A 57,671-nucleotide genomic window follows, 5' to 3' on the forward strand; every position below is an offset into this window, starting at 1 on the left:
TGTCGGTTAATAATTTCATCAAATTCAATATTATACTCAGGTCGGTAGAACCGTGCGGCAAGTTTCGCAATCCGGGTTCAAGAGATTCACGCAGGAACTGACCGTCAAGCACTAGTTTTTATGTCGATGGGCTGACAATAGTGCCCTGGTTTGGCCTGACAATGATGAGATTCTGACTTGCAAGAGCCAGAAGCGCTTCACGAACGGGAGTTCTCGAGAGGCCGAGTTGAGCGGCAATCTCTTTTTCCTGAATCACTTCACCGGGGGAAGACGCATCGCAATAATGGCATCACGCATCAGAGTGAAGATTTGCATAGTCTTTGGTAACCGGTGATCAAGCATCTCAGCTGAAAACAGAAAACTCATTAAAATTCCTCATAAACGCCCACTGTCGTGAGATTCACATTTGTCTGCCAATATATCACGAAATGGCGGGTCAGTAATCCGTATACATACGCAATTCTTCTTATAAATCACCCTGTTATTAGCATTTCCCCTTATATAGTAATGCATGGCCATTCTGTTTTCTTATAACGCTCATTTTAACTAGCGCATCAGGCCAAGACAGCTTTATTTAAACTTACTGATATGCCAATATATCAGTTAACAATTCATTGATGGTAACCGGCATGGCAGACAACATTTCAATGGAAGCGGAAGCGACCAATGCGCTGACAGCGCAGCAGAGCGATATTGACTGTGACTTTGCAGCAGACGTTCTTCTTGAGCACTACGGCATTCGCGTGAAGTCCGCAAATTGCGTAGTGAAAGAGATCAAAACTTTCTGGTTGAAAGCGCGGATGGCGCTAAGTTCACGATTAAATTTGCCCATCCAGGTGAAGAACGGATGGTAAGCAATTTCCAGACTGAGCTGATGCATCACATCAATCTTCGTGCCCCTGGCCTGCCGATTCAACAGGTCAGAGCAACGTCAGACGGTCGTTTTGAACTCATTCTTGATTGCCTGGGGCAAATGCGTACGGTCAGAGTCGTTACTTATCTTGAAGGTAAGCTAATGGCACAGTCACCTGCGACTAATGTACAGAAATATAATCTTGGCAGAATGGCTGGGCTCGTCACCAGTGCTCTTTTGGATTTCAGTCATCCCGCTCAGGATCATGTGCTGCTCTGGGATGCTCAACATGCATCATCGCTGCGCGAATACATGAAAGTGATTGTTGCACCTGCTCGCCGTGCCATGCTGGAGTTTTGTCTGGATAACTTTGAATCACGCGTTAAGCCACTTCTTCCCTCGTTACGTAAGAGCGTTGTTCACAACGATATGAACGGCGACAACGTGCTGGTTGATCCACAAAATACTGACGAAATAGCCGCAATTCTTGATTTTGGTGACGCCGTCTGCACAGCGATTGCCATTGATGTTGCGGTGGGAGCCACTTATCAGATGGGAACCGGCGAGCACTTGCTTGATGGCGCTCTCGCCTACCTTCGAGGCTACATAGCACAGGTTCCGCTTCAGGAAGAGTGAAGAAACTCGCTCCCTCATTGAATCAGCCTGTAAGGAATAACTATGTCACAGTCATTTTCTCCCACTGCTGGTATGCAGAATGGGTTTGATATTGCCCGTGTGAATGAGCTCAATACTCGTGAACGTGAAATCGTGTCACGCCGCGAATCACTGCTTGGCCCATCCTATAAGCTGATGTATGAACATCCGGTTGAGTTTGTGCGTGGCGAAGGCGTGTTCCTCTATGATGCCGAGGACAATGCCTATCTCGACTGCTATAACAACGTGCCTTCAGTCGGCCACTGTAATCCGGCAGTGGTTGAGGCGGTCTCCAGCCAGATTGCCACGCTCAATACTCACACGCGTTACATGAGCGAAAACATTCTTAACTATTCTGAGCAACTGCTGAATACCTTTGAGCCTGAGCTCGGCCACGTCATGTATACCTGCACGGGAAGTGAAGCTGTTGACCTTTCCCTGCGTATCGCCAAGTTCTATACCGGTGGTACCGGCATTATCGTGACTGATTATGCTTATCACGGTATCACCGCAACAGTGGCAGCTATCTCAACCACTATGGGTAAATACGTCCCGGTTGATCAGCATGTTCGTACGGTCCGTGCTCCTGACGCCTATCGAGCCGGTGAAGGCGTGGATGTGGCGCAGCGACTGGCTGATGATATTGAAGCAGCGATTGCAGATATGGCACGCCACGGCATCAAATTTGCGGGGTTCATTGCAGACAGCATTTTCTCCACCGATGGACTACTGACCACACCTGCTGGCTTCCTTAAAAAAGCGATTGATGTCGTGCACAAGCACGGCGGCGTTTACATTGCCGATGAAGTGCAGCCTGGCTTCGGGCGTACCGGCTCGCATATGTGGGGTTATCAGCGCCACGGTATTAACCCTGATCTGGTGGTTATGGGCAAGCCAATGGGTAATGGCCTGCCAATCGCAGCGGTTGTTGCCAGACCTGAATTGCTGGCAGATTTTGGCCGTAAAGTTCGCTATTTCAATACCTTTGCAGGGAATCCGGTCTGTATTGCTGCAGCACAAGCCGTACTGAACGAAATACAGAACAAAAACCTGATGGAGAATTCACACCTTCTGGGTGATTACCTTCTGAATGGTTTCCGTGTGATTGCTGAAAATTATACCCAGATTGGGGATGTACGTGGCGCGGGGCTTTATCACGCGATTGAGTTCGTTAAAGATCCTGACACTAAAGAGCCAGATACCGGATTAACACGTAAAGTTGTCAGTGAACTGCGTGAGCGCCGTATTCTTATCAGCACAACGGGTAAAGGAGAGAACAGCCTGAAAATTCGTCCGCTGCTGACATTCAATCAGGATAATGCGGATCTGCTGCTTAACCAGTTCGAAGACACCCTCAAAGCAGTTATCAGGTAAGGAACAGTCTGTGGCTCTCCGTCATTTTTTTATCGTCATTCTGGTTGTTGCAATCTGGGCATTTAATGTTGTGGCTATCAAGCTGGGCGTGACGGAGTTGCCTCCGCTCTTTATGACATTTCTACGTTTTATAGTAGTGTCCGCAGTAGTAGTTCCTTTTGCCAGAGTCACCAGGGAACAATTGAAGACCTTGATGGTACTGGCATTTACATTTGGGTTTATGCACTTTTCTTTGTTGTTTGTGGGCACGCGTTATACCGATGCGGGAACCGCAGCAATCGTGGTTCAGCTTGGTACGCCCTTCGCAATGATCATGGCCGCCGTTGTGCTTAAGGAAAAGTTGAGTTTTATACAGGTAATGGGCATTGCAATTTCATTATCAGGCGTGTTCTTCCTGGCTGGCAGTCCTTCATCCGCCTCAATGCTGGCTATGGTATTGCTGCTGACCAGTGCAACTGGCTGGGCACTCACAAACATCATAGTTAAATGCTCAGTGCCGATTCACCCACTGACGATGGCGGGATGGCTTTCCTTTCTGGCGATTCCTCTAGTTGCGCTGGCATCGTTCATTTTTGAAACGGGTCAGTTTGCTGCTATTGAGAATGCAAGCTGGCGCGGCTGGTTCGGTGTTTTTTACAGTGCGATAGGATCATCCGTTATAGCTTATTCATTGTGGTACTGGCTGTTAAAAAAATATCCGGTGAACAAGGTCATGCCTTACTCTTTACTCAGCCCGGTATTTGCTATTTTCTTTGGTGCTTTATTTCTCGGTGACAGCCTCAACGTCTGGAAAATGTCAGGAGCCACGCTTATAGTCGGCGGAACTTTTCTGGCCCTGGTTAATCCAGTAAATATTTTAAGGCGTTATAAAGCAAGACTGGCTAACTAAATACTGCTCAACATTAGGGTGATGCTGCCAACTTACTGATTTAGTGTATGATGGTGTTTTTTTGGTGCTCCAGTGGCTTCTGTTTCTATCAGCTGTCCCTCCTGTTCAGCTACTGACGGGGTGGTGCGTAACGGTAAAAGTACTGCCGGACATCAGCGCTATCTCTGCTCTCACTGCCGTAAAACATGGCAGCTACAGTTCACTTACACCGCCTCTCAACCCGGTACGCACCAGAAAATCATTGATATGGCCATGAATGGCGTTGGATGCCGGGCAACCGCCCGCATTATGGGCGGTGGCCTCAACACGATTTTACGTCACTTAAAAAACTCAGGCCGCAGTCGGTAACCTCGCGCATACAGCCGGGCAGTGACGTCATCGTCTGCGCGGAAATGGACGAACAGTGGGGCTACGTCTGGGCTAAATCGCGCCAGCGCTGGCTGTTTTACGCGTATGACAGGCTCCGGAAGACGGTTGTTGCGCACGTATTCGGTGAACGCACTATAGCGACGCTGGGGCGTCTTATGAGCCTGCTGTCACCCTTTGACGTGGTGATATGGATGACGGATGGCTGGCCGCTGTATGAATCCCGCCTGAAGGGAAAGCTGCACGTAATCAGCAAGCGATATACACAGCGAATTGAGCGGCATAACCTGAATCTGAGGCAGCATCTGGCAAGGCTGGGACGGAAGTCGCTGTCGTTCTCAAAATCGGTGGAGCTGCATGATAAAGTCATCGGGCATTATCTGAACATAAAACACTATCAATAAGTTGGGACCATTACCAATAATCCTACCGCCGGAACCCACTTTGGTGGAACTGTAGCTGCCCCGGTTTTCGGAAATATTTTAAATATCTGTACAACCTCATTTAAACGCACAACCGGATTGTTTAAAATAAACTTACCAGTTCACCATATAAAGTTTAACAATACGCCATATGAAGATTAGTTAAAGAATTTAACATTTAAAATTAATGATAATATTCATGCATGCAGGATTTGAAAGACTTGAATAATCCCACCATATCTTTTTTGATAGTTATTGATTAGAACTTTCATTAAAAACTAAAATTTGCCTGGAAAGCAGCAACATAAAAATCAGGCTCCCCAACAATCCACCTTCCAGACAATTACTACTCAATTGATTTTAAAGGATTTAAAAATAAACCACTGTTTCTTTTAATCGATTTAGCATCCAATCGATTCAATACACCGATCGATAGCCTAAACGTGATAGCTTTTGGCTATCAATTGATCTTTATCGATCATTTTAAACTATTTTTCTTTCTTTTTTATTTATGACAGGATTGGGAATATTCCTAATCTTGGTATTATGTAACAATGAAGAACAAAGTGGAAATAAACTCCTTTAGCTTTGTTTTAGAGCCATCATACAAAAAAGATGGCTCCCTTCATTCATGGGAGATTTTAACAAAAAATATATTTAAAAAGAATACTAATGATTACCAAGCTAATGAAATGCCGTTTTCTTTCGATGCGTTAAATGAGAAGGAAATAATTGATGCGTTTAACAAGCAACTATTGACAATTGAAAAGCTTGAAGGTTTTCACTTAAAGTTTCCATTGCTATCCTTAAACGTAGATAGCCTCATAAGCGATTATATATTGACCGACAAATATGTAAGTGAGCACATAAAAAGAAAAAATAATATTGCTTTAGAAATTAATGAAAACTTCCATGAATTTAAGTCCTTGAATTGTATGTCTGATTTGAAAAAACTTTCTAGGCTGGGGCCTTTGTGGTTGGATGATTTCGGAGGAGGGTTAACGAGTTTAAAAGTCATTGAGTTATTTAAATTTGAATGTGTAAAAATAGATAAGGATTATTTCTGGGAAATTCAAAACAAGAAAAACCTCATGGAAATAATAAATAAAATAAAGGTGTATTGTAATTTTTTAATAGTGGAAGGTGTTGAAACTATAGAGCAAAAAAATATAGTTTTTTCTGTTAATGATAGTGCTTGCCAAGGACGATTATGGAAAAAAAACTACCACAACATTGAGTGTTAAAAAACTATGTCAAGTGATGTGAAATGTCCTTTTTGTTGCGTTAACTTAATTAAAGAAAATCATTGTCATATTTGTCACGCATTCAGAATTACTGGATACATACCAAGAGAAGTGCGTTCAAAGATTAAATTCATGACTCTTTGTTCATCATTTTCATTAGTAATTACTGCATCGTTCATAGCTTTTCTTCTTTCAGCAGGTACTGTGGCATATATGTCAATATTTGTTCTTGGTATCATTCTTATTTTTGCTATCATATAAGTGTTTCACCCCGAACAAGACAGTAGGAGCGAATTTTTCCCCCCATGATCGGGGAAGACCCATATATATACAGTGCGCATTTAACATAACGTACATTATGCGCACTAAGTTATTGATTTTACACGTTTTGTGGTTTGGTGTGGCTATGGCCAGATATACCAAATGCCAATATGAACACAACAAACTCAGGCTGACACATACATCATTACAATGAAAAATGTAATCAATACTAATGTAATGACGTTTAACCACAGAGAAACCATACTATTGCTTATGAGAAGGTTAGCTAAATCCGAGTCCTCATCTTCATACTTACCAGCCCTAGATGATGTCTGTCTACGGTTCATTACCGCATAAACCTCATAATGACTGACTATACGGCATATCAACACCAGATAAATTAGAACAATACCAGCAATGTGAAGTAAAACATCGTTGATGAACAGGAAAAATGGTAATATCACTACTCATCCGGATAACTCGGAGAGAAGATACTTGCGGCCTGTCAGGTAAAGAGCTGGGGGCTTATTCTCCGGTGGAAACTAACTTTAATTACGATTCTAATAAAATTTTGCGTCTTAACGTCTGTGTCAGCAATATGCTTGATAAGCAGATCTACCGATTTTCAGAAGGGGCTAGTCCCTATAATGAGTTAGGGTGGGCTTATTATGTGGGGGGCGGTAGTTTCATTCTGTTCCTAATTATTAAGACTAAGCAAGAATAAATAGCTGGTGTTATATAAGATTTTGAGTGTCAATTATGGATAAAAAGCTTTTTCAATACCCTGAGGATGATTTTTTTATTCTTCTTTATAATGAATCTTTGTTGGAGTCTAATATACAGAAAGCCAATGCGTTTTTAATCGAAAGTTGCAATTGTTTTCTTGAAAGAAAGGATAATGGATTTAGGCCTCTGGCATTTTCAAGCTCGTGTGATGAGTTACTTGAGATAAAAAAATATTTGATCCGTGCTAGAGGTTAATAAAATACATCGCATCCGCAAGTTAAATATAATTTAAATTTCCCCTGCGCTAACTTTAGCGCAGGGAAGTAAATTAGCAGATAATAAATAAATTCAAAAGAACATTATTTTACTTCATAAAATCGTTATCTATACTATATTTTCAGCTATTCATTTTGTTATTCATGTTACATTTATCAATGACAGGATTTTTTTGGATAAGTGTGAGGAACATTCCAATGACGAGGGGGGGGATCAGTAAAATTAAGTATGTGGAAATAGATAAATTAAAGAGTGCTTTCATCCCCTCTCCCCCTTTTTTTCTAAATACTTGGCATGAGACATCTTTCATCAACCATTTCTTTATTAAGACTGTAAAGATACATAAACCTTATGTACCCTTTACAGCCAAATTTTCTTGTTATCTTGCTTCGGTAGAATGATAGTGTTTTTTCTTCAATTTTCAGCTGACTTTTTATTTCATCCCCCCCTTACTTTTCAGTAAGCATTGCAGTACTATTTGTTCTTTTTTTAATTGGTAAAAATAAGTTTATCCCATAGTATACTAACGAATCCCACACTCTGGCAAGTTACCACCACCTCCACAGGAGGTGGTTATATATAAACTTTTATCAACTTCATGACGAAAAACACCTATTTTATCCCAAAAGAAGACAATAGAGTCACAGAGGAATCAAAGAGCGACTCAATTGTCTTTGGACAGTCTGGTTGTGAGGTTAGAAAACAGTTACTCCTACACCATTAAATAGGGCGCAATGCTCGCTAATTTCTCCCGGGTTTCTGTCAGTTCGCGTTCCGGCGTAGATTGCGCGATGATTCCCGCCCCCGCCTGTATCCAGCAGCGCTGGCTATCCTGAAATACGGAACGCAGAACTAGCGCCGCATCAAAGCGCGTATCGTCCAGCAGCAGGATTGCGCCGGAGTAAAGCTCTCGCGGCGTCTTCTCAATTTGCATAATCGCGTTCAGAGCAGCATTTTTAGGGATACCTGATGCGGTAATCGACGGAAACAGCACGGTAAACGCATCCCAGGCATCCTTGTTTTCCGCAAGCTGACCGCTCACGCCAGACCCCAGATGCTGAACGCTGCCGCGCTGGCGAACCGACATTAAATCTTCAACCACCACGCTGCCCGGCTGGCAAACGGCCTCCAGTTCAGCAATAGCTTCTTTGACAGAAAGGATATGCTCAAGCACCTCTTTACTGTCGTGCAGCAGTTCTGCCTCTTTCGCCTTATTATGCTCCGGGTTTCCCATGCGATCGCGGGTGCCCGCAAGCGGTTCAGTGACCACTTTATTGCCCGTCACTGACATCACCAGTTCCGGGCTAAAGCCCAGCGCTTCGCGTCCTTCCTGACGGAACATAAACGAGCGCACAGGTGTGTTTGCCTGCCGCCCGTATAACAGCGTGGCGGGCATATCAATCCGCGATGGCAGGGGAATGGCGCGCGAGACAATCACTTTGACATACTCGCCACGGCGGATCTCCGCAACGGAGCGCGCAACCTGTTGTTTATATGCCTCACCATTGAGGGCGGTATCCACCGCCAGTGGTGCGTTCTGCGTCGTTGTACCGGCCTCTTTTACCCACTCGCACAAACGTCGGCACCCGTCGGCGGAGTCCGCATAAACGGTGACATTTCCCTTTTCAAAAATAAGTTCTTCACGGGGAACGGTTAACGTCAGCAGCGGCCACTCCCCGGCGTTAAAGGCAATCCCCCGCGCATGCGCCGCAAAGTTGAACCCAACCTGTCCATATACCCGACGTCCTTTCACCTGAGGATGCGCCATAAAACGACGCGCGCAGTCGGCAATGGAATCCACCGCCCATTTTTGCTCCCCGGCATCATCAATAAATGTCGCCTGCGTTCCGTCGGCATTAATGTGCAGCCGTGCCTGGCACCCTTTGCCTAAATACCAACAGGGTTGACGCTCATAGACATAACACTCTTCTTCTGCGAACTGGCGTAAAACGCCAGAAATCGTCGGTAGCCATTGTTCCTCTGGTAACGCCAGATGTAGAAATTCACTGATTTTCATCCCTTACCTCTCTGTGTTATTCCCGGATCAATCAATTGCGCTTGTCATCAGTTCTCTTGCCGAATGCAGCCGGATATAAGCAACCCACGCCGCCAGCAACGTGAATGCCCCGGCAAACAGGAAGCAGGCCGCATAGCCAAAATGTTGAGCAACAACGCCACCGATAACGCCTGCCAGAATGGCGAGTGCCGCGTCAGTACATTGAAAGAGGGTGAAGTCGACACCGGCCTGCAAAGGCGATGAAAGCGACATCAGCGTGGCGTAAAGACAGACCAGCGCGCAGGCCAGCGAAATGGACTGGACAATGACCAGACACTGGAGAATCGGCAGCAGCAGATGACCCGGCGCCATCATGAGCGTCATCACCACCGCCAGCAGCGCGATCCCCTGGATGCCATAAGCCGTCAACAGCGCTCTGCCGGGTGAGGTGTATTTCATCAGCAATCCGCCGGCCAGCGTTCCTGCTATGCCCGCTGCAATATTGCCGCCGCTGAACAGCGCGCCCAATGCGGACATGCTCAACCCCTGATCCAACAACAGCGGTGCCAGAAGAGGCAGCACAAACCGCATGCCTGAATTCAGCATCAATACCAGCAGTAAGCCCAGGCGCGCCTGCTTCCTCCTTAGCGCATAACCTAACGCCGGCACATGCGGGATAGTCGCTGTTCGCGTCGGCTCCGTAATGCGCCACAGCGGGAGTGACAGCGCCATAATCAGCACCGCCATCATCAGCATGGCGACAGGCCAGCCGGATGCCGCCGACAGCATCAGGAACACCCCGCCGCCGCACATCATTCCCAGATAGCTGCCGCCGACCTGCACGCTGTTTCCCCAGCCGTAACCCGTGCGGGTCAGTTGATCGACGCAAAAGCCGTCGCTGGCGATATCAATGGTGGAGGCGACCGTGCCTGCCACCATAAACAGAACAAATAACGCGACGATTTGCGTATCGGGGAATCCCCCTTCTCGCCCAAACCAGCCAATCGCTGCGGCAATAGTCAGGATCGCCGCTAGCGCGACCTGACCACGCAGGATTAACATGCGGGAACGGCGTTCCTGGCTACCGGGCGGAAGCCGCCAGCGCTCGATCCACGGCGCCCAAATAAACTTCAGCGCCCAGGGCAGCATAAACAGGGTTGTCGCACCGGCAAGCGCCAGCGAACCGCCAGCAGCGCGCACCAGAGCGGGTAAGGACTGCATAGACAGCGCCGATACCAGACTCTGCGTCACATAGACGCCGGCAATAGCAAAAATCACCCGCCCGGTCGTCAACGTCAGCGGTTTCACATTCGACTGAACATCACTCATGCACCCACTCTCCAGACGCGGAAACCCCGTCGTCGCGCCACACGCGCGCGGCCATTTGCGCCTGCCACAGCGCCTGATAACGTCCATGATGTGAGAGCAATTGCGCATGAGTACCCTGCTCAACCACCTGTCCCTCTTCCATCACCAGAATGTTTCCGGCCCCGGCGATGGTGGATAAACGGTGAGCGATGATAATCACCGTCCGGTTGTGAACCAGGTTATCGATCGCTTTTTGCACCGCCAGCTCGCTTTCAATATCCAGCGCGGCAGTCGGTTCATCGAGAATGACGACCGGCGCGTTTTTCAATAACGCTCTGGCAATGGAAATCCGCTGGCGCTCGCCGCCCGATAGCTGGCCGCCCATCTCTCCCATTGGCGTCAGCCAGCCTTGCGGAAGACGGGAAATAAACTCAAGGCACTGCGCCGCGCGGGCGGCCTCTTCTACCTCCTGCCGCGTCGCCTGTGGGCGCGCGATACGGATATTCGCCAGCAGCGTGTCATCAAACAGCCAGACATCCTGGAAAACAACAGAAATCAGGCTATTGAGCTGTTCCGGCGTCAGGCGGCGAATATCGACGCCGCCAATAGAAATCTGCCCTTGCTGCGGATCGGCATAGCGCATTAACAGTTTGGTGACCGTAGTTTTGCCTGCGCCGGAGGCACCCACCAGCGCGCTCATACTGGCTGCCGGGAACGTCAAAGAAACATGATTAAGCGCGTGGCCGTCGCCTTCTTCGTAGCGATAGCTGACGTTGTCAAAGCGGATATCGTAACGTTCCGGCATCTCGCTTTGCTCTGCGACGGGAAGCGGTGCTATCGCCATAAACCGCTCAATCCGTTGCAGGGCGCTGGCGATCAGTTCCACAACCGAGGTGTAGCTGATAAACATCGCCATCGGTTCTGCGAAGCGCATAATCATCGCGACGGCGGCAATCAAAAAGGCGAGGTTCAGAGTGCCCGTCACTACCCAGACGATCCCGGATAACACCACCACCTGTAGGCCCAACTCCACGACGCTGGCGATCAGCATCGTCGCGCCAGCGCCCTGACGGTGAGTGCGGGTCTGTAAGTTTTCCAGCGCATTGAAATGCGCGAGCAGCGCCCGGCTTTTATCGGCATCGCTGCCGCAGGTGCGCAATACCATCATCCCCTGAGCAAATTCAACGATATCGCCGCTCAGACGCTGGTGCGCTTCCCCCAGCGTCTGCATTTGTCGCCGCATCGCCGGGCGGCGCCAGTAATAAAACGGCACCAGCAGAGGGAAGATCAGCAACATCACCAGCCCCAGCCGCCAGTCTATCCACAATGTCGCCAGCGACGCCGTCAGCGGTGTGACAATGGTGAGCAGCAAAATATTGGCTATCGCAATAACATAATTGAGGTTTTCATCCACGCTGCCCAGCAGCAAGGCGTTCATTTCACCCGCCCTGCCGCGCTGGAGCTTCTCCAGCGGCACGCGGCGTAACTGCTCGCCAAGTCGCAGGCGCAACTCATGGGTGGCCTGCGCCAGATGACCACGGTATTCAAAGCCCAGGCCATACCAGCGTAGCACCAGCGTCACAATTGCGGCGACGCTGAAGGCCATAGCCCAGTTAAGAAGTTGCGGCGCGTCTCCCCGTAACAGCGCATCAATGATCGGATAAAGACAGGCAAAGGCGATCCCCTGCATGAATGCCGCCAGCAACAGCACCAGCATACTGCGTCGCAGCATCCTGGCCTGACTGCCAACGCTGGAGATAAGCTGGCGCCAGATGACGCGCCAGGCCAGGTTATCCGCAGGATTATTGTCTTTCATTTTCCACCACCTCTTCCTGTGTTCCACCCGGCACCCAATGCTGCGCCTGCTGATAGTGTTGCCAGAGCCGTTGATACAGGCCGCCCTGCGCCAACAGTTGCATATGGTTCCCCATTTCCCTGAGCTGTCCGTCGGAAAACAGCAATATCACATCGGCCTGAGTCACCATTGAGAGACGATGCGCGACCATGATGACCGTCCGGCCACGCATGGCCGCCGCGAGCGCCTTGATAAGCGCCGCTTCGTTTTCCGGGTCAGCAAACGCCGTCGCCTCATCGAGCACCAGGATGGGGCGATCCTGCAAAAGCGCCCGGGCGATAGTAATGCGCTGCCGCTGGCCGCCGGAGAGAAATACCCCACGTTCCCCGACTCGTGTGTTGTAACCTTCTGGCAGAGCGCTAATAAAATCATGGGCCTGCGCCACTCTGGCCGCCGCTATTACCGCCTCCAGCGGCGTATCCGGCGCGCCCAGACGAATGTTATTGGCTATCGTGTCGGCAAAAAGGAAGTTGTCCTGAAACACAAACGAGAGTTGCTTCATCAGGGTGTCCGTCTGCATATCACGCAGATCCACGCCGCCAATACGGATATGGCCTTTGTCCGGGTCGGCGTAACGCAGCAGCAAGCGCGCCACGGTGCTTTTTCCGGCGCCGCTTGGCCCGACCAGCGCCACAATTTGCCCGGCAGGCACATGAAAGCTCACCTCCTGCAACGCGGCGCCAGTACGCGCTTGCGGATAATGAAAGCTCACCTGCTCAAAGGTAATGCTCGCCTCTTGCGGCTGCCGGTCAGACTGCGGCAGCGATAACTCCGGCATCGCGAGAACCTGATAAATACGCTGAATGCTTAAACGCGTTTGCGCGACCAGGTTATTGAGCATCATCATTGGCATTACGGCTTCGGCCATTCCGCTGCCCAGCAGTAAAACGGCCACCCACGCGATAAAATCGAAACTGCCATAGTGCAACAGGCCGTATCCCGACCAGATCAGGACAAACAGGGTCGGGAGAGGATTCAGAATCGAGAAGGAAAAACGCGCTGAAAAACCGGCTTTGCGATACCAGGTTTTGAGCACATTGACCCACTCTTCAAGGGCGCGTTGATAGCGCAAAAAACTGGTGCTGCCGCTATCAAACGTTCTCACCACGGGCATGGCCTGCACGAACTCAATAACCGCCGCGCTAACCTGCTCGCGCGCCTTATGATAACGCTGAGCCATATCTTCCGATCGCTGGCGGGCGAGCACGAGAACAACCGATCCAAACGCCAGTACCCCCAGCGTCGCGATTGCCAGCCGCCAGTCCAGCCAGAACAAGATAACGATTGTCGCCAGCGGCATGATGATCGCGCGGGCATAGAGCGGCGTGCTGTCGGCCACAAAAATATGTAACGACTTCACGTCATCCAGCATCACTTTCGCCACTGACCCGCTGCCCATTTGCTGTAACACGCCAGGCGGAAGCTGCAATGCTTTACGGGCTAACCTGCTGCGCAGAATGTTCTCCAGATGAAAAGCCGCGTAATGAGAGGTGTTGAACGCCTGTAAGTGCAGAACAAAAGTTAAGACCACGCAGCCGATCACGCCGCCCAGCGGCCAGGCCGGAATAGCGTCAGGCGTCGCGCGAATGTCACGCAGGCTCCACGCCAGAAAAAGGAGCGCCCCCAGGCTGGTTAATGCCGCCAGCCCCGCCAGCGCCATAGCTAAAATAACCTTCCTGCGAACCGGTGTAATCACCTGCCAGAGAGGAAATCGGGACAGCGATTCAGTATTGGATGATTGAGATGACATGGGAGTAACTGAATTTCCTGATGAATTTTTACGGACGCCAAAAACGACAATTCAGGGTGGCGTTCTGAGAATTAATGTGAATAATAACCATTATCAATAACTCATCTACCCCATTCGGTTCTATTTATACCCGCATTGGTCTAAGCCACAGGGAGATAACCTGGTCATGACGGAGTCACCGCAAACGCAATCTGAAATCTCTATTCACCAGTTGGTGGTCGGGAAACCTGCAAACGATGGCAATATTCCTGCTCAGTGTGAACTGCTGCGCTGTTCGTTGCAGGAAGGTATGGATATTTTGCTCTGGAGGGGCCATTTTGCGCGGCCTGAGACGTTGCAGCTACACGACGATCTGGGCAGGATTAACTTCTCGTGCATCCTGGAAGGCACATCGCGCTTTGCGATTCAGGGACTCCGGCGCCACACCGACTGGGAGCTTGCGCGCAATCGCCATTACATTACCCATACGCCAGACTGTCGCGGCAGCGCCTCCTATTGTGGCCGATTCGAGAGCATTACCCTCTCCTTCAGCCCTGAAACCCTCGCGCTGTGGGTGCCGGATATTAGCGCGGTCATTAAGAATAAGATCGACTCCCACTGCTGTTGCCAGCAGCAGTGTTGTAATGCTGAAACCCACTTAACGGCTCAGGCCTTGCGTCACGCGCTGATGCGCATGCACGCCGGCTTCAGTCATGAACAAAAGCCGTCGACGCTATGGTTGCAGGGGCAAAGTCTGGTCATGCTCAGTCTGGTGCTGGATGAACATCGCGAAGACGCCAGTTGCCTCTCCTGCCACTTCAACCCGATGGAACGCCAGAAACTGCTGCGGGCGAAGGATCTGCTGCTGGCTGATCTGACGCAAGCGCCGGGCGTCGCGGAGCTGGCCAGAGAGTCCGGTCTGAGCGTTCTCAAAATTAAGCGAGGCTTCCGCGTTCTGTTCAACAACAGCGTCTATGGCCTGTTTCAGGCTGAACGAATGCAGGAAGCCAGAAGACGCCTGGCCAACGGCAATACCTCCGTCATGACGGTGGCGGCCGATCTGGGCTATGCCAACGCCAGCCATTTCTCTGCCGCCTTCCAGAAACAGTTTGGCGTAACCCCTTCGACCTTTAAACGCGTGATGTAACCGGGGTCGCGCCCCCCTAAACTCCTCCCTGACAGAGGCCCGGATACCCTATCCGGGCCTCTGTTCTTTCCGCCTGTTACCAACCCGAAACGGGCATAAATAAACCCGTTTCGGGTAGCATCCAATTGTTAATAATTATTATTCTCATATGAGCAATGCTTTTCGGTAAGACGTGCCATCAGGAGGAAGAATGATTTCTGGCGCACCATCTCAGGATTCGCTGTTACCGGACAACCGCCACGCGGCTGATTACCAACAATTACGCGAGCGGCTCATACAGGAACTGAATTTAACGCCGCAGCAGTTACATGAAGAGAGCAACCTGATCCAGGCCGGCCTGGATTCCATAAGATTGATGAGATGGTTACACTGGTTTCGTAAAAATGGCTACCGCCTTACCCTTCGCGAGCTGTATGCCGCCCCCACGCTGGCGGCATGGAACCAGTTAATGCTCAGCCGGTCGCCTGAGAACGCGGAAGAAGAAACGCCGCCCGACGAATCATCCTGGCCGAACATGACCGAAAGTACCCCCTTCCCATTGACGCCAGTACAGCACGCCTACCTGACGGGCCGCATGCCGGGGCAGACGCTTGGCGGCGTGGGTTGCCACCTGTATCAGGAGTTTGAAGGCCATTGTCTGACGGCGTCGCAGTTGGAGCAGGCCATCACGACCTTGCTGCAACGCCACCCAATGCTGCATATCGCCTTTCGCCCCGACGGGCAGCAGGTCTGGCTACCGCAACCTTACTGGAACGGCGTCACCGTTCATGATTTACGCCATAACGACGCTGAAAGCCGCCAGGCCTATCTGGACGCACTGCGCCAGCGCCTGAGCCACCGTCTTTTACGCGTGGAAATCGGCGAAACGTTTGATTTTCAGCTGACGCTCTTGCCGGACAATCGCCACCGCCTCCATGTCAATATTGACCTGCTGATTATGGATGCCTCCAGCTTTACGCTTTTCTTCGATGAGCTTAACGCCCTGCTGGCCGGAGAATCGCTGCCGGCTATCGACACCCGCTATGATTTCCGCTCGTATTTGCTGCACCAGCAGAAGATCAATCAAACACTGAGAGACGACGCGCGCGCTTACTGGCTGGCGAAAGCATCGACGCTTCCCCCCGCGCCCGTCTTGCCGCTGGCCTGCGAACCCGCCACGCTACGTGAAGTCCGTAATACCCGACGCCGCATGATTGTCCCGGCAACACGCTGGCACGCCTTTAGCAACCGGCCGGCGAGTATGGCGTGACGCCGACAATGGCGCTGGCGACCTGTTTTTCTGCCGTGCTGGCTCGCTGGGGCGGCCTGACGCGTCTGCTGCTTAACATCACCTTATTCGACCGCCAGCCGCTGCACCCGGCGGTTGGCGCGATGCTTGCCGACTTCACCAATATTCTTCTGCTGGATACCGCCTGCGATGGCGATACCGTCAGCAACCTGGCGCGTAAAAACCAGCTCACGTTTACGGAGGACTGGGAGCATCGCCACTGGTCCGGCGTCGAATTACTCCGTGAACTCAAACGCCAGCAGCGCTACCCCCACGGCGCCCCGGTGGTATTTACCAGCAATCTGGGGCGTTCCCTCTACAGCAGCCGCGCAGAATCGCCGTTGGGCGAGCCGGAATGGGGCATCTCGCAAACGCCGCAGGTCTGGATAGATCATCTGGCGTTCGAGCATCACGGCGAGGTCTGGCTACAATGGGACAGCAACGACGCGCTGTTCCCTCCGCGTTAGTCGAAACATTGTTCGACGCCTACTGCCAGTTGATTAACCAACTCTGCGATGACGAAAGCGCCTGGCAAAAGCCGTTCGCAGATATGATGCCCGCCAGCCAGCGCGCGATACGCGAACGGGTCAACGCCACCGGCGCCCCCATTCCCGAAGGCTTGCTGCATGAAGGCATTTTCCGTATCGCTCTGCAACAGCCGCAGGCGCTGGCGGTAACGGACATGCGTTATCAGTGGAATTATCATGAGCTGACAGACTATGCCCGCCGTTGCGCGGGCAGGTTAATCGAGTGCGGGGTTCAGCCCGGCGATAATGTGGCTATCACGATGTCGAAAGGCGCAGGACAACTTGTTGCGGTTCTGGCCGTCCTGCTGGCCGGGGCGGTTTACGTTCCGGTTTCGCTGGATCAGCCTGCCGCACGGCGCGAGAAAATCTACGCTGACGCCAGCGTCCGGCTGGTGCTCATTTGTCAGCACGACGCCAGCGCCGGGTCAGACGATATTTCCGTCCTTGCCTGGCAGCAGGCCATTGAGGCGGAGCCGATCGCCAACCCGGTAGTATGCGCCCCCACGCAACCGGCCTACATTATCTACACCTCCGGCTCTACCGGTACGCCGAAAGGTGTAGTCATTTCTCACCGGGGAGCGCTTAACACCTGTTGCGATATCAATACCCGCTATCAGGTTGGCCCGCATGACAGGGTGCTGGCCCTCTCCGCCCTACATTTTGATTTATCGGTTTACGACATTTTTGGCGTACTGCGCGCGGGCGGCGCGCTGGTGATGGTGATGGAAAATCAACGGCGCGATCCTCACGCATGGTGTGAGCTGATCCAGCGCCATCAGGTCACGCTCTGGAACAGCGTCCCGGCGCTGTTCGATATGCTGCTGACCTGGTGTGAAGGTTTCGCCGACGCCACGCCGGAAAACCTGCGCGCAGTGATGCTTTCCGGCGACTGGATCGGGCTTGACCTCCCCGCCCGTTATCGGGCCTTCCGGCCACAAGGACAATTTATCGCGATGGGCGGCGCCACCGAGGCGTCTATCTGGTCTAACGCCTGCGAAATTCACGACGTCCCCGCCCACTGGCGCTCCATCCCTTACGGTTTTCCGCTAACCAACCAACGCTACCGGGTGGTGGATGAACAGGGCCGGGACTGCCCTGACTGGGTGCCGGGTGAATTATGGATTGGCGGCATTGGGGTCGCGGAAGGCTATTTCAACGATCCCCTGCGTAGCGAGCAGCAATTTTTGACGCTCCCGGACGAGCGCTGGTATCGCACCGGCGATCTCGGCTGCTACTGGCCAGATGGCACAATCGAGTTCCTCGGTCGTCGCGACAAGCAGGTCAAAGTCGGAGGATATCGCATCGAGCTGGGCGAAATCGAAAGCGCGCTCAGCCAGCTGGCGGGGGTGAAACAAGCAACCGTTCTGGCGATCGGCGAAAAAGAAAAAACGCTGGCGGCATACGTTGTTCCTCAGGGCGAGGCTTTTTGCGTTACCGATCATCGGAACCCGGCACTGCCGCAGGCGTGGCACACGCTTGCGGGAACGTTGCCCTGTTGCGCCATCTCGCCAGAGATCTCCGCAGAACAGGTAGCCGATTTCCTTCAGCATCGCCTGCTAAAACTGAAGCCGGGTCACACCGCTGGCGCCGATCCTCTCCCCCTGATGAACTCACTCGCTATCCAGCCGCGCTGGCAGGCCGTGGTGGAACTCTGGTTAGCATTTCTGGTGACACAACGGCGACTGAAGCCCGCTGCTGAAGGTTATCAGGTCTGCGCTGGTGAAGAACACGAGGATGAGCACCCGCACTTCAGCGGACATGATTTAACGTTATCACAAATTCTTCGCGGTGCCCGTAACGAACTGTCGTTACTGAACGACGCGCAGTGGTCGCCGGAAAGCCTGGCCTTTAACCATCCGGCCAGCGCCCCGTATATTCAGGAACTGGCGACAATTTGCCAACAGCTTGCACAGCGCTTACAGCGCCCGGTACGCCTGCTTGATGTGGGAACCCGCACTGGCCGCGCCGCAGAATCGCTGTTAGCACAGCTCAACGCCGGACAGATTGAGTATGTCGGGCTTGAGCAGAGCCAGGAGATGCTGCTGAGCGCCCGGCAGAGGCTCGCCCCCTGGCCTGGCGCCCGTCTGTCCCTCTGGAATGCAGACACGCTGGCGGCGCACGCTCACTCGGCGGACATTATCTGGCTTAATAACGCCCTGCATCGTCTGCTGCCGGAAGATCCCGGGCTCCTTGCGACATTACAACAGCTTGCCGTTCCCGGCGCGCTGCTCTACGTGATGGAGTTTCGCCAGTTAACGCCGTCCGCCCTGCTCAGCACGCTCCTGTTAACCAATGGGCAGCCGGAGGCCTTGCTGCATAACAGCGCCGACTGGGCGGCATTATTTAGCGCGGCCGCCTTCAACTGTCAGCATGGCGATGAGGTCGCGGGGTTACAACGCTTCCTCGTACAATGTCCTGACAGGCAGGTGCGCCGCGATCCCCGTCAACTTCAGGCCGCCCTCGCCGGACGTCTGCCGGGGTGGATGGTGCCGCAACGGATCGTCTTCCTCGACGCCTTACCGCTGACGGCTAACGGGAAAATTGACTACCAGGCGCTGAAGCGTCGTCATACCCCTGAAGCGGAAAACCCGGCCGAAGCGGATTTACCCCAGGGCGACATTGAAAAACAGGTTGCCGCCCTCTGGCAGCAACTCTTATCAACTGGCAATGTCACCAGAGAAACCGACTTCTTCCAGCAAGGCGGCGATAGCCTGCTGGCGACCCGTCTGACCGGGCAACTTCATCAGGCAGGTTATGAAGCGCAATTAAGCGACCTGTTTAATCATCCCCGGCTGGCGGATTTTGCCGCCACGCTGCGGAAAACCGACGTCCCGGTCGAACAACCATTCGTCCACTCCCCTGAAGATCGCTACCAGCCCTTTGCGCTTACCGACGTGCAGCAGGCTTACCTGGTGGGGCGTCAGCCGGGCTTTGCCCTGGGCGGCGTCGGCTCACATTTCTTTGTTGAATTTGAAATTGCCGATCTGGACCTCACCCGGCTGGAGACGGTCTGGAACCGATTAATCGCCCGCCACGATATGCTGCGAGCCATCGTGCGTGATGGACAGCAACAGGTGCTCGAACAGACGCCCCCCTGGGTGATACCCGCACACACCCTCCATACGCCTGAAGAGGCGTTGCGGGTGCGCGAAAAACTGGCGCATCAGGTACTCAACCCCGAAGTGTGGCCGGTATTCGATCTCCAGGTCGGATACGTGGACGGGATGCCTGCCCGCCTGTGGCTGTGTCTGGATAACCTGTTGCTTGACGGTCTGAGCATGCAGATCCTGCTGGCGGAGCTGGAGCACGGCTACCGCTACCCGCAACAGCTGCTTCCGCTGCTGCCCGTCACCTTCAGGGATTATCTGCAACATCCCTCGCTACAGTCGCCCAATCCAGATTCTCTGGCATGGTGGCAGGCGCAGCTTGATGATATTCCTCCGGCGCCTGCGTTGCCGCTGCGCTGCTTGCCTCAAGAGGTTGAAACACCGCGCTTCGCCCGCCTGAACGGCGCGCTGGACAGCACGCGCTGGCATCGGCTGAAAAAACGGGCGGCTGACGCCCATCTCACCCCGTCGGCCGTACTGTTGTCGGTGTGGTCAACGGTTCTCTCTGCATGGAGTGCACAGCCTGAGTTCACGCTTAACCTTACGCTTTTCGACAGGCGACCGCTGCACCCGCAAATCAACCAGATTCTGGGCGATTTCACCTCGCTGATGCTGCTGAGCTGGCATCCCGGCGAAAGCTGGCTGCACAGCGCGCAGTCACTACAGCAGCGGCTGAGCCAGAACCTCAACCACCGCGATGTGTCGGCCATCCGCGTGATGCGTCAACTGGCGCAACGGCAAAACGTGCCTGCCGTTCCGATGCCCGTCGTCTTTACCAGCGCGCTGGGCTTTGAGCAGGATAACTTCCTCGCCCGGCGTAATCTGCTCAAACCGGTCTGGGGCATCTCCCAGACGCCGCAGGTCTGGCTCGATCACCAGATTTATGAATCCGAAGGCGAACTGCGCTTTAACTGGGATTTTGTCGTCCCGCTGTTTCCTGCCGGGCAGGTGGAGCGCCAGTTTGAACAGTATTGCGCATTGCTAAACCGAATGGCCGAGGATGAAAGCGGCTGGCAACTGCCACTCGCCGCGCTGGTGCCTCCCGTTAAACACGCAGGGCAATGCGCAGAGCGCTCACCGCGCGTATGCCCTGAGCACTCTCAGCCACACATTGCGGCGGACGAGAGCACCGTCAGCCTGATTTGCGATGCCTTCCGCGAGGTGGTTGGCGAGTCTGTCACGCCCGCAGAAAACTTCTTTGAGGCGGGCGCAACGTCGCTGAATCTGGTGCAACTGCACGTTTTGTTACAACGTCACGAATTTTCCACCCTGACGTTGCTTGACCTCTTCACCCACCCTTCTCCTGCTGCCCTGGCCGATTATCTGGCCGGCGTCGCCACGGTGGAGAAAACAAAACGACCTCGCCCTGTTCGCCGTCGTCAGCGGCGGATATAGCGCGAAGCAAACTGATTTTCCCCGGAACGCCATCGCGAACGCATGGCGTTCCATTGACTTTGTGAATCTTAGGAAACGGGACCGATTATGGATAACTTGCGCTTCTCTTCTGCGCCGACAGCAGATTCCATTGATGCATCGATCGCTCAACACTACCCGGACTGCGAACCTGTCGCGGTTATCGGCTACGCCTGCCATTTTCCTGAATCGCCGGATGGCGAAACGTTCTGGCAAAATCTGCTGGAAGGTCGTGAATGCAGCCGACGCTTTACGCGCGAAGAGCTTCTGGCCGTCGGTCTGGATGCCGCCATCATTGACGATCCTCATTATGTCAATATCGGTACGGTGTTAGACAACGCCGACTGCTTCGACGCCACCCTGTTTGGCTATTCGCGACAGGAAGCGGAGTCGATGGACCCGCAGCAGCGCCTATTTTTGCAGGCGATCTGGCATGCGCTGGAACATGCCGGTTATGCCCCCGGCGCCGTCCCCCATAAGACCGGCGTTTTCGCCTCTTCCCGGATGAGTACCTACCCCGGTCGCGAAGCATTGAACGTGACAGAAGTCGCGCAGGTAAAAGGTCTGCAATCTCTGATGGGCAATGATAAAGACTATATTGCCACCCGCGCCGCGTACAAACTCAACCTGCACGGCCCGGCGTTATCGGTACAGACCGCCTGCTCCAGCTCGCTGGTTGCCGTGCATCTGGCCTGTGAAAGCCTGCGCGCAGGCGAATCCGATATGGCGGTTGCCGGCGGCGTGGCGCTCTCTTTCCCCCAGCAGGCAGGCTACCGCTATCAGCCCGGAATGATTTTCTCTCCTGATGGTCACTGTCGTCCCTTTGACGCCTCGGCTGAGGGCACCTGGGCCGGTAACGGTCTCGGCTGCGTGGTGCTGCGTCGCCTGAGAGACGCGCTGCTGTCAGGCGATCCGATTATCTCGGTGATCCTCTCCAGCGCGGTCAACAACGACGGCAACAGAAAGGTCGGCTATACCGCCCCTTCCGTCGCAGGGCAACAGGCAGTCATCGAAGAGGCGTTAATGCTGGCGGCCATCGACGACAGGCAGGTAGGTTACATTGAAACCCACGGCACCGGCACACCGCTGGGCGACGCGATTGAAATTGAAGCGTTACGCAACGTCTATGCGCCTCGCCCGCAGGATCAGCGCTGTGCGCTCGGTTCCGTGAAAAGTAACATGGGCCATCTGGATACCGCGGCGGGCATTGCCGGACTGCTGAAAACCGTTCTGGCAGTCAGTCGCGGGCAAATTCCTCCCTTACTGAATTTTCACACCCCCAACCCGGCGCTGAAACTTGAAGAGAGCCCCTTTACCATACCGGTGTCGGCACAGGCATGGCAGGACGAAATGCGCTATGCGGGCGTCTCCTCCTTTGGTATTGGCGGCACCAACTGCCATATGATCGTCGCCTCGCTGCCCGAAGCGCTCAACGCGCGCCTCCCCAATACGGATAGCGGCAGAAAAAGTACCGCGCTGCTGCTCAGCGCCGCCAGCGACAGCGCGTTGCGGCGGCTGGCGACAGATTATGCCTGGGCGCTGAGAGAGAATGCGGATGCCAGCTCTCTGGCCTTCACAGCCCTGCACGCGCGCCGTCTCGATCTCCCCTTCCGCCTGGCGGCGCCATTAAACCGTGAAACCGCCGAGGCGCTCAGCGCCTGGGCCGGTGAGAAATCGGGGGGGCTGGTTTACAGCGGCCACGGCGCCAGCGGCAAGCAGGTGTGGCTGTTTACCGGCCAGGGCTCGCACTGGCGCACTATGGGTCAAACGATGTACCAGCACTCAACGGCGTTTGCCGACACGCTGGATCGCTGTTTTTCCGCCTGTAGCGAAATGCTCACGCCGTCACTGCGCGAAGCGATGTTTAACCCCGATTCGGCGCAGCTGGACAATATGGCCTGGGCGCAGCCGGCGATTGTCGCGTTTGAAATCGCGATGGCGGCGCACTGGCGTGCTGAAGGACTGAGGCCAGACTTCGCCATTGGGCATTCCGTCGGTGAATTTGCCGCTGCCGTTGTCTGCGGACACTATACGATTGAACAGGTCATGCCACTGGTTTGTCGGCGCGGCGCGCTAATGCAGCAGTGCGCAAGCGGCGCGATGGTGGCGGTATTTGCAGACGAAGACACGCTGATGCAGCTGGCTCGCCAGTTTGAGCTGGATCTCGCCGCCAACAACGGTACGCAACATACGGTATTTTCCGGGCCGGAAGCCCATCTCGCGGTATTTTGCGCCACGCTCTCGCAGCATGACATTAACTATCGTCGCCTGAGCGTAACCGGTGCGGCGCACTCCGCTTTACTGGAGCCGATACTCGATCGGTTCCAGGACGCCTGCGCGGGACTGCACGCGGAGCCGGGGCAAATACCGATTATTTCCACGCTCACCGCCGACGTCATTGATGAGTCAACGCTCAACCAGGCGGATTACTGGCGCCGACACATGCGCCAGCCGGTGCGTTTTATCCAGAGTATTCAGGTGGCGCATCAGCTCGGCGCCCGCGTTTTTCTGGAGATGGGGCCCGATGCCCAGTTGGTTGCTTGCGGGCAGCGCGAATACCGCGATAACGCATACTGGATAGCCAGCGCCCGGCGTAACAAAGAGGCGAGCGATGTCCTCAATCAGGCCCTGCTCCAGCTTTACGCTGCCGGCGTCGCCCTACCGTGGGCCGACCTGCTGGCGGGCGATGGACAACGTATCGCTGCGCCATGTTATCCGTTTGATACTGAGCGTTACTGGAAAGAGCGCGTCTCCCCGGCCTGCGAGCCTGCCGACGCAGCGCTGTCTGCCGGGCTGGAGGTGGCGAGTCGCGCCGCGACAGCGCTCGATCTCCCTCGCCTGGAAGCGCTTAAACAGTGCGCCACGCGACTGCACGCCATCTACGTCGATCAACTGGTACAACGCTGTACCGGCGATGCCATTGAGAACGGCGTGGACGCCATGACCATCATGCGCCGTGGACGTCTGCTGCCCCGCTACCAGCAGCTACTCCAGCGCCTGCTGAATAACTGCGTGGTCGACGGCGATTACCGCTGCACCGACGGGCGATACGTCCGCGCCCGCCCCATTGAACATCAACAGCGGGAATCACTGCTGACGGAACTTGCCGGTTATTGTGAAGGTTTTCAGGCTATTCCCGACACCATCGCCCGTGCCGGCGATCGGTTATATGAAATGATGAGCGGCGCGGAAGAACCGGTGGCGATTATCTTCCCGCAAAGCGCCTCCGACGGCGTGGAAGTGCTGTATCAGGAATTCAGCTTTGGCCGCTATTTCAACCAAATCGCCGCCGGGGTATTACGCGGCATTGTCCAGACGCGCCAGCCCCGCCAGCCGTTGCGTATTCTTGAAGTTGGCGGCGGAACCGGCGGCACCACCGCGTGGCTGCTGCCGGAACTCAACGGCGTTCCGGCACTGGAGTACCATTTCACCGATATCTCGGCGCTGTTCACCCGTCGCGCCCAGCAGAAATTCGCCGACTATGATTTTGTGAAGTATAGCGAGCTGGATCTCGAAAAAGAGGCGCAGTCTCAGGGTTTCCAGGCACAGTCTTACGATCTTATCGTGGCAGCGAACGTGATTCACGCCACCCGCCATATTGGCCGCACGCTCGATAATCTGCGCCCCCTGCTCAAGCCGGGCGGGCGCCTGCTGATGCGCGAAATCACCCAGCCAATGCGTCTGTTTGACTTCGTTTTCGGCCCGCTGGTTCTTCCGCTACAGGATCTCGACGCCCGCGAAGGTGAGTTATTCCTCACCACCGCTCAGTGGCAACAACAGTGCCGCCACGCCGGATTCAGCAAAGTGGCGTGGCTACCGCAGGATGGCAGCCCGACCGCCGGGATGAGCGAACATATCATTCTCGCCACGCTGCCCGGTCAGGCGGTTAGCGCCGTAACATTCACCGCGCCATCAGAACCCGTGTTGGGGCAGGCGCTGACGGATAACGGTGATTATCTCGCCGACTGGTCTGATTGCGCAGGTCAGCCCGAACGGTTTAACGCCCGCTGGCAGGAGGCCTGGCGTCTGCTTTCACAGCGTCATGGCGACGCTCTGCCTGTGGAACCGCCCCCCGTCGCCGCCCCGGAGTGGCTGGGAAAGGTTCGCTTAAGCTGGCAAAACGAAGCATTTTCCCGCGGTCAGATGCGCGTTGAAGCCCGTCATCCTGCTGGCGAGTGGCTGCCGCTATCGCCCGCCGCGCCTCTTCCTGCGCCGCAGACGCATTATCAATGGCGCTGGACGCCCCTCAACGTCGCCAGCATTGACCATCCGCTTACCTTTAGCTTCAGCGCCGGTACGCTTGCGCGCAGCGACGAGCTGGCGCAATACGGCATCATTCACGATCCGCACGCCTCTTCGCGACTGATGATTGTTGAGGAGAGCGAGGATACGCTGGCCTTAGCGGAGAAAGTGATAGCAGCGCTCACCGCCAGCGCAGCCGGATTGATTGTGGTTACTCGCCGCGCGTGGCGAGTCGAGGAAAATGAAGCACTCTCTGCATCCCATCACGCGCTATGGGCCTTGCTTCGCGTCGCGGCCAACGAACAGCCGGAACGGTTGCTTGCCGCCATCGATCTCGCCGAAAACACCCCGTGGGAAACGCTGCATCAAGGGTTGAGCGCAGTCTCACTATCACAGCGCTGGCTCGCCGCACGGGGTGACACCCTTTGGCTCCCTTCACTGGCGCCCAATACGGGATGCGCCGCTGAATTACCGGCAAACGTGTTTACCGGCGATAGCCGCTGGCATCTGGTGACCGGAGCGTTTGGCGGATTAGGCCGCCTTGCCGTGAACTGGCTCAGAGAAAAAGGGGCGCGACGCATCGCCCTGCTGGCGCCGCGCGTGGATGAGTCATGGCTACGCGACGTGGAGGGCGGGCAGACGCGCGTCTGCCGTTGTGATGTGGGCGATGCCGGGCAACTGGCCACGGTTCTTGACGATCTGGCGGCCAACGGCGGCATTGCCGGAGCGATTCATGCCGCTGGCGTATTGGCTGACGCGCCCTTGCAGGAGCTTGATGACCACCAGCTGGCTGCCGTTTTCGCGGTAAAAGCGCAGGCGGCAAGCCAGCTGTTGCAAACCCTGCGCAACCACGACGGACGCTATCTTATTCTCTACTCTTCCGCTGCCGCCACCCTCGGCGCGCCGGGTCAGAGCGCCCATGCGCTGGCCTGCGGCTACCTGGACGGGCTGGCCCAGCAGTTTTCCACCCTTGATGCGCCGAAAACGCTCTCTGTCGCCTGGGGCGCATGGGGAGAAAGCGGTCGGGCGGCCACGCCGGAAATGCTGGCGACGCTCGCCAGCCGAGGTATGGGCGCGTTAAGCGATGCCGAAGGCTGCTGGCACCTGGAACAGGCGGTGATGCGCGGCGCCCCGTGGCGACTGGCGATGCACGTTTTTACCGACAAAATGCCCCCGTTACAACAGGCTCTGTTTAACATCAGCGCCACAGAAAAAGCCGCAACGCCGGTCATTCCTCCTGCTGATGACAACGCCTTTAACGGCAGCCTGAGCGATGAAACAGCGGTGATGGCATGGCTGAAAAAGCGGATTGCGGTTCAGCTAAGGCTGAGCGATCCGGCGTCACTGCATCCAAACCAGGATCTGTTGCAACTCGGCATGGACTCGCTGCTCTTCCTTGAACTCAGTAGCGATATTCAGCACTACCTGGGCGTACGCATCAATGCGGAACGGGCGTGGCAGGATCTGTCTCCTCATGGACTCACGCAGCTTATCTGTTCTAAGCCAGAGGCGACGCCTGCCGCTTCGCAGCCGGAAGTGTTGCGGCACGACGCCGACGAGCGTTATGCGCCCTTCCCTTTGACGCCCATTCAGCACGCCTACTGGCTGGGGCGAACCCACCTCATTGGCTATGGCGGCGTCGCCTGTCACGTCCTGTTTGAGTGGGATAAACGCCACGATGAGTTCGATCTCGCCATACTGGAGAAAGCATGGAACCAGCTCATCGCACGCCACGATATGTTGCGTATGGTGGTTGATGCCGACGGGCAGCAGCGAATCCTGGCGACAACGCCGGAGTATCACATCCCGCGTGACGATCTGCGCGCGCTTTCCCCGGAAGAACAGCGCATCGCGCTGGAAAAACGGCGGCATGAACTGAGCTATCGCGTTTTGCCTGCCGACCAGTGGCCTCTTTTTGAGCTGGTGGTCAGCGAAATCGACGATTGCCATTACCGTCTGCATATGAACCTCGACCTTTTGCAGTTTGATGTGCAGAGTTTTAAAGTCATGATGGACGACCTGGCGCAGGTCTGGCGCGGTGAAACGCTGGCGCCGCTCGCTATTACCTTCCGTGATTATGTGATGGCTGAACAGGCGCGCCGACAGACATCGGCATGGCACGATGCCTGGGATTACTGGCAGGAAAAACTGCCGCAACTGCCCTTAGCGCCAGAGCTGCCGGTGGTTGAGACGCCCCCGGAAACGCCACACTTCACCACCTTCAAATCGACGATCGGCAAGACAGAATGGCAGGCCGTGAAACAGCGCTGGCAGCAGCAAGGCGTCACACCGTCTGCCGCGCTGCTCACGCTGTTTGCCGCCACCCTTGAGCGCTGGAGTCGTACCACAACATTTACGCTGAACCTGACGTTCTTCAATCGCCAGCCGATCCATCCGCAAATCAACCAGTTGATTGGTGATTTTACCTCCGTCACGCTGGTTGATTTTAACTTCTCAGCGCCGGTGACGTTGCAAGAGCAGATGCAACAGACCCAACAGCGCCTCTGGCAAAACATGGCGCACAGTGAAATGAACGGTGTTGAGGTGATCCGTGAGCTGGGCCGCCTGCGCGGATCACAACGTCAACCGCTGATGCCGGTAGTGTTTACCAGTATGCTGGGGATGACGCTGGAAGGCATGACTATCGATCAGGCGATGAGCCATCTGTTCGGCGAACCCTGCTATGTATTCACGCAAACGCCGCAGGTCTGGCTGGATCATCAGGTCATGGAGAGCGACGGCGAGTTGATGTTTAGCTGGTACTGCATGGACAACGTGCTGGAACCCGGCGCTGCCGAGGCGATGTTTAATGACTATTGCGCCATCCTGCAAGCCGTCATCGCCGCCCCTGAAAGCCTGAAGACTCTCGCCAGCGGCATCGCCGGGCACATTCCCCGCCGACGCTGGCCGCTGAACGCGCAGGCGGACTACGACCTGCGGGATATTGAGCAGGCGACGCTCGAATACCCCGGCATCCGGCAGGCCAGAGCGGAAATAACCGAACAGGGCGCGTTGACGCTGGATATCGTGATGGCCGACGATCCGTCGCCATCAGCGGCGATGCCTGATGAGCACGAACTTACCCAACTGGCGCTGCCGTTGCCTGAGCAGGCGCAGCTTGATGAGCTGGAGGCGACCTGGCGCTGGCTGGAGGCGCGTGCGCTACAGGGGATCGCGGCTACGCTAAATCGTCACGGCCTGTTTACCACGCCGGAGATCGCCCATCGCTTTAGCGCAATAGTACAGGCGCTGTCCGCGCAAGCGTCTCACCAGCGTCTGCTGCGCCAGTGGCTACAGTGTCTGACGGAAAGAGAGTGGTTAATCCGCGAAGGTGAAAGCTGGCGCTGCCGCATTCCGCTCAGCGAGATTCCTGAGCCTCAGGAAGCGTGCCCGCAAAGCCAATGGAGCCAGGCGCTGGCCCAGTATCTGGAAACCTGCATCGCCCGGCACGACGCCCTCTTCTCCGGGCAGTGTTCTCCGCTGGAATTGCTGTTCAACGAGCAGCATCGCGTTACCGACGCGCTGTATCGCGACAACCCCGCCAGCGCCTGTCTGAATCGCTATACCGCGCAGATTGCCGCCTTGTGCAGCGCAGAACGGATTCTGGAGGTTGGCGCCGGAACCGCAGCCACTACCGCGCCGGTGCTGAAGGCCACGCGGAACACGCGGCAGTCGTACCACTTCACGGACGTCTCCGCGCAGTTCCTCAATGACGCCAGAGCCCGTTTCCATGATGAATCGCAGGTGTCTTATGCCTTGTTCGACATCAACCAGCCGCTGGATTTCACCGCCCACCCGGAGGCGGGTTACGACCTGATCGTTGCCGTCAATGTGCTCCACGACGCCAGCCATGTCGTCCAGACGTTGCGCAGATTAAAACTGTTGCTGAAAGCCGGCGGACGTTTGCTGATCGTTGAAGCGACGGAGCGAAACAGCGTATTCCAGCTGGCGAGCGTGGGCTTTATTGAGGGATTAAGCGGATACCGCGATTTCCGCCGCCGGGATGAGAAACCGATGCTCACCCGCTCCGCATGGCAGGAGGTTCTCGTTCAGGCCGGGTTTGCAAACGAGCTGGCGTGGCCCGCGCAGGAATCGTCGCCGCTGCGCCAGCATCTGCTGGTGGCGCGTTCGCCTGGCGTAAATCGCCCGGATAAAAAAGCCGTGAGCCGCTATTTACAGCAGCGCTTTGGCACCGGTCTGCCCATTTTACAGATCCGGCAAAGAGAAGCGTTATTTACGCCGCTGCATGCCCCGTCTGATGCGCCGACTGAGCCAGCCAAACCCACGCCAGTTGCCGGGGGGAATCCGGCGCTGGAAAAACAGGTGGCTGAACTCTGGCAATCGCTGCTGTCTCGCCCCGTGGCAAGGCATCACGACTTTTTCGAACTGGGCGGCGACAGCCTGATGGCGACAAGGATGGTCGCGCAGCTAAACCGGAGAGGGATTGCCAGGGCTAACCTTCAGGATCTGTTCAGCCATTCGACGCTGAGCGACTTCTGCGCCCATCTACAGGCGGCTACGTCAGGAGAGGACAACCCGATACCCCTTTGCCAGGGCGACGGTGAGGAAACCCTGTTTGTCTTCCACGCTTCAGACGGCGATATCAGCGCCTGGCTGCCGCTCGCTAGCGCGTTGAACAGGCGCGTTTTCGGCCTGCAAGCAAAATCGCCGCAGCGCTTTGCCACGCTCGACCAGATGATCGATGAGTATGTCGGGTGCATCCGTCGTCAGCAGCCTCACGGCCCTTATGTGCTGGCGGGTTGGTCGTATGGCGCGTTTCTTGCGGCGGGCGCCGCACAGCGCCTGTACGCCAAAGGCGAGCAGGTTCGGATGGTGTTAATCGATCCCGTGTGCCGACAGGATTTCTGTTGCGAAAACCGGGCGGCCCTGCTGCGCCTGTTAGCCGAAGGACAAACGCCTCTGGCACTGCCCGAACATTTCGACCAGCAGACGCCCGACAGCCAGCTTGCCGGCTTTATCAGCCTCGCTAAAACGGCCGGTATGGTGTCGCAAAACCTGACGCTGCAAGCGGCAGAAACGTGGTTCGACAACATCGCGCATCTGCTGCGTTTACTGACTGAGCATACGCCGGGCGAAAGCGTTCCGGTCCCCTGTCTCATGGTGTATGCCGCCGGGAGACCCGCGCGCTGGACGCCAGCAGAAACCGAGTGGCAGGGCTGGATAAACAACGCCGACGACGCTGTGATTGAAGCCAGCCACTGGCAAATCATGATGGAAGCCCCCCACGTTCAGGCTTGTGCGCAACACATTACGCGCTGGCTTTGCGCAACCTCAACGCAACCGGAGAACACGTTATGATGCCGTCCGCCTCCCCAAAACAACGCGTACTGATTGTGGGCGCCAAATTTGGCGAAATGTACCTGAATGCCTTTATGCAGCCCCCGGAGGGGCTGGAACTGGTCGGCCTGCTGGCGCAGGGAAGCGCCCGTTCAAGAGAGCTGGCTCATGCGTTTGGCATTCCGCTGTATACCTCGCCGGAACAGATAACCAGGATGCCGGATATCGCCTGTATTGTCGTGCGTTCGACCGTCGCCGGAGGAACCGGTACGCAGCTTGCCAGACACTTTCTGACGCGCGGCGTACACGTCATTCAGGAGCATCCCCTCCACCCGGATGACATCAGTTCCTTACAAACGCTGGCGCAGGAACAGGGCTGCTGCTATTGGGTAAACACGTTTTATCCGCATACGCGCGCGGGACGCACATGGCTTCGCGATGCGCAGCAGCTGCGTCGCTGCCTGGCTAAGACGCCGCCGGTAGTCCACGCCACCACCAGCCGACAGTTGCTCTACTCCACTCTGGATTTGTTGTTGCTGGCTCTGGGCGTTGATGCCGCCGCCGTGGAGTGCGACGTGGTTGGCAGCTTTAGCGATTTTCACTGTCTGAGACTCTTCTGGCCGGAGGGAGAAGCCTGCCTGCTGCTTCAGCGCTATCTCGATCCTGACGATCCAGATATGCATAGCCTTATCATGCACCGCCTGCTGCTGGGCTGGCCGGAAGGTCATCTTTCGCTGGAGGCGAGCTACGGCCCCGTCATCTGGTCATCCAGCCTGTTTGTCGCAGACCATCAGGAGAACGCCCACAGCCTCTACCGCAGACCGGAGATCCTGCGCGATCTGCCGGGTCTGACGCGCAGCGCGGCGCCCCTGAGCTGGCGCGACTGCTGCGAAACCGTCGGGCCGGAGGGCGTCAGCTGGTTGCTACACCAGTTGCGCAGCCATCTGGCGGGCGAACATCCACCAGCGGCCTGCCAAAGCGTACATCAGATCGCGTTATCACGTTTATGGCAGCAGATTTTACGTAAGACCGGCAATGCGGAGATCAGACGCCTGACGCCGCCGCACCACGACCGGTTAGCCGGTTTCTACAACGATGATGATAAGGAGGCGCTGTGACGCAATCTGCAATGTGCATCCCGCTGTGGCCCGCCCGGAACGGCAATACTGCGCATCTGGTCATGTGCCCTTTCGCTGGCGGCAGCAGTAGCGCGTTTCGCCACTGGCAAGCTGAGCAACTGGCTGATTGCGCGCTTTCTCTGGTGACCTGGCCGGGGCGCGATCGCCTTCGCCATCTGGAACCGCTCAGAAGCATTACACAACTGGCGGCACTGCTGGCGAACGAGCTGGAAGCATCCGTATCGCCTGACACGCCGCTTTTACTCGCCGGGCACAGCATGGGGGCGCAGGTGGCGTTTGAAACCTGCCGACTTCTGGAGCAACGGGGGCTTGCGCCACAAGGACTGATTATTTCCGGGTGCCATGCCCCGCATCTGCATTCTGAACGCCAGCTCAGCCATCGCGATGATGCCGACTTTATCGCTGAGCTGATAGACATTGGTGGATGTTCTCCTGAACTGCGGGAAAACCAGGAATTAATGTCGCTGTTTCTTCCTCTTCTGCGCGCTGATTTTTACGCCACCGAGAGCTATCACTACGACTCGCCCGACGTCTGTCCGCCGCTGCGCACGCCTGCGCTGTTATTGTGCGGCAGCCACGATCGCGAAGCCTCCTGGCAGCAGGTCGATGCCTGGCGTCAGTGGCTGAGCCCCGTTACAGGCCCGGTGGTGATTGACGGCGATCATTTCTATCCCATTCAACAAGCCCGGTCCTTTTTTACGCAGATTGTCCGCCATTTTCCCCACGCATTTTCTGCAATGACCGCGTTGCAAAAACAGCCCAGTACTTCAGAAAGGTGACGCATGAATTCTTCCTTTGAATCTCTGATTGAACAGTATCCCTTACCCATTGCCGAACAGTTGCGCCACTGGGCGGCCCGTTATGCCTCGCGAATTGCCGTCGTTGATGCAAAGGGGTCGTTAACCTACAGCGCGCTTGATGCACAAGTTGACGAACTTGCCGCAGGTCTGTCATCACTGGGTTTGCGTTCGGGGGAGCATGTAATTGTGCAGCTTCCCAACGACAACGCGTTTGTTACCCTGCTGTTCGCCTTGTTAAGACTGGGCGTTATCCCCGTGCTGGCGATGCCCTCGCAACGGGCGCTGGATATCGACGCGCTGATTGAGCTGGCGCAACCCGTCGCTTACGTTATTCACGGGGAAAACCACGCAGAGCTGGCCCGACAGATGGCGCACAAACACGCCTGCTTGCGTCATGTTCTGGTCGCTGGAGAGACCGTGAGCGACGATTTTACGCCGCTCTTCTCCCTTCACGGTGAGCGACAGGCATGGCCGCAGCCTGATGTTTCCGCCACCGCGTTGTTGTTGCTCTCAGGCGGCACAACCGGCACGCCCAAACTCATCCCGCGCCGACATGCCGACTATAGCTATAACTTCAGCGCTTCTGCTGAACTGTGCGGCATCAGCCAACAGAGCGTGTATCTCGCCGTCCTCCCGGTGGCACATAACTTTCCGCTGGCCTGCCCCGGTATTCTGGGAACGCTTGCCTGCGGCGGAAAAGTGGTGCTGACCGACAGCGCCAGCTGTGATGAGGTGATGCCTTTAATCGCGCAGGAAAGAGTGACTCACGTCGCCCTGGTTCCGGCGCTGGCGCAATTATGGGTGCAGGCCAGGGAGTGGGAAGACAGCGACCTTTCGTCGCTGCGCGTCATTCAGGCAGGCGGCGCCCGGCTCGACCCGACGCTTGCTGAGCAGGTTATCGCCACCTTTGACTGTACCCTGCAACAGGTTTTCGGTATGGCGGAAGGCCTGCTCTGTTTTACCCGGCTGGACGATCCGCATGCCACCATTCTCCACAGCCAGGGGCGCCCGTTGTCCCCTCTGGATGAAATCCGCATCGTTGATCAAGACGAGAACGACGTCGAGCCGGGCGAAACCGGGCAATTGTTAACGCGCGGCCCTTATACCATTTCGGGCTATTACCGCGCCCCTGCCCACAACGCGCAGGCCTTTACCGCGCAAGGGTTTTACCGCACAGGCGACAATGTCAGGCTGGATGAGGTGGGGAACCTGCACGTTGAGGGACGCATAAAAGAGCAGATCAACCGCGCCGGAGAAAAAATAGCCGCGGCTGAAGTGGAATCGGCACTGCTGCGTTTAGCGGAAGTGCAAGATTGCGCGGTGGTCGCCGCGCCGGACACGCTGCTTGGCGAGCGGATTTGCGCGTTTATCATCGCGCAGCAGGTGCCAACTGACTATCAGCAGTTGCGTCAACAACTGACCCGTATGGGGCTCAGCGCGTGGAAAATTCCTGACCAAATCGAGTTTCTGGACCACTGGCCGCTCACCGCCGTCGGCAAGATAGACAAAAAACGCCTGACGGCTCTCGCCGTCGACCGTTATCGCCATTCTGCCCAATAAGCGCAAACCGACCCGAAACAGGTTGAAATAAACCCGTTTCGGGTAGCACCACTATTAGAAATAGTTATCATTTTCAATTCACCATTGTCGGTATTTTTGGCGTTTCGCCGTCTTACAGGGACTCACAACAATGAAAATGACACGGCTTTATCCTCTGGCCTTGGGGGGATTATTGCTCCCCGCCATTGCTAATGCCCAGACTTCACAGCAAGACGAAAGCACGCTGGTGGTTACCGCCAGTAAACAATCTTCCCGCTCGGCATCAGCCAACAACGTCTCGTCTACTGTTGTCAGCACGCCGGAATTAAGCGACGCCGGCGTCACCGCCAGCGACAAACTCCCCAGAGTCTTGCCCGGGCTCAATATTGAAAATAGCGGCAACATGCTTTTTTCGACGATCTCGCTACGCGGCGTCTCTTCAGCGCAGGACTTCTATAACCCCGCCGTCACCCTGTATGTCGATGGCGTCCCTCAGCTTTCCACCAACACCATCCAGGCGCTTACCGATGTGCAAAGCGTGGAGTTGCTGCGAGGCCCACAGGGAACGTTATATGGCAAAAGCGCTCAGGGCGGGATCATCAACATCGTCACCCAGCAGCCGGACAGCACGCCGCGCGGCTATATTGAAGGCGGCGTCAGTAGCCGCGACAGTTATCGAAGTAAGTTCAACCTGAGCGGCCCCATTCAGGATGGCCTGCTGTACGGCAGCGTCACCCTGTTACGCCAGGTTGATGACGGCGACATGATTAACCCCGCGACGGGAAGCGATGACTTAGGCGGCACCCGCGCCAGCATAGGGAATGTGAAACTGCGTCTGGCGCCGGACGATCAGCCCTGGGAAATGGGCTTTGCCGCCTCACGCGAATGTACCCGCGCCACCCAGGACGCCTATGTGGGATGGAATGATATTAAGGGCCGTAAGCTGTCGATCAGCGATGGTTCACCAGACCCGTACATGCGGCGCTGCACTGACAGCCAGACCCTGAGTGGGAAATACACCACCGATGACTGGGTTTTCAACCTGATCAGCGCCTGGCAGCAGCAGCATTATTCGCGCACCTTCCCTTCCGGTTCGTTAATCGTCAATATGCCTCAGCGCTGGAATCAGGATGTGCAGGAGCTGCGCGCCGCAACCCTGGGCGATGCGCGTACCGTTGATATGGTGTTTGGGCTGTACCGGCAGAACACCCGCGAGAAGTTAAATTCAGCCTACGACATGCCGACAATGCCTTATTTAAGCAGTACCGGCTATACCACCGCTGAAACGCTGGCCGCATACAGTGACCTGACCTGGCATTTAACCGATCGTTTTGATATCGGCGGCGGCGTGCGCTTCTCGCATGATAAATCCAGTACACAATATCACGGCAGCATGCTCGGCAACCCGTTTGGCGACCAGGGTAAGAGCAATGACGATCAGGTGCTCGGGCAGCTATCCGCAGGCTATATGCTGACCGATGACTGGAGAGTGTATACCCGTGTAGCCCAGGGATATAAACCTTCCGGGTACAACATCGTGCCTACTGCGGGTCTTGATGCCAAACCGTTCGTCGCCGAGAAATCCATCAACTATGAACTTGGCACCCGCTACGAAACCGCTGACGTCACGCTGCAAGCCGCGACGTTTTATACCCACACCAAAGACATGCAGCTTTACTCTGGCCCGGTCGGGATGCAGACATTAAGCAATGCGGGTAAAGCCGACGCCACCGGCGTTGAGCTTGAAGCGAAGTGGCGGTTTGCGCCAGGCTGGTCATGGGATATCAATGGCAACGTGATCCGTTCCGAATTCACCAATGACAGTGAGTTGTATCACGGTAACCGGGTGCCGTTCGTACCACGTTATGGCGCGGGAAGCAGCGTGAACGGCGTGATTGATACGCGCTATGGCGCACTGATGCCCCGACTGGCGGTTAATCTGGTCGGGCCGCATTATTTCGATGGCGACAACCAGTTGCGGCAAGGCACCTATGCCACCCTGGACAGCAGCCTGGGCTGGCAGGCGACTGAACGGATGAACATTTCCGTCTATGTCGATAACCTGTTCGACCGTCGTTACCGTACCTATGGCTACATGAACGGCAGCAGCGCCGTCGCGCAGGTCAATATGGGTCGCACCGTCGGTATCAATACGCGAATTGATTTCTTCTGATTATTGTAAAAGGGATACCGAAAAGGTATCCCTTTTACACCACTAGTTAAAACCAGTAACTCAGCAGAGTCGCAAAAAATATTAATCCATAGTGATTATTTAAACAATGAAATTGCGATTAGGACAAATAGATTTAGCTTTCTTCATCTTGATGAACGGGATCTTGCTTTCATTAACCAGCGGCGGGGAAGGCATAACCGGCTGGGAATAGCGCTTCAGCTTACCAGCGCCCGTTTTCTGGGCACCTTTCTGACAGATTTAACCCGGGTTCTGCCGGGTGTTCAGCAATTTGTTGCGGTGCAGCTTAATATCCGCCGTCCGGAAGTCCTCACCCGCTACGCTGAACGGGATACCACACTCAGAGAGCATACTGCGCTGATTAAGGAATATTACGGTTACCATGAATTTGGCGATTTTCCCTGGTCTTTCCGCCTGAAGCGCCTGCTGTACACCCGGGCATGGCTCAGTAATGAGCGACCCGGCCTGATGTTTGATTTTGCCACCGCGTGGCTGCTTCAGAATAAGGTCCTGCTGCCCGGAGCAACCACACTTGTTCGTCTCGTCAGTGAAATACGCGAACGGGCAAATCAGCGGCTGTGGAAGAAACTGGCCGCGTTGCCGGACAGCTGGCAGACCGCCCGCGTGACGGAACTGCTGGACATTCCTGAGGGGCAAGGAATTTCACCGCTGGAACAACTGAAAAAGGGACCAGTCACCGTCAGCGGACCGGCATTTACCGAAGCGCTGGAGCGGTATGTCCGGCTGCGAAACCTTGAGTTTTCCCGGCTGAATTTTACCGGCCTGCCCGCTATACAGCTGCGTAATCTGGCGCGTTACGCAGGTATGGCATCGGTAAAATATATCGCACGCATGCCAGAGCAAAGAAAACTGGCCGTACTCACAGCATTTGTTAAAGCTCAGGAAATAACAGCGCTGGATGAGGCCGTTGATGTGCTCGATATGCTGATACTGGACATCACCCGCGAGGCGAAGAAAACGGGGCAGAAAAAGCGGCTCAGGACGCTTAAAGATCTTGACCGTGCTGCGCTACTGCTGGCGCGGGCATGTTCATTGTTGCTGGATAAGCAGGCTGACGATGCTGAACTGAGGGAGACCATCTTCAGCTGCGTACCGAAAAGCAGGCAGGCAGAATCCGTCAGCAAGGTTAATGAACTTGCCCGCCCTCAGAACAATAACTTCCATGATGAAATGGTGGAGCAGTACGGCCGGGTTAAGCGTTTTCTTCCTGCGGTATTGCGGGATCTGCATTTCCGCGCTGCGCCTGCAGGAGAACATACGCTGGCCGCGATTCATTATCTGACCGAACTGAACGGCCCGAAAAAGCGCATCCTCGATGATGCTCCTGAACATATCATCACCGGCCCCTGGAAACGCCTCGTGTACGATGCGGAAGGCCGGATACAACGCGCCGGTTACTCACTGTGTCTGCTCGAACGCCTTCAGGATGCACTGCGCCGCCGGGACATCTGGCTCGAAAACAGCGATCGCTGGGGAGATCCCCGTGAGAAGCTGTTGCAGGGTGAAGAGTGGCAAGCTCAGCGTATCCCCGTCTGTCGTGCGCTGGGACATCCCACCGATGGGCATAAAGGCGTGCAACAACTGGCCGTTCAGCTGGATGAGACCTGGAAAGCCGTCGCATCCCGATTTGAAGGGAATGCGGAAGTCCATGTTTGCAATGACGGTAAATATCCTTCCCTGACCATTAGTAGCCTGGAGAAACTGGAGGAGCCACAGTCATTGCTTTGTCTCAACAGTCGGGTCAGACAGTTGCTTCCTCCGGTTGATTTGACGGAATTACTGCTTGAAATAGACGCCAGAACAGGATTTACACGGGAATTTATGCATGTCAGTGAGTCCGGAGCACGGGCGCAGGATCTGCACGTCAGCCTGTGTGCGGTCCTGATGGCTGAAGCCTGCAATATCGGACTGGAACCGCTGATAAAGCACAATATACCGGCACTGACCCGCCACCGTCTCAGTTGGGTGAAACAGAATTACCTCCGGGCAGAAACACTGGTCAGCGCCAATGCCTGTCTGGTTGATTTTCAGTCTACGCTGGAGCTTGCCGGGCGCTGGGGCGGTGGCGAAGTGGCGTCAGCCGACGGCATGCGCTTTGTCACGCCGGTGAAAACCGTCAATTCTGGGCCTAACAGAAAATATTTTGGTTCCGGGCGTGGCATCACCTGGTACAACTTCGTCTCTGATCAGTACTCTGGATTCCACGGCATCGTTGTCCCCGGCACATTACGTGATTCCATTTTTGTGCTGGAAGGCCTTCTGGAGCAGCAGACTGGGCTGAATCCGGTTGAGATCATGACAGACACAGCTGGTACCAGCGATATTATTTTTGGCCTGTTCTGGCTGCTGGGATATCAGTTTTCACCCCGGCTTGCCGATGCTGGCGAAGCGATATTCTGGCGAGTGGATAAATCTGCAAACTACGGTGCACTGGATGCGCTGGCGCGAGGATGTGCAGATCTGTCGAAGGTAGAGAACCAGTGGGATGAGATGATGCGAACCGCCGGTTCGCTGAAGCTGGGTACCATTCATGCTTCAGAACTCATTCGCTCTTTGCTCAAAAGCTCGCGCCCATCAGGATTGGCGCAGGCGATTATGGAAGTGGTGCGCGTCAACAAAACGCTGTACCTTCTCAATTATATTGATGATGAAGATTATCGTCGGCGGATCCTGACACAGCTCAACCGGGGAGAAGGCCGCCATGCTGTGGCGCGAGCGATTTGCTACGGGCAACGCGGTGAGATCAGAAAGCGCTATCGTGAAGGGCAGGAAGATCAACTGGGCGCACTGGGCCTGGTCACTAACGCAGTGGTACTGTGGAACACGCTTTATATGCAGGAAGCACTGAGTTGGATGCGCAGTCATGGAGAAGAAACCGGGGATGAAGATATCGCCCGGTTATCCCCACTGATGCACGGGCATATCAATATGCTGGGGCATTATACGTTCACGCTACCGGAGGATATTCTGAAGGGAGAAATGAGGACATTAAATTTCTATTTAAACAATGAATTATCTCCTTAACGTACGTTTTCGTTCCATTGGCCCTCAAACCCCGTATATCTACACCCTGTTATGTTATCTGATAAGGCATTCTCCCGGCGACTTTGGTTACCAACGTTAACGCTGGAGTACACAGCTACTGGCAATAAAAATCAAAGATATAACCGGATGCAGGTTACATGCTGGAACGCTCAGGCGCTGGTTGCTATTGGCTGAATTAGTCTGGCGCAGAGTCGCACCAACCTTGCGTATCCGTGACCCGCTTTAGGATGAAAATTTAGTCCAAATATGGTTTTTGACAGGGATATATTCTAAACCAGTATCACATTTTACGAGTAGAAAGAAGAATACTTGTTTCTGTATTTGCCACCCCAGGGATGCGCCGAATCCCCCCTAAAATCTTGTCAAACTCTTCAAGACTGCGGGTATGAATTTCTACCAGGATATCCCAGCGACCATTGGTTTTATGCAGAGTCGCTATCGCCGGCTCTCCCTGCAATTGCTGGATAATTTTTGGCGCTTTGTTGCCTTCAATTGCAATACTCATCCATGCCCTGATGAGATTCGTCTCTGGTATCTGCCGCGTGAGCACAGTATAGCCGCAGATTGTGCCATTCGATTCCATCTGGTTAAGATGCTTCTGCACAGTCGCACGCGATACACCGATAAGCGCGGCAATTTCGCTAACAGGGATTCGAGCGTTATCTCTTAACAATGTGAGGATCTTACGATCAATGTCACCCATAAACAAATTGCTCCATGGCAATACAACATTTGCTAAAAATTAATGCAATTTGATTCATTTTGTCAACTGTGCACCTGACATAATGATCGTTATTCTGAATGCGAACCAAAACTGAGAAAAAATGATGACAACTTTCATTGATATTTCACATATGCAGCAACTGGTCAGAAAAACCGGCGTGCAGCAATTCATTACTGAACTTACGGGGTTTATTGAGGATGATTATCGGTCCTGGCCTTATTTTCAGAAATGCCCACGTGTCGCAAATCATTCAGCGCTGGGCGTTATTGAACTGATGCCAACTGCCAGTAAAAGCCTCTATGGATTTAAATACGTTAACGGGCATCCGTCGAACGCGGATAAAAATAATTTGACGGTTATGGCATTTGGGGCACTCGCAGAAATAGACACAGGTTACCCTTTGCTGTTAAGTGAACTTACGCTAGCTACTGCGTTACGTACTGCTGCCACATCAGTACTGGCCGCAAAATATCTTGCGCCACATCATGTTAGAACCATGGCAGTGATTGGGAACGGTGCACAAAGCGAATTCCAGATTCTGGCATTCCACACGTTGCTCGGCATTAATCACTTCCGTCTTTACGATATCGATCCCAGAGCTTCCGAAAAACTAAAAAATAATCTTACAGAGTATCAGGCGATTCATCTACACATATCCGATTCGGTGGCAGAAGCAGTTCAAGGCGTGGATATTATCACCACGATCACTGCGGACAAAAAGAATGCCACCATTATCACGCCCGGTATGATATCCGACAATGTATATATAAATGCTGTCGGTGGTGACTGCCCCGGTAAAACGGAAATTCATCCCGATGTCATTAACCGTGCCAGAGTAGTGGTTGAATATGAGCCTCAAAGCAGAATTGAAGGTGAAATTCAAAATATGCCAGCCAGTTTCGCTGTTACCGAACTCTGGAAAATTATTAACGGTAATGTTAATAATAGTGATTTCCAGCACGGGCTGACTGTTTTCGATTCAGTGGGATTTGCCATCGAAGATTTTTCCACCCTGCGCTATATCAGGCATCTGTCTGAAAAATATCGTATTGGTGAAAAAATCGAGTTAGTGCCACAGCCTGCCGATCCTCGTGATTTGTTCAGTTGTATCAAATAACCCTTGTCAGCCCAGGTGAAAAATGCAAACAACCAGTCGTATTTTCATGGTTCGTCCCGCTTCCTTTACCGTTAATCAGGAAACCGCCGTCACAAATTATTTCCAGCAGACCGCGCAAATCCCTGATGCAGCACAATCCCTTGCGCTTGCCGAATTCACCCGCTATGTTGACACCCTGCAACAAGCGGGTATCGACGTACATGTTTTCGACGATCCCACGGGAACGGATACCCCTGATTCGTTGTTCCCCAATAACTGGCTGACGCTGGGTCATCAGGGCGAGGCCATCCTCTACCCAATGGAAGCGCCAAATCGTCGCAAAGAACGAAATCCTGAACTGATCGCCACACTGTCAGAACAATTCACGATTAACCAGGTCATTGATCTTTCCGCGTTTGAGCAACAAGGGGAATTTCTTGAAGGCACGGGGTCGATGGTGTGCGATCACGAGAATAAAATCGCCTGGATTTGTCGCTCTTCGCGAAGTTCGCCGCATGTCATGACGTCGGTAGAAGAAATTACCGGTTACCGCGCAATGTGGTTTAATGCTGACGACCGCAGACAACAACCGATTTATCACACCAATGTAATGATGAGCATCGGCAAAAAATATGCGGTGGTTTGCTTTGAAGCGATCAGAAACCGTCAGGAAGCCGCCGTACTCTATAAAGGGCTACGTCAGGCAGGTAAAGAAATTATCGATATTACCCTGACACAGACAGAAAACTTCTGCGGAAACATTATCGAATTGCATGCCGAAAATAATGGCCATCCCGTTCTGGCGATGTCAAAGAGAGCGTGGCAGGCGTTTACTGACTCTCAGCGGCATATTCTTTCAGATTACGCTACTATTGTCGCTCCGTCTCTGGATATTATTGAACAACTCGGCGGTGGCGGGGCGAGATGTATGGTTGGTGAAATATTCAGCCCACGGCGTTAGAAAAAAATACTCGTGTTAAAAAATGGCGAAATATCGCCATATTTTGTACACATGCAACAAAGCATGTCATGAGTTGACTCCTGTATTTAAATCCAGGGGTTAACAGTCATACATTATTTTTTACAAATAAGTCTTTCGTGCAATGCTGACAAAAAACAGAGTCTTTTAGTGGTTTGTTATATTTCTGCTTAGGTGATTCATTTTGGTGCATTGCACCACTAGTGAGATCCATTGTAGTGCATATTGTTTTTTATTTGCAAGCACGGCATGCATTATTTTTTGATATGCATTTTTGTCGTAATTCCGATGCTCTTAATTATGAATAGTGAAAACCTTAGCCGTTTATCACTTCACGTTTAATCGCCAGGAGGTTTTATGTCCCAGCATGCGAATGCGGTACACCGCGAAGATTTTGACAGATATATGGTTCCGGTATATTCCCCTGCCCCGTTCATTCCCGTACGCGGGCAAGGCTCCCGTGTATGGGACCAGAACGGAAAAGAGTATATCGATTTCGCTGGCGGTATCGCGGTGAATGCACTCGGGCATGCTCATCCTCAGTTGCTGGCGACTCTGCAAACCCAGGCGGCCAGCGTCTGTCATCTGGGCAATGGCTACACCAACGAGCCAGTGTTGCGGCTGGCGAAACAGCTGATTGACGCCACCTTTGCCGACAAGGCGTTCTTCTGCAACTCCGGTGCGGAAGCCAACGAAGCTGCGCTGAAACTGGCGCGGAAAGTGGCCTGCGATAGCGGTGTGCCGAACAAAACCCGCATTCTGGCGTTCTGCAACGCCTTCCACGGCCGTACGCTGTTTACCGTCAGCGTGGGCGGTCAGCCGAAATACGCGAAAGACTTCTCGCCGCTGCCGGGCGGCATCGAGCATGTACCGTTCAACGATCTTGCCGCAGCTGCAGCAGCGATCGACGACCAGACCTGTGCCGTGATCGTCGAGCCGATTCAGGGCGAAGGCGGCGTGCTGCCTGCGGACACGGCTTTCCTGCAAGGGCTGCGTAAGTTGTGTGACCGCCACGGTGCGCTGCTGATTTTTGATGAGGTACAGACCGGCGTCGGCCGCACCGGCGCGCTGTACGCTTATATGGAATACGGCGTCACACCAGATATTTTGACCAGCGCCAAAGCACTGGGCGGCGGATTTCCGATCGGTGCCATGCTCACCACCGATCGGTTTGCCCCCGCTTTCAGCGCAGGCACACATGGTACTACCTGGGGTGGTAACCCCTTAGCCAGCGCCGTTGCCGGTACGGTACTGGCGTTGATTAATACTCCTGAGGTGCTGGACGGCGTGGCCCTACGCCACCACTGGTTTATCGAAGGATTACAAGAGATTAACGCCAGATTCCCGCTGTTCAGCGAGATCCGCGGCCGTGGATTACTGATCGGCTGCGTGATGGATCAGGCCTTCGCCGGTCAGGCTAAACGGCTCACCAGCTATGCCGCAGAAGAGGGATTGATGGCGCTAATCGCCGGGTCCGAAGTGGTGCGTTTTGCCCCCTCGCTGATCATCCCCGAGGCCGATGTGCGTGAGGGGCTGGCCCGGTTTGCCCACGCCGCGGAACGCCTCGCCGCCGCAACCGGGAGTGATGCACGATGATGGTTATTCGTCCCGTTGAGTCCCGCGATCTGCCTGCCCTGATGGCACTGGCCGGCAAAGCCGGTGTCGGACTCACTTCCCTGCCGCAAAATGAAGATATTCTGGCCGGGCGCATCACTCGTTCTCAGGAAACCTGGCAGGGCCTGCGCCCCCGTGGTGAACAGGGTTACCTGTTTGTGCTGGAAGACACAGATAGCGGCCGTGTCGTGGGCATCAGTGCCCTCGAAGTTGCCGTGGGGTTACACGAACCCTGGTACAACTTCCGGGTTGCGCCACTTGTGCACGCCAGCACCTCACTGAACGTGTACAGTTCGCATCAAACATTATTTCTCAGTAATGACCATACAGGTTGTACAGAATTATGCACGCTGTATCTCGACCCGGAGTGGCGGCATAGCCATAACGGCAAATTACTCTCCAAAGTACGGTTTCTGTTTCTTGCCGCGTTCCGCGACTGCTTCGCCCAGCGCGTAGTGGCGGAAATGCGCGGCTACAGTGACAGCAACGGACGCTCACCGTTCTGGGAGGGGCTCGGCAACCGATTTTTTGCCATGGACTTCGCCCACGCCGACTACCTGACCGGTATCGGCCAGAAAGCATTTATCGCCGAGCTGATGCCCCGGTATCCGTTGTATATCGATTTTCTCCCCGAAGAAGCCAGAGCCGTGATTGGGGAGGTTCACCCGGATACTGTTCCGGCCCGCCGACTGCTGGAGACCGAAGGGCTGCGCCACCGCGGTTACGTGGACATCTTTGACGGCGGCGCCACGCTTGAGGCGGAACTGGACGAACTGCGGGTAGTAAAAGAAAGCCGCAAAGTCACGGTGTCGACCAACGAAGCGCCAGTATCGACACCTGACTCCACGCTGCTGGTCGCCAATGATCGCTACCTCAACTATCGCGCGACGTTAGCACCCGGCCATTTTTCTCCCGAAGGCGTTCTGTACCTGACGCCGTCCACAGCGGATGCGCTGGAAATCAAGACAGGCGATCGCGTTCGGGTGGTTTCCCTCAATCCGCTGGAGAACCTATAAATGTTGCATCCTTCACTCTATATCGCAGGTCAGTGGCGGCATGGCCGCAGTGCTGAATTTATCAAGACCGATCCGCTGGATAACCAGCCGCTGTGGCGGGGCCGGGCGGCGGATTCGGCAGACATCGCCGACGCCTGTGATGCGGCGCGCACGGCGTTCCCCGTGTGGGCGCGGCTGACGCTGGGGCAGCGCACGGCTGTGGTTGAGCGTTTCGCCACGTTGCTGGAACAACACAAGGCGCAACTGGCGGAAGTCATCAGCCGCGAAACCAGCAAACCGCGCTGGGAAACGCTGACTGAAGTGCAGTCGATGATCGGCAAGGTTGACATCTCGCTACGCGCCCTTGAGCAGCGCACCGGCGACAGCCATACCCCGATGACCGACGGCGCGGCCACGCTGCGGCATCGTCCGCACGGAGTACTGGCGGTGTTTGGCCCCTACAATTTCCCCGGACACCTGCCTAACGGCCACATCGTCCCCGCACTACTGGCGGGCAACTGCGTGGTGTTCAAACCAAGCGAGCTGACGCCGTTCACCGCTGAAGAGACAGTTAAGCTGTGGCAACAAGCCGGACTGCCGAAGGGCGTGCTGAATCTGGTGCAGGGAGGACGGGACACTGGCGTGGCGCTGGCCGCCAGCCCGGCGATCGACGGCCTGTTGTTCACCGGCAGCGCCGGTACCGGCTACCAGCTGCACCGCCAACTGGCCGGTCAGCCGGAAAAAATTCTGGCGCTGGAGATGGGCGGCAACAACGCACTGATTATCGATGAGGTTACCGACGTGAACGCGGCGGTCAACCTGACTATCCAGTCCGCCTTTATCTCCGCCGGGCAGCGTTGCACCTGTGCCCGTCGTCTGCTGGTCAAGCACGGCGCGGCGGGCGACGCATTCCTGCAACGGCTGGTCACCGTGGCGGGTCGCCTGCGCGCTGGTCGCTGGGACGCGGAGCCGCAGCCGTTTATGGGCGGGGTAATTTCCGCGCAAGCGGCGGAACGCATGATGGCGGTACAGCAGGCACTGCTGGAACTGGGCGCGACGCCGCTGCTGGCGATGACCCGGCCGGAGGATAACAACGCGCTGCTGATGCCGGGCATCCTCGATATCACCGGCGTCGATGGCGTGCCGGACGAAGAGTATTTCGGTCCGCTGACCTGCGTGACGCGCTATGACGAGTTCGATGATGCGCTGCGTCTCGCCAACCACACTCGCTTCGGGCTGGCTGTAGGGCTGGTGTCGCCAGACCGGGCGCTGTTCGACCGCCTGCTGATGGAAGCGCGCGCCGGAATCGTCAACTGGAACAAGCCGTTGACCGGCGCATCGAGCGCCGCGCCGTTCGGCGGAGTGGGGGCCTCGGGCAACCATCGCGCCAGCGCCTTCTACGCCGCCGACTACTGCGCCTGGCCGATGGCCTCGCTGGAAAGCGCAGCGCTGACGCTGCCCGCCACCTTGCCGCCAGGGCTCAACCTTAATGATGCGCAGAGCGGGAACAGAGAAGCATGATGAATAATTTTTTAGATCTGACGCTTCGTGGCATGGTACCGGACGTTCGCAGTGAGGGTGGAAAAGACTTATCCTGGCACTGGCGGGGGGAAGGAATACTGGAGCTGGTTCCCCATACCGGTTACCAGCGCGCTATCGTGCTGTCGGCAGGTATCCACGGCAATGAAACCGCCCCGGTAGAACTGCTTGCAGCGATAGTAGATGACCTGCTGGCGGGTAGATTACCGCTTGCCGCTCGTCTGCTGGTACTGTACGGCAATCCACCGGCCATCCGCGCCGGACAACGCTACCTGACTCACGATCTCAACCGCCTGTTCTCCAGCCGTCATCATCAATATCCTGGTGGGGAAGAGTCGGCACGCGCCCAGGAGCTGGAGCAGACCGTGACCGACTTCTTCACCCGGGACAGCGATAGCGACAACATCGAACGCTGGCACTTCGATCTTCACACCACCCGACATGCTTCACACCTGCCGCGCTTCGGCCTGCTGCCTTTTCAGACCCGCCACGGCAGCGCGGCCTTGCTTAGGGCACTGGATGCTGCCGGTTTGGATGCGCTGGTCCAACATACCGAACCGGGTGCCACCTTCAGCCATTTCACCAGTGAACAGCTACGGGCAGACAGTTGCACGCTTGAGCTAGGGGGCGCCCGGCGCTTTGGCGAGAACGATCTCAGCTCGTTTGGTGCGGTGGATAGCATGTTGCGCGCCCTGATCGGAGACGCGCCGTTGCCGGTTCGTGCTGGCAACCCCATGCGTTATTTCAGGGTAAACCGGTCGCTGATTAAACACAGCGAGCTCTTGTGTTTTCATCTGGACGCTGACGTTCCGAACTTCACCCCACTCACGGCCGGCACCCTGATCGGCGAGCTGCCAGGAGAATGCTGGCGGGTGGAACACGGCACCGAATGGATACTGTTTCCCAATCCCAACGTCACCGTCGGACTACGCGCCGGTTTACTGCTGGCAGAGGAAACCGGGACATAAAACGCCTCCGGTGATCCGTTGCCGGATAAAAACAACAATGACATTTTCGTTACGCGGAGACAAAGACAATGCTGCATGGTTTTGGTGTACTAATTTTCCAGGGGGCGCTAACCAGCCTGGAGCTCGCCCTGAGTTCTGCTGTACTGGCGGTGGCGATCGGTATGCTGGGCGCTGCCGGAAAGCTGTCGAAAAACGTTTCAGTGGTAAAACTGACGTCGGCCTACACTACCCTGATAAGGGGCGTGCCGGATCTGGTCCTTATGCTGCTGATCTTTTATGGACTTCAGATTGCTTTTAACAAATTCACCGAGGTCTTCGGGCTGAGCCAGATTGACATCGATCCAATGGTGGCCGGCATTTTGACACTGGCCTTTATCTACGGGGCTTACTTCATTGAAACCTTCCGCGGCGCTTTTATGGCCGTACCCTGGGGGCAGCTTGAGGCAGCGGATGCCTTTGGCTTCGCCAGGAGGCAGCGTTTTCAGTACATTCTGTTTCCGGCGATGATGCGCTACGCACTGCCCGGCATCGGCAATAACTGGCAGGTCATGATCAAAGCCACTGCCCTGGTGTCACTGCTCGGTCTGGAAGACCTGGTGAAAGCCACTCAACTGGCCGGGAAAAGTACCTGGCAGCCGTTTTACTTCGCACTGGTCTGCGCCGCGGTATACCTGTTCTTCACCACATTATCCAATGTCGTGTTGTGGTGGCTGGAACGACGTTACACCGTGGGCGTGAAGAGGGCCGCATTATGATGGATATCCTCCACGAATACGGGCGCGCCCTGCTGTGGACTGACGGCTATCGCTTTACCGGCGTGGCGATGACCCTGTGGCTGCTGGTTATCTCGGTAGTTCTGGGCGGGGCACTGGCGCTGCTCCTGGCTGTTGGACGGGTATCCAGCAATAAATTTATCGCGCTGCCCATCTGGCTGTTCACTTACGTGTTCCGCGGCACGCCGCTCTATGTTCAGTTACTGGTGCTCTACACCGGCGTGTATACCCTGGAAGTGGTGAAAGGCAGCGAACTGCTGAATGCATTTTTCCGCAGCGGCCTCAATTGCACCCTTCTGGCGCTCATGCTGAACACCTGTGCCTACACCACGGAAATTTTCGCGGGCGCCATCAGGGCAGTGAATCACGGCGAGATTGAGGCGGCGCGGGCCTATGGCTTCTCGCCAGCAAAAATGTACTGCTGCCTGACCCTGCCCGCCGCGTTGCGTATCGCTCTGCCGGCGTACAGCAACGAAGTGATCCTGATGCTGCACTCCACCTCGTTGGCTTTTACCGCTACCGTGCCGGACCTGCTGAAAATCGCCCGTGACATCAATGCCGCCACCTATCAACCGTTTACCGCCTTCGGTATCGCTGCGGCACTGTACCTGATGATTTCATTTGTGCTGATAAGCCTGTTCCGCAAAGCGGAAAAACGCTGGTTGTCACACCTGACCCATTCGCCTGCAAAGTGAGTAATCCATATGTCAGAAACTAAATTAAACGTCGTCGAGTTGCACAAAAGCTACGGAGAGCACGAAGTGCTGAAGGGCGTCTCCCTGCAAGCCAGGGCTGGTGATGTGATCAGCATTATCGGCTCTTCCGGCTCCGGTAAGAGTACCTTCCTGCGCTGTATCAATTTTCTTGAAAAACCCAGCGAAGGCTCCATCAGCGTGAATAACGAGATGATCCACCTGGTACGGGACAAAGACGGGCAACTTAAGGTAGCAGATAAAAATCAGCTACGCCGTCTGAGAACCAGCCTGACCATGGTATTTCAGCACTTCAACCTGTGGAGTCATCTGACCGTGCTGGAAAATGTGATGGAAGCCCCTGTTCGCGTGTTAGGGCTCAGTAAGGAATCCGCACGGGAACGGGCGATGAAATATCTGTCCAAGGTGGGCATTGACGAACGGGCGCAAAGTAAATATCCGGCCAATCTTTCCGGAGGACAACAGCAGCGAGTGTCCATTGCCCGGGCTCTGGCGATGGAGCCGGAAGTGTTGTTGTTCGACGAACCCACTTCGGCACTGGACCCGGAACTGGTGGGGGAAGTGCTGAAAATCATGAGGCAGCTGGCAGAAGAAGGAAAAACCATGGTGGTTGTCACCCACGAAATGGAGTTTGCACGTCACGTATCCAGTCAGGTGATCTTCCTGCATCAGGGAAAAATCGAAGAACAAGGGCCTCCGTCCGGGGTATTTGGCAACCCGCAAAGCCCGCGCCTTCGTCAGTTTTTATCCGGTGCGCTGAAATAATGAAATAAACAGACCCCATAGATTTCGGGTTGCAGCCAACCCCCCTGCAACCGGAAGGATGACAGGTATATGTTCAGTTATAAAAAGGAGGAATAGTAAGTTCTGATATCAATTAACCCGGTTCAAATCAAAACAGGTCAGACAGGCATCAATGCGCCTTTGATTCAGCTAAGGCCAGCTACCGCTGTGCACGCAGTTCTCAGCGGGGAAAGTATTATTCTAAATAATGAGAGAGTAGCGATATGAATATGACAATGACGGTTGTGGCAGGTGCAATTGCCCTGACGATGATGTTGAACACAGCTCATGCTGCAGAACAGAAAACAGTAAAACTCGGTCTGAGTCCGGCCTATGCGCCATTTGAAAGCAAAACCCCTGACGGCAAGCTGGTTGGATTCGATATTGATATCGGCAACGAAGTCTGTAAGCGAATTCAGGCTAATTGCGTTTGGGTGGAGATGTCTTTTGACGGACTTATTCCCGCGTTAGTAAGTAAAAAAATTGACATCATCAACTCATCAATGAACATCACAGAAAAACGACAGAAAAGTATCTCCTTTACCAATCCCATTTATATTATGCCGATCCAACTGGTCGCCAGGAAAAACTCCGGATTACTACCGACAGTGGAAAGTCTCAAAGGTAAAAGTGTAGGCGTGCAACAGGGCACGACACAAGAAGATTATGCTAAAGCGCACTGGGCCAACGCTGGAGTAAATGTCGTTACCTATCAGGACCAAGACCAGGTATTCATGGACTTATCCGCTGGTCGTCTGGATGGCGCAGTTCAGGAATCACAGACAGCACAGCAGGCATTTCTAAGTAAAGATGAAGGTAAAGAATTCAGCTTTGCCGGCGATTCACTGAAAGACCCTGTCACATTGGGACAAGGTACTGGTATGGGGTTACGTCAGAAAGATACAGAGTTGCAGCAGCAGGTAAATAATGCTCTGAATGAAATGAAAAAAGATGGAACTCTACTGAAACTTTCAACTCAGTATTTTAATAGAAACATTATTGCTGAATAGACCATGAATAAACTGTTCAGTCCCGTATATGAATATATAGGACTGAACAACCTGCAAATTAATCACGAAAAGTCATGGCCGCGTTTCGACAACAACGTGAGACCACAATACAACGTTGAGTCAGCAATAAGGATTTGAAATGAAAACAGCAACCGCAGTCATAAGCCGTTGTGCCTTACGCCACAACCTGCAGCAGGTGCGACGTCTGGCGCCACACAGTCGATTAATCGCCGTAATAAAAGCTAACGCATACGGCCACGGTGCCCTGGCAACCGCCCTCGCCCTGAAGGATGCTGACGGTTACGGTGTCGCCCGCCTGTCGGAAGCGCTTGTGCTGCGCCAGGAAGGCATCACCAAACCCATTCTGCTGCTGGAAGGATTCTTATCCAAAGACGAGCTTCCTTTGCTGGCCGAGAATCACTTTGAAACCGTCGTGCATAATATTGAACAGCTTTTCGCACTTGAACAGACCGTTCTGCCCCACCCCATTACGGTGTGGATGAAACTGGATACCGGCATGCATCGATTGGGCATCCGTCCAGACCTGGCTGAGGAATTCTATCAGAGGCTGTGCAACTGCCGCAACGTAGTGCAACCAGTCAACATCATGAGTCACCTCTGCCGTGCGGACGAACCTGAGGAAGAAACCACACACAGTCAGCTGGAATGCTTCGACGCATTCGTCCAGTGTAAGCCCGGCGTACAATCCATCACTGCCTCTAGTGGTATTCTTCTGTGGCCACAGGCCCATCGCGGCCAGGTTCGTCCCGGTATCATCCTGTACGGCGTGTCACCGATAGTAACTCAGGATGCTGCGGACTTCGGCTTTGAACCCTGCATGACACTGACATCCTGCCTTATCGCAGTACGCGAGCATAAGGCAGGCGAACCTGTGGGCTATGGCGGTGACTGGACCAGCACGCGCGATACCTGCCTCGGTGTGGTAGCAATGGGCTACGGCGACGGCTACCCCCGCAGCGCGCCTTACGGCACACCTGTGCTTGTCAATGGCCGGGAAGTACCGTTGGCTGGCCGGGTTTCCATGGACATGGTCACGGTTGATCTCGGTCCCAAGGCTCTGGATCAGGTGGGAGATAAAGTCATTTTTTGGGGCAAGGAACTGCCGGTGGAACGCATCGCCCGTCATACCGGTATCGGCGCTGGCGAGTTGATTACTCGCCTGACACAACGCACAGCACTCGAATATGTTGATGACTGATGGTGACATGGGATGGCACAGCGTAATGCCGGAAAATAGGCTCATGGTTGATGGGAAGTGCGGACAAATTCCTGGACCTTCAGGAGTTAATTTATGCATTCATACGAGGACCGGATTCGGGCCGTCGAACTCTATTACCGGTACGGAAAGAAAGCCTCCGTTGTCGTCATGGAGCTGGGGTATCCTTCCACAAAACAGCTGGGCCGTTGGGTTCGGATTTATGAAGAGAAGGGCGATTTACCCAGGGAATTAAAACCAAGAAAACGCTATTCACGTACACAGAAAATTGCTGCTGTTGAGCATTATCTTACTCACGGTGGTTGCCTGTCGTACACTCGCCGAGCCATCGGCTACCCCAGTAACGAAATTCTAAAGCGCTGGATTGAAGAGTTTTACCCAAATGCGCGTCCCCTGGTCATTCGCTCAGGCACAAGCAAATGCTTCAGCCCGGAAGAGAGGTCTCAGGCCGTCCGGGGGCTCTGTAACCGACGTGGAACCGCGCGTAAAGTTGCACAAAGCATAGGCGTCAGCGTCCCGGTCCTGTACAAATGGAAGAAAGACCTTATCAGTGACGAGGCTTATCAATCCATGCGCAAACGAAAGGCAGCCCCTCAGGATAAAAATCAGGATACTTTACTCGGTGAAATCCAGCGTCTCAGGAAGCAGGTTCATCAGCTGCAGCTCGAACGTGACATACTGACAAAGGCGAATGAACTGATAAAAAAAGATCTGGGCATCAGCTTTCTGAAACTGAAAAACAGGGAGAAAACCCTGATAGTTGATGCCCTTAAGAAAAAGTACCCCGTTGCTGAGTTGCTAAGCGTTCTGCAACTTGCCCGCAGCTGTTATTTTTACCACAAAGCCAGCAAACGTCTGTACGATAAGTATGCGGAAATACGCGTGATCATGGCCGATATCTTTGAGGAGAATTACCGCTGTTACGGCTACCGGCGCCTTCACGCGATGCTTCGCAGTAACAACAGGGTTATTTCTGAAAAGGTTGTCCGCAGACTGATGGCAGAAGAGCAGCTCGTTGTTAAGCGCACCAGGCGACGACGATATAACTCTTACTGTGGCGAAATCGGTCCGGCACCGGAAAATTCACTCGCCCGGGATTTTAGTTCCTGCAGGCCAAATGAGAAGTGGCTGACCGATATTACGGAGTTCCAGCTTCCGGCTGGAAAAGTCTATCTGTCGCCGGTTATCGACTGCTTTGATGGCCAGGTTGTAAGCTGGTCGATAGGAACACGCCCGGACGCGACGCTGGTGAATACGATGCTCGATGACGCACTCGATACGCTCAACGAACATGATAAACCAGTGATACACAGCGATCGTGGTGGCCATTACCGGTGGCCGGACTGGCTCGAGCGTATCAACACCTCCGGACTTATAAGGTCCATGTCGCGCAAAGGATGCTCGTCGGATAATGCTGCGTGTGAAGGCTTCTTCGGGCGTATCAAAAACGAAATGTTCTATGGCAGAGACTGGGCGGGTATCACGCTGGAAAAATTTATCTGCTTCCTGGACTGGTACATACGCTGGTATAACGAGAAACGTATCAAGCTATCATTAGGTGCAATGAGTCCTGTGAAGTACCGGCAGCATCTTGGGATCACAACATAACAGTCCAGGAAAACATCCGCAGCCCCGCCTCGGACATCTGAACTTAGCTTTGACATGCAGTGTAGTGGCTAAATCGAGATGTCCGGCTCTGACTAAACAAACCCGCTGAAATGTTAAAAGCCGGGGAGTGGTTGCCCCCCGGCTTCAGTTACGTTTCCGTCACGCTCAGAAGAACATGCGGATCAGTTCAAGAAAGACGATTAACGCTTTCAGAACGATGATTGCTTTGTCGATTAAAGCCCCCATCCGTTTCTCCATAAATGGAGTGAAGACACCGTGGCTTGCTCTTACACTGCCTGTCACCACGACTTCTCTTCGTCTTGTCAGTTGTAGAGAGTCTCACTCCTGCCAGAGCACAGGTAATCAGCACCACCTGATTACCTGCCAGGACTTTGAACCTGTTCATGCCGCTTTGAGCGGTACGCAGGAAGAAACTCAACCACAGAGCTAACCAGCTGATTATACGACTATCTGTCGCCCAGGCAAACGGATAAGGTTCTATCATTGTACGTCAGGTTGCATAATCAGAATTCACGGATTATCATGCTAATGTCAGTTGTAGAGAGTTTCCTTTCCGGCCAGAGTTACCAGCTCGCACCGGAACCGTAAAAAAGCCGGCCTCACCAGTCGGTTTTTTTACGTCTGCTTATCCCATTTCGTTAAAACCCATTCTATATGTAGATTCCTTTCGGCGGCAAACTTAACGATTAAGGATGTGTCATCCTTACAGCTATTGCCTGACGGTCTGTTCGTCATAGCTGAATCACAGCCCCTTCCCGGCCATCTTTTCGATGGCCTCCGGGTTACTGTCTTTGCTTCGGTGTTGTCGCCCTTTCTCTCCAAAAATTTCCACTACAGCCATTGGCTGCCAGTTCTGCCGAACAGCGCATTGCACAGCAGCTTAACGGTTAGTGGCGTCAAACAAGGGTCAGGATCTAAGTCTGCGGTGGGAAAAATACAGCTCAGTATTTTAGGCGTTGTATACCGTTTACTGCCGCGGGGAGACGAGCAGCCCGCAGCGGGGCTTCCCAGTGTTCATTGCTGTAACAGGCCTGCTCGGCCAGGTAATCCCTTTCGAGTTTTTCAGCGGTATAAGACCTGCCGTCTATACAAAAATTGGCTGCAGGCTACTGGTGAACGTTCATTACATATCCGGTTGGATAAGTACAAAAAAAACAGACAGATAAATTTACATTTCTTTCCATGGCCTGCCGTCTGTACTCCCACCTTTTTACCTTGTTCTGGGTCAATAAAAAAGAAAACATCTTTGATGCAAATCACTACATATACAAATTAGAATGCTTCCTGGAAACAAAGACATACATAACTGTATTATGTTTCATTCAGCCTCTGTTCGGTGATACTGCCAGATCACTTTGCGTTAAAACAGAGTCATTTTTTTGGTGGCAAGACTTCGCTCAACTAGTCGTTCCGTCACAGAAGCGTAAATAGTGTCGGAGGCCGCCCTGATTCCTGGAGGCGATATGAACAGATTGTGTTTATGCATTCTTGTTCTAACTCTCTTTGGTTACCCTGTTGGTAGTCAAAGTGGTTGGTCAGTGAATGTCAGCCATATCAATGTGAATATTTCTCTATAAATCAAACGGTAACAAACAAAAAAACCACCTGCCAGGGTGGTTTTTTTGCGTTTCCCCTTTCACAGGAGAGAACTGGCAAGACTTCGCTCACGGCAAATTATGCTTTGTCCGTTATAGACCCGCAACGGATTTATTAGCCAAAATGGCTTACTTTCTATGACCGGAATCAACAAAATCACTCACCTGATTGTGCTAATCACCAATATTGATCAGCTGAAATAGACTGGCGAGAAGTTTCGGGATACCGCTTCAGCGGCATGGAGGCGCCAACAGCTGTTGAATGAAGCACTGCAGGCAAATGGCGCCGTGGCCCGGCGCAGCCGGCTGCTGTTTTGACAGGTTCTGCCTCACCCACCCCTTCCCTTGTTTCTAACAGTTTGTGGTGATTAGCTACCACCACTGAAGCAGAGTGAGCCGCCCCCTTCACTTAAGGTCAGAAAAGTCGGCACCGCTGAACCTTGATTTGCAGCACATGGCCCTTCGCTTCACCTTTCACGCCAGCACATCAGGTTGAACGGTTACCGGGAGCTCGACTCCGTATGTACAAGGCGAACAGGCGTGACGGTTTATGTGAGAGGAGTTTGACCATGTTTCCAGTCGGCATTGACGTAAGTAAAAACACCCTGGATCTTTGCATGCTTTATGACGGTATCAAAGGACGCATAAAAACCCGTAACATCCAGAATAACAGGCATTCAGTTGAAAATATTCTTCGCTGGCTCAGGCTTCAACATTGCAGTCCGGAAGATGTTCATGTGGTAATGGAAGCTACCGGTGTTTATCACGAACGGCTGGCCACTGAATTACATGATGCCGGTTTCCAGGTTTCACTGGCCAACCCTCACCGTAGTCGGGAGTTTGCACGTGGCATGGGAATCATGACAAAAACGGATAAGGTGGATGCATATATGCTGGCCTGTTACGCATTCCTTAAGAAGCCACACCGCTGGGAGCCGCCGGCACCCGAAATCAGATATCTCGGTGCACTCCTGCGACGGCGGGATGTTCTGCTGGGTGATGCCCTGCGTGAGGAGAACAGGCTGGAAAAATACCTGTCGACAGACACACCTGCAGATATTATCAGTTCCTGCAGGCGTATGGCGCAGCTTCTGCGCGAGGAGGTAGGTAATATCGAGCGGCAGATAAAAGCACATATCAAAGCCAGCCCTGCACTGAGGCGTGATTATACACTGCTGACCTCAATTAAATCGGTTGGTCCCCAGCTGGGGATGCATATGCTGGTCGTGCTTCGCAGCCATAACTTTGTATCGGCTGAGCAGGCTGCCGCCTTTCTGGGCGTGGTACCGATCGAGAAACGCTCAGGCACATCGGTCCGGAGCCGGCCGCGGATGTCGAAAATCGGCCCCCTCAGTTGAGAGCGAAGCTTTACATGTCCGCCCTGTGCGGAAAAATCTACAATAAGCGAATGCGTAATATTTACGATGAGATGTGCCTGCGGGGTAAACCTGAAATGGTGGCCATTGGCGCGCTGATGCGGAAACTGGTGCACTGGTGTTATGGCGTCCTGAAGACCGGAACCGTTTTTAATGACGAAGGCCTGAAACCGGTACTGTCATCCTGACGATACCAGGCTGGCATTAAACTCAAGGTAACGCTCACTGCAATAAGTGAGCGCAGTCCGCTATGAGCGAACAGCGGAAGTTCGCATATGGTTTTAGTCTGATGAAGGCATTACTTAAAGGGTGGTGTGGTAGATACATACCACCCGTAATAGCGTATCGTTTTCTTTTACAAACCGGATAGCAGTGCCCTCAATCGCAGGAGTGATTATGAATGCTAGCGAGATTTTCGTTTCAGTCGATATTGAAACATCCGGCCCGGTCCCGGGATTATTTAGTCTGCTTTCCATTGGGGCCTGTCTGGTGCATGCGCCCGACGTGCGTTTTTATGCCGAGTTGAAGCCTGACTGTACTGGCTTTGATCCTGAGGCGCTGGCAGTGACGGGATTTAACCTTCAGGCACTGGCTACCACCGGCATAGCCCCCGCGGACGCCATGCTTCAGTTATCCACCTGGCTCACATCCCACCTTCAACCGAGCCAGAAGCCGGTCTTTACGGGACTGAATGCCCCCTTTGACTGGTCATTCATCAATTACTACTTCCATAAATATACGGGGAACAACCCATTTGGCTTCAGTGCATTAGATATTAAAGCTTACTTTATGGGGGCAACAGGCTGTACGTGGTCTGAGACCAAATCATCAATGATGACACAGCGTTTATCTGCCAAAGGAAGACCCAGCCATAATGCTCTGGATGATGCATTATTTCAGGCAGAGCTTTTTGCGTTGATGCAAAATAAAGGGTCTTGATGAATTGGGTCC

General features: G+C 54.3%; 34 protein-coding genes and 7 pseudogenes. 31 read left to right on the top strand and 10 right to left on the bottom strand.

Annotation, left to right across the window (positions count from 1 at the left end; genetic code table 11):
• Positions 1-118 precede the first annotated feature (118 nt).
• Positions 119-256, bottom strand: coding sequence for a GntR family transcriptional regulator (locus tag AB1E37_RS25520; RefSeq protein ID WP_367777102.1), 138 nt, complete (start codon positions 254-256; stop codon positions 119-121).
• A 373-nt stretch (positions 257-629) separates the two neighbouring features.
• On the opposite strand from AB1E37_RS25520, the gene AB1E37_RS25525 reads away from it, so the two are divergent.
• The 6 genes from AB1E37_RS25525 to AB1E37_RS25550 all read left to right on the top strand — a co-directional run bounded on the left by AB1E37_RS25525 (position 630) and on the right by AB1E37_RS25550 (position 5,802).
• Positions 630-854, top strand: a complete 225-nt coding sequence (locus AB1E37_RS25525) for a hypothetical protein (protein ID WP_367777121.1) — start codon at positions 630-632, stop codon at positions 852-854.
• Positions 758-1,489, top strand: a complete 732-nt coding sequence (locus AB1E37_RS25530; RefSeq protein WP_367777103.1) for a phosphotransferase — start codon at positions 758-760, stop codon at positions 1,487-1,489. The genes AB1E37_RS25525 and AB1E37_RS25530 overlap by 97 nt, the downstream gene beginning before the upstream one ends.
• A gap of 42 nt (positions 1,490-1,531) precedes the next feature.
• A complete protein-coding gene (locus tag AB1E37_RS25535; RefSeq protein ID WP_077268819.1) occupies positions 1,532-2,881 on the top strand; it encodes an aspartate aminotransferase family protein in 1,350 nt (449 codons plus the stop codon).
• Positions 2,882-2,891: 10 nt separating this feature from the next.
• Complete coding sequence (locus AB1E37_RS25540) at positions 2,892-3,770, top strand: DMT family transporter (protein WP_032738453.1); 879 nt, start codon at positions 2,892-2,894, stop codon at positions 3,768-3,770.
• Between the two features lie 72 nt (positions 3,771-3,842).
• Positions 3,843-4,540, top strand: a protein-coding gene (locus AB1E37_RS25545; protein WP_227542758.1) for an IS1 family transposase whose coding sequence is annotated in 2 segments (ribosomal slippage) — positions 3,843-4,092 and positions 4,092-4,540 — 699 coding nt in all. Because the reading frame shifts where the segments join, the coding sequence is not laid out codon by codon here.
• A 584-nt stretch (positions 4,541-5,124) separates the two neighbouring features.
• Entirely contained in the window at positions 5,125-5,802 is a 678-nt protein-coding gene (locus tag AB1E37_RS25550; RefSeq protein ID WP_225322598.1) for an EAL domain-containing protein, read from the top strand.
• Between the two features lie 74 nt (positions 5,803-5,876).
• Here the strand turns inward: AB1E37_RS25550 and AB1E37_RS25555 are convergent, their stop codons facing one another.
• Positions 5,877-6,059 (bottom strand): hypothetical protein, encoded by a 183-nt coding sequence (locus tag AB1E37_RS25555; RefSeq protein WP_126033889.1) that lies wholly within the window; start codon positions 6,057-6,059, stop codon positions 5,877-5,879.
• A 482-nt stretch (positions 6,060-6,541) separates the two neighbouring features.
• Between AB1E37_RS25555 and AB1E37_RS25560 the strand changes: the two are divergent.
• Positions 6,542-6,787: pseudogene (locus AB1E37_RS25560) on the top strand (hypothetical protein); the annotation flags it as partial.
• A 35-nt stretch (positions 6,788-6,822) separates the two neighbouring features.
• The gene (locus AB1E37_RS25565) at positions 6,823-7,044 is read left to right on the top strand and encodes a hypothetical protein (RefSeq protein WP_131023892.1); all 222 of its coding nucleotides are present in this window, start codon (positions 6,823-6,825) and stop codon (positions 7,042-7,044) included.
• Positions 7,045-7,346: 302 nt separating this feature from the next.
• Here AB1E37_RS25565 and rmpA read toward each other — a convergent pair.
• The 5 genes and pseudogenes from rmpA to ybtP all read right to left on the bottom strand — a co-directional run.
• Positions 7,347-7,555: pseudogene (rmpA, locus tag AB1E37_RS25570) on the bottom strand (mucoid phenotype A regulator RmpA); the annotation flags it as partial.
• Positions 7,556-7,777: 222 nt separating this feature from the next.
• Entirely contained in the window at positions 7,778-9,082 is a 1,305-nt protein-coding gene (ybtS, locus tag AB1E37_RS25575; RefSeq protein ID WP_065809517.1) for a yersiniabactin biosynthesis salicylate synthase Irp9/YbtS, read from the bottom strand.
• Between the two features lie 27 nt (positions 9,083-9,109).
• Positions 9,110-10,390, bottom strand: a complete 1,281-nt coding sequence (gene ybtX, locus AB1E37_RS25580) for a yersiniabactin-associated zinc MFS transporter YbtX (RefSeq protein WP_048264981.1) — start codon at positions 10,388-10,390, stop codon at positions 9,110-9,112.
• Entirely contained in the window at positions 10,383-12,185 is a 1,803-nt protein-coding gene (ybtQ, locus tag AB1E37_RS25585; protein WP_025368102.1) for a yersiniabactin ABC transporter ATP-binding/permease protein YbtQ, read from the bottom strand. Before ybtQ ends, ybtX begins: the two co-directional genes overlap by 8 nt.
• On the bottom strand, positions 12,172-13,884 hold the full coding sequence (gene ybtP / locus AB1E37_RS25590; RefSeq protein WP_367777105.1) for a yersiniabactin ABC transporter ATP-binding/permease protein YbtP: 1,713 nt from the start codon (positions 13,882-13,884) through the stop codon (positions 12,172-12,174). The genes ybtQ and ybtP overlap by 14 nt, the downstream gene beginning before the upstream one ends.
• Before the next feature lie 256 nt (positions 13,885-14,140).
• Here ybtP and ybtA point away from each other — a divergent pair, with 256 nt between their 5' ends.
• From ybtA to AB1E37_RS25635, 9 genes and pseudogenes are all read left to right on the top strand, one after another.
• Entirely contained in the window at positions 14,141-15,100 is a 960-nt protein-coding gene (gene ybtA, locus AB1E37_RS25595; RefSeq protein WP_200035848.1) for a yersiniabactin transcriptional regulator YbtA, read from the top strand.
• 190 nt (positions 15,101-15,290) lie between these two features.
• A pseudogene (gene irp2, locus AB1E37_RS25600) lies at positions 15,291-21,396 on the top strand (yersiniabactin non-ribosomal peptide synthetase HMWP2).
• A gap of 87 nt (positions 21,397-21,483) precedes the next feature.
• Positions 21,484-30,975 carry a yersiniabactin polyketide synthase HMWP1 gene (gene irp1, locus AB1E37_RS25605; RefSeq protein ID WP_075647613.1) on the top strand — a complete coding sequence of 3,164 codons (9,492 nt, stop codon included), beginning with the start codon at positions 21,484-21,486 and terminating at the stop codon, positions 30,973-30,975.
• The gene (ybtU, locus tag AB1E37_RS25610; RefSeq protein WP_000982866.1) at positions 30,972-32,072 is read left to right on the top strand and encodes a yersiniabactin biosynthesis oxidoreductase YbtU; all 1,101 of its coding nucleotides are present in this window, start codon (positions 30,972-30,974) and stop codon (positions 32,070-32,072) included. The genes irp1 and ybtU overlap by 4 nt, the downstream gene beginning before the upstream one ends.
• Positions 32,069-32,872, top strand: a complete 804-nt coding sequence (gene ybtT, locus AB1E37_RS25615; protein ID WP_000194284.1) for a yersiniabactin biosynthesis thioesterase YbtT — start codon at positions 32,069-32,071, stop codon at positions 32,870-32,872. The genes ybtU and ybtT overlap by 4 nt, the downstream gene beginning before the upstream one ends.
• 3 nt (positions 32,873-32,875) lie before the next feature.
• Positions 32,876-34,453 (top strand): yersiniabactin biosynthesis salycil-AMP ligase YbtE, encoded by a 1,578-nt coding sequence (gene ybtE / locus AB1E37_RS25620; RefSeq protein ID WP_048264973.1) that lies wholly within the window; start codon positions 32,876-32,878, stop codon positions 34,451-34,453.
• 130 nt (positions 34,454-34,583) lie between these two features.
• Entirely contained in the window at positions 34,584-36,605 is a 2,022-nt protein-coding gene (gene fyuA, locus AB1E37_RS25625; protein WP_048264972.1) for a siderophore yersiniabactin receptor FyuA, read from the top strand.
• A gap of 144 nt (positions 36,606-36,749) precedes the next feature.
• A pseudogene (locus AB1E37_RS25630) lies at positions 36,750-39,668 on the top strand (Tn3 family transposase); the annotation flags it as partial.
• A 46-nt stretch (positions 39,669-39,714) separates the two neighbouring features.
• Positions 39,715-39,912 (top strand): annotated as a pseudogene (locus AB1E37_RS25635) (IS630 family transposase); the annotation flags it as partial.
• Positions 39,913-39,969: 57 nt separating this feature from the next.
• Here AB1E37_RS25635 and AB1E37_RS25640 read toward each other — a convergent pair.
• On the bottom strand, positions 39,970-40,392 hold the full coding sequence (locus AB1E37_RS25640) for an Lrp/AsnC family transcriptional regulator (protein ID WP_048264970.1): 423 nt from the start codon (positions 40,390-40,392) through the stop codon (positions 39,970-39,972).
• A gap of 124 nt (positions 40,393-40,516) precedes the next feature.
• Between AB1E37_RS25640 and AB1E37_RS25645 the strand changes: the two genes are divergently transcribed.
• The 12 genes from AB1E37_RS25645 (at position 40,517) to AB1E37_RS25700 (ending at position 53,728) form a co-directional block, all read left to right on the top strand.
• Complete coding sequence (locus AB1E37_RS25645) at positions 40,517-41,530, top strand: ornithine cyclodeaminase (RefSeq protein WP_053065131.1); 1,014 nt, start codon at positions 40,517-40,519, stop codon at positions 41,528-41,530.
• Positions 41,531-41,552: 22 nt separating this feature from the next.
• Positions 41,553-42,470, top strand: coding sequence for a citrulline utilization hydrolase CtlX (ctlX, locus tag AB1E37_RS25650; RefSeq protein ID WP_048264969.1), 918 nt, complete (start codon positions 41,553-41,555; stop codon positions 42,468-42,470).
• A 375-nt stretch (positions 42,471-42,845) separates the two neighbouring features.
• Positions 42,846-44,084 carry a bifunctional succinylornithine transaminase/acetylornithine transaminase gene (locus tag AB1E37_RS25655; RefSeq protein ID WP_048291908.1) on the top strand — a complete coding sequence of 413 codons (1,239 nt, stop codon included), beginning with the start codon at positions 42,846-42,848 and terminating at the stop codon, positions 44,082-44,084.
• Positions 44,081-45,118, top strand: a complete 1,038-nt coding sequence (astA, locus tag AB1E37_RS25660; protein ID WP_048264967.1) for an arginine N-succinyltransferase — start codon at positions 44,081-44,083, stop codon at positions 45,116-45,118. The genes AB1E37_RS25655 and astA overlap by 4 nt, the downstream gene beginning before the upstream one ends.
• Before the next feature lie 3 nt (positions 45,119-45,121).
• The gene (astD, locus tag AB1E37_RS25665; protein ID WP_087771554.1) at positions 45,122-46,618 is read left to right on the top strand and encodes a succinylglutamate-semialdehyde dehydrogenase; all 1,497 of its coding nucleotides are present in this window, start codon (positions 45,122-45,124) and stop codon (positions 46,616-46,618) included.
• Positions 46,618-47,604 (top strand): succinylglutamate desuccinylase, encoded by a 987-nt coding sequence (gene astE / locus AB1E37_RS25670; RefSeq protein ID WP_048264966.1) that lies wholly within the window; start codon positions 46,618-46,620, stop codon positions 47,602-47,604. Before astD ends, astE begins: the two co-directional genes overlap by 1 nt.
• 68 nt (positions 47,605-47,672) lie before the next feature.
• The gene (gene hisQ / locus AB1E37_RS25675; protein ID WP_064167955.1) at positions 47,673-48,359 is read left to right on the top strand and encodes a histidine ABC transporter permease HisQ; all 687 of its coding nucleotides are present in this window, start codon (positions 47,673-47,675) and stop codon (positions 48,357-48,359) included.
• Positions 48,356-49,072, top strand: coding sequence for an ABC transporter permease (locus AB1E37_RS25680; RefSeq protein WP_023345569.1), 717 nt, complete (start codon positions 48,356-48,358; stop codon positions 49,070-49,072). Before hisQ ends, AB1E37_RS25680 begins: the two co-directional genes overlap by 4 nt.
• A gap of 9 nt (positions 49,073-49,081) precedes the next feature.
• Positions 49,082-49,855, top strand: a complete 774-nt coding sequence (gene hisP, locus AB1E37_RS25685; protein WP_023345570.1) for a histidine ABC transporter ATP-binding protein HisP — start codon at positions 49,082-49,084, stop codon at positions 49,853-49,855.
• 242 nt (positions 49,856-50,097) lie between these two features.
• Positions 50,098-50,883, top strand: coding sequence for an ABC transporter substrate-binding protein (locus AB1E37_RS25690; protein WP_048264964.1), 786 nt, complete (start codon positions 50,098-50,100; stop codon positions 50,881-50,883).
• A 139-nt stretch (positions 50,884-51,022) separates the two neighbouring features.
• A complete protein-coding gene (alr, locus tag AB1E37_RS25695) occupies positions 51,023-52,102 on the top strand; it encodes an alanine racemase (RefSeq protein ID WP_023345572.1) in 1,080 nt (359 codons plus the stop codon).
• A gap of 93 nt (positions 52,103-52,195) precedes the next feature.
• Positions 52,196-53,728 carry an IS3-like element ISKpn38 family transposase gene (locus AB1E37_RS25700; protein ID WP_048264963.1) on the top strand — a complete coding sequence of 511 codons (1,533 nt, stop codon included), beginning with the start codon at positions 52,196-52,198 and terminating at the stop codon, positions 53,726-53,728.
• 165 nt (positions 53,729-53,893) lie between these two features.
• Here the strand turns inward: AB1E37_RS25700 and dinQ are convergent, their stop codons facing one another.
• Entirely contained in the window at positions 53,894-53,986 is a 93-nt protein-coding gene (gene dinQ, locus AB1E37_RS25705) for a damage-inducible type I toxin DinQ (protein WP_353055206.1), read from the bottom strand.
• A gap of 514 nt (positions 53,987-54,500) precedes the next feature.
• Positions 54,501-54,837, bottom strand: a pseudogene (locus AB1E37_RS25710) (hypothetical protein); the annotation flags it as partial.
• Between the two features lie 1,076 nt (positions 54,838-55,913).
• Here AB1E37_RS25710 and AB1E37_RS25715 point away from each other — a divergent pair.
• Positions 55,914-56,908: pseudogene (locus AB1E37_RS25715) on the top strand (IS110 family transposase).
• Positions 56,909-57,116: 208 nt separating this feature from the next.
• The gene (locus tag AB1E37_RS25720; RefSeq protein ID WP_000994210.1) at positions 57,117-57,659 is read left to right on the top strand and encodes a 3'-5' exonuclease; all 543 of its coding nucleotides are present in this window, start codon (positions 57,117-57,119) and stop codon (positions 57,657-57,659) included.
• Positions 57,660-57,671: the final 12 nt, after the last annotated feature.

The organism is Klebsiella sp. Shm-1 (genome assembly GCF_040804525.1).
GTDB classification, from domain to species: Bacteria; Pseudomonadota; Gammaproteobacteria; order Enterobacterales; family Enterobacteriaceae; genus Klebsiella; species Klebsiella pneumoniae.

Coding starts and splice junctions, on each gene's coding strand:
- AB1E37_RS25525 (WP_367777121.1), top strand. CDS start 630: ATGGCAGACAACATTTCAATGGAAGCGGAAGCGACCAATGCGCTGACA.
- AB1E37_RS25535 (WP_077268819.1), top strand. CDS start 1,532: ATGTCACAGTCATTTTCTCCCACTGCTGGTATGCAGAATGGGTTTGAT.
- AB1E37_RS25555 (WP_126033889.1), bottom strand. CDS start 6,059: ATGATAGCAAAAATAAGAATGATACCAAGAACAAATATTGACATATAT.
- AB1E37_RS25565 (WP_131023892.1), top strand. CDS start 6,823: ATGGATAAAAAGCTTTTTCAATACCCTGAGGATGATTTTTTTATTCTT.
- ybtS (WP_065809517.1), bottom strand. CDS start 9,082: ATGAAAATCAGTGAATTTCTACATCTGGCGTTACCAGAGGAACAATGG.
- ybtX (WP_048264981.1), bottom strand. CDS start 10,390: ATGAGTGATGTTCAGTCGAATGTGAAACCGCTGACGTTGACGACCGGG.
- ybtQ (WP_025368102.1), bottom strand. CDS start 12,185: ATGAAAGACAATAATCCTGCGGATAACCTGGCCTGGCGCGTCATCTGG.
- ybtP (WP_367777105.1), bottom strand. CDS start 13,884: ATGGCGCTGGCGGGGCTGGCGGCATTAACCAGCCTGGGGGCGCTCCTT.
- ybtA (WP_200035848.1), top strand. CDS start 14,141: ATGACGGAGTCACCGCAAACGCAATCTGAAATCTCTATTCACCAGTTG.
- irp1 (WP_075647613.1), top strand. CDS start 21,484: ATGGATAACTTGCGCTTCTCTTCTGCGCCGACAGCAGATTCCATTGAT.
- ybtU (WP_000982866.1), top strand. CDS start 30,972: ATGATGCCGTCCGCCTCCCCAAAACAACGCGTACTGATTGTGGGCGCC.
- ybtE (WP_048264973.1), top strand. CDS start 32,876: ATGAATTCTTCCTTTGAATCTCTGATTGAACAGTATCCCTTACCCATT.
- fyuA (WP_048264972.1), top strand. CDS start 34,584: ATGAAAATGACACGGCTTTATCCTCTGGCCTTGGGGGGATTATTGCTC.
- AB1E37_RS25640 (WP_048264970.1), bottom strand. CDS start 40,392: ATGGGTGACATTGATCGTAAGATCCTCACATTGTTAAGAGATAACGCT.
- AB1E37_RS25645 (WP_053065131.1), top strand. CDS start 40,517: ATGACAACTTTCATTGATATTTCACATATGCAGCAACTGGTCAGAAAA.
- ctlX (WP_048264969.1), top strand. CDS start 41,553: ATGCAAACAACCAGTCGTATTTTCATGGTTCGTCCCGCTTCCTTTACC.
- AB1E37_RS25655 (WP_048291908.1), top strand. CDS start 42,846: ATGTCCCAGCATGCGAATGCGGTACACCGCGAAGATTTTGACAGATAT.
- astA (WP_048264967.1), top strand. CDS start 44,081: ATGATGGTTATTCGTCCCGTTGAGTCCCGCGATCTGCCTGCCCTGATG.
- astE (WP_048264966.1), top strand. CDS start 46,618: ATGAATAATTTTTTAGATCTGACGCTTCGTGGCATGGTACCGGACGTT.
- hisQ (WP_064167955.1), top strand. CDS start 47,673: ATGCTGCATGGTTTTGGTGTACTAATTTTCCAGGGGGCGCTAACCAGC.
- AB1E37_RS25680 (WP_023345569.1), top strand. CDS start 48,356: ATGATGGATATCCTCCACGAATACGGGCGCGCCCTGCTGTGGACTGAC.
- hisP (WP_023345570.1), top strand. CDS start 49,082: ATGTCAGAAACTAAATTAAACGTCGTCGAGTTGCACAAAAGCTACGGA.
- AB1E37_RS25690 (WP_048264964.1), top strand. CDS start 50,098: ATGAATATGACAATGACGGTTGTGGCAGGTGCAATTGCCCTGACGATG.
- alr (WP_023345572.1), top strand. CDS start 51,023: ATGAAAACAGCAACCGCAGTCATAAGCCGTTGTGCCTTACGCCACAAC.
- AB1E37_RS25700 (WP_048264963.1), top strand. CDS start 52,196: ATGCATTCATACGAGGACCGGATTCGGGCCGTCGAACTCTATTACCGG.
- dinQ (WP_353055206.1), bottom strand. CDS start 53,986: ATGGAGAAACGGATGGGGGCTTTAATCGACAAAGCAATCATCGTTCTG.
- AB1E37_RS25720 (WP_000994210.1), top strand. CDS start 57,117: ATGAATGCTAGCGAGATTTTCGTTTCAGTCGATATTGAAACATCCGGC.